This window comes from Thermophilibacter sp. ET337 (genome assembly GCF_024733715.1).
Lineage (GTDB): Bacteria > Actinomycetota > Coriobacteriia > Coriobacteriales > Atopobiaceae > Thermophilibacter.
The window spans coordinates 56,208-110,514 of the sequence record NZ_JANRHO010000001.1; the positions used below are offsets into that span (position 1 = coordinate 56,208).

At 68.8% G+C, this 54,307-nt stretch carries 58 protein-coding genes (2 of these 58 only partly in view); 38 read left to right on the forward strand and 20 right to left on the reverse strand.

Annotated elements, in window-relative coordinates; all coding sequences use genetic code 11:
• Together NW198_RS00270 and NW198_RS00275 are read left to right on the forward strand one after the other, a co-directional pair.
• Nucleotides 1–590, forward strand: partial view of a hypothetical protein gene (locus tag NW198_RS00270; RefSeq protein WP_087315422.1) — the final stretch only. The gene continues 721 nt to the left of window position 1, outside the view; the window shows 590 of its 1,311 coding nt (coding positions 722–1,311); the start codon falls outside the window, past its left edge; it ends in the stop codon at nt 588–590.
• 124 nt (nt 591–714) lie between these two features.
• Entirely contained in the window at nt 715–1,512 is a 798-nt protein-coding gene (locus NW198_RS00275) for a CHAD domain-containing protein (RefSeq protein WP_258339536.1), read from the forward strand.
• 100 nt (nt 1,513–1,612) lie between these two features.
• Here NW198_RS00275 and NW198_RS00280 read toward each other — a convergent pair whose 3' ends face one another.
• The 3 genes from NW198_RS00280 to NW198_RS00290 all read right to left on the reverse strand — a co-directional run bounded on the left by NW198_RS00280 (nt 1,613) and on the right by NW198_RS00290 (nt 5,044).
• Nucleotides 1,613–2,674, reverse strand: a complete 1,062-nt coding sequence (locus tag NW198_RS00280; protein WP_258339537.1) for an ABC transporter ATP-binding protein — start codon at nt 2,672–2,674, stop codon at nt 1,613–1,615.
• A 152-nt stretch (nt 2,675–2,826) separates the two neighbouring features.
• Nucleotides 2,827–3,864, reverse strand: a complete 1,038-nt coding sequence (locus NW198_RS00285) for an iron ABC transporter permease (protein ID WP_204204661.1) — start codon at nt 3,862–3,864, stop codon at nt 2,827–2,829.
• A 19-nt stretch (nt 3,865–3,883) separates the two neighbouring features.
• Nucleotides 3,884–5,044 (reverse strand): ABC transporter substrate-binding protein, encoded by a 1,161-nt coding sequence (locus NW198_RS00290; protein WP_258339538.1) that lies wholly within the window; start codon nt 5,042–5,044, stop codon nt 3,884–3,886.
• A gap of 104 nt (nt 5,045–5,148) precedes the next feature.
• On the opposite strand from NW198_RS00290, the gene NW198_RS00295 reads away from it, so the two are divergent.
• The 4 genes from NW198_RS00295 to NW198_RS00310 all read left to right on the forward strand — a co-directional run bounded on the left by NW198_RS00295 (nt 5,149) and on the right by NW198_RS00310 (nt 8,726).
• Nucleotides 5,149–6,150: a DUF389 domain-containing protein gene (locus tag NW198_RS00295; RefSeq protein ID WP_258339539.1), complete on the forward strand. Its 1,002-nt coding sequence runs from the start codon at nt 5,149–5,151 to the stop codon at nt 6,148–6,150.
• Nucleotides 6,151–6,276: 126 nt separating this feature from the next.
• On the forward strand, nt 6,277–6,672 hold the full coding sequence (locus NW198_RS00300) for a hypothetical protein (RefSeq protein WP_258339540.1): 396 nt from the start codon (nt 6,277–6,279) through the stop codon (nt 6,670–6,672).
• The gene (locus tag NW198_RS00305; RefSeq protein WP_258339541.1) at nt 6,653–7,510 is read left to right on the forward strand and encodes an alpha/beta hydrolase; all 858 of its coding nucleotides are present in this window, start codon (nt 6,653–6,655) and stop codon (nt 7,508–7,510) included. The genes NW198_RS00300 and NW198_RS00305 overlap by 20 nt, the downstream gene beginning before the upstream one ends.
• A 334-nt stretch (nt 7,511–7,844) precedes the next feature.
• On the forward strand, nt 7,845–8,726 hold the full coding sequence (locus tag NW198_RS00310; RefSeq protein WP_258339542.1) for a DMT family transporter: 882 nt from the start codon (nt 7,845–7,847) through the stop codon (nt 8,724–8,726).
• Nucleotides 8,727–8,854: 128 nt separating this feature from the next.
• Here the strand turns inward: NW198_RS00310 and NW198_RS00315 are convergent, their stop codons facing one another.
• Nucleotides 8,855–10,297 carry a radical SAM protein gene (locus NW198_RS00315; protein WP_258339543.1) on the reverse strand — a complete coding sequence of 481 codons (1,443 nt, stop codon included), beginning with the start codon at nt 10,295–10,297 and terminating at the stop codon, nt 8,855–8,857.
• 305 nt (nt 10,298–10,602) lie between these two features.
• Here NW198_RS00315 and NW198_RS00320 point away from each other — a divergent pair, with 305 nt between their 5' ends.
• Both NW198_RS00320 and NW198_RS00325 read left to right on the forward strand, forming a co-directional pair.
• The gene (locus tag NW198_RS00320) at nt 10,603–10,755 is read left to right on the forward strand and encodes a hypothetical protein (protein ID WP_258339544.1); all 153 of its coding nucleotides are present in this window, start codon (nt 10,603–10,605) and stop codon (nt 10,753–10,755) included.
• Nucleotides 10,756–10,869: 114 nt separating this feature from the next.
• Nucleotides 10,870–11,475: a TetR/AcrR family transcriptional regulator gene (locus NW198_RS00325; RefSeq protein WP_258339545.1), complete on the forward strand. Its 606-nt coding sequence runs from the start codon at nt 10,870–10,872 to the stop codon at nt 11,473–11,475.
• A gap of 80 nt (nt 11,476–11,555) precedes the next feature.
• Here NW198_RS00325 and NW198_RS00330 read toward each other — a convergent pair whose 3' ends face one another.
• Complete coding sequence (locus tag NW198_RS00330; RefSeq protein WP_087315401.1) at nt 11,556–12,032, reverse strand: universal stress protein; 477 nt, start codon at nt 12,030–12,032, stop codon at nt 11,556–11,558.
• 125 nt (nt 12,033–12,157) lie between these two features.
• On the opposite strand from NW198_RS00330, the gene NW198_RS00335 reads away from it, so the two are divergent.
• Together NW198_RS00335 and NW198_RS00340 are read left to right on the forward strand one after the other, a co-directional pair.
• Entirely contained in the window at nt 12,158–13,021 is an 864-nt protein-coding gene (locus NW198_RS00335) for an MBL fold metallo-hydrolase (protein WP_258339546.1), read from the forward strand.
• Nucleotides 13,022–13,081: 60 nt separating this feature from the next.
• Complete coding sequence (locus tag NW198_RS00340) at nt 13,082–13,288, forward strand: hypothetical protein (RefSeq protein ID WP_087315396.1); 207 nt, start codon at nt 13,082–13,084, stop codon at nt 13,286–13,288.
• 102 nt (nt 13,289–13,390) lie between these two features.
• Here NW198_RS00340 and NW198_RS00345 read toward each other — a convergent pair whose 3' ends face one another.
• The 4 genes from NW198_RS00345 to NW198_RS00360 all read right to left on the reverse strand — a co-directional run bounded on the left by NW198_RS00345 (nt 13,391) and on the right by NW198_RS00360 (nt 15,590).
• Nucleotides 13,391–13,789: a pyridoxamine 5'-phosphate oxidase family protein gene (locus tag NW198_RS00345; RefSeq protein ID WP_258339547.1), complete on the reverse strand. Its 399-nt coding sequence runs from the start codon at nt 13,787–13,789 to the stop codon at nt 13,391–13,393.
• 41 nt (nt 13,790–13,830) lie between these two features.
• Nucleotides 13,831–14,325, reverse strand: a complete 495-nt coding sequence (locus NW198_RS00350) for a hypothetical protein (RefSeq protein WP_258339548.1) — start codon at nt 14,323–14,325, stop codon at nt 13,831–13,833.
• A 5-nt stretch (nt 14,326–14,330) separates the two neighbouring features.
• Entirely contained in the window at nt 14,331–14,540 is a 210-nt protein-coding gene (locus NW198_RS00355; RefSeq protein ID WP_087315390.1) for a helix-turn-helix transcriptional regulator, read from the reverse strand.
• A gap of 408 nt (nt 14,541–14,948) precedes the next feature.
• Nucleotides 14,949–15,590 carry a TetR family transcriptional regulator gene (locus NW198_RS00360; protein WP_258339549.1) on the reverse strand — a complete coding sequence of 214 codons (642 nt, stop codon included), beginning with the start codon at nt 15,588–15,590 and terminating at the stop codon, nt 14,949–14,951.
• A gap of 166 nt (nt 15,591–15,756) precedes the next feature.
• Between NW198_RS00360 and NW198_RS00365 the strand changes: the two genes are divergently transcribed.
• Genes NW198_RS00365 through NW198_RS00375 form a run of 3 tightly spaced genes read left to right on the forward strand, consistent with a single transcriptional unit; the run spans nt 15,757 to nt 17,225 of the window.
• Nucleotides 15,757–16,380, forward strand: a complete 624-nt coding sequence (locus NW198_RS00365; RefSeq protein ID WP_258339550.1) for a flavodoxin — start codon at nt 15,757–15,759, stop codon at nt 16,378–16,380.
• Nucleotides 16,381–16,393: 13 nt separating this feature from the next.
• Nucleotides 16,394–16,930: a flavodoxin family protein gene (locus tag NW198_RS00370; RefSeq protein WP_258339551.1), complete on the forward strand. Its 537-nt coding sequence runs from the start codon at nt 16,394–16,396 to the stop codon at nt 16,928–16,930.
• Nucleotides 16,931–16,988: 58 nt separating this feature from the next.
• Nucleotides 16,989–17,225, forward strand: coding sequence for a hypothetical protein (locus NW198_RS00375; protein ID WP_258339552.1), 237 nt, complete (start codon nt 16,989–16,991; stop codon nt 17,223–17,225).
• Between the two features lie 38 nt (nt 17,226–17,263).
• Here the strand turns inward: NW198_RS00375 and NW198_RS00380 are convergent, their stop codons facing one another.
• The 3 genes from NW198_RS00380 to NW198_RS00390 form a co-directional block, all read right to left on the reverse strand.
• The gene (locus tag NW198_RS00380; RefSeq protein ID WP_258339553.1) at nt 17,264–17,812 is read right to left on the reverse strand and encodes a flavodoxin domain-containing protein; all 549 of its coding nucleotides are present in this window, start codon (nt 17,810–17,812) and stop codon (nt 17,264–17,266) included.
• Between the two features lie 129 nt (nt 17,813–17,941).
• Nucleotides 17,942–18,577, reverse strand: a complete 636-nt coding sequence (locus NW198_RS00385) for a flavodoxin family protein (RefSeq protein WP_258339554.1) — start codon at nt 18,575–18,577, stop codon at nt 17,942–17,944.
• A 61-nt stretch (nt 18,578–18,638) separates the two neighbouring features.
• On the reverse strand, nt 18,639–19,529 hold the full coding sequence (locus NW198_RS00390; RefSeq protein WP_258339555.1) for a LysR family transcriptional regulator: 891 nt from the start codon (nt 19,527–19,529) through the stop codon (nt 18,639–18,641).
• Between the two features lie 116 nt (nt 19,530–19,645).
• Here NW198_RS00390 and NW198_RS00395 point away from each other — a divergent pair, with 116 nt between their 5' ends.
• From NW198_RS00395 to NW198_RS00410, 4 genes are all read left to right on the forward strand, one after another.
• Nucleotides 19,646–20,011 carry a cyclophilin-like fold protein gene (locus NW198_RS00395; RefSeq protein WP_258339556.1) on the forward strand — a complete coding sequence of 122 codons (366 nt, stop codon included), beginning with the start codon at nt 19,646–19,648 and terminating at the stop codon, nt 20,009–20,011.
• Nucleotides 20,012–20,013: 2 nt separating this feature from the next.
• The gene (locus NW198_RS00400) at nt 20,014–20,763 is read left to right on the forward strand and encodes a carboxymuconolactone decarboxylase family protein (protein ID WP_258339557.1); all 750 of its coding nucleotides are present in this window, start codon (nt 20,014–20,016) and stop codon (nt 20,761–20,763) included.
• A gap of 106 nt (nt 20,764–20,869) precedes the next feature.
• Nucleotides 20,870–21,895, forward strand: coding sequence for an aldo/keto reductase (locus tag NW198_RS00405; RefSeq protein ID WP_258339558.1), 1,026 nt, complete (start codon nt 20,870–20,872; stop codon nt 21,893–21,895).
• Between the two features lie 146 nt (nt 21,896–22,041).
• A complete protein-coding gene (locus NW198_RS00410; RefSeq protein WP_258339559.1) occupies nt 22,042–22,857 on the forward strand; it encodes an MBL fold metallo-hydrolase in 816 nt (271 codons plus the stop codon).
• A gap of 247 nt (nt 22,858–23,104) precedes the next feature.
• On the opposite strand, the gene NW198_RS00415 is transcribed toward NW198_RS00410, so the two are convergent.
• Nucleotides 23,105–23,377 carry a GNAT family N-acetyltransferase gene (locus tag NW198_RS00415; protein WP_258339560.1) on the reverse strand — a complete coding sequence of 91 codons (273 nt, stop codon included), beginning with the start codon at nt 23,375–23,377 and terminating at the stop codon, nt 23,105–23,107.
• A gap of 99 nt (nt 23,378–23,476) precedes the next feature.
• Here NW198_RS00415 and NW198_RS00420 point away from each other — a divergent pair, with 99 nt between their 5' ends.
• From NW198_RS00420 to NW198_RS00435, 4 genes are all read left to right on the forward strand, one after another.
• On the forward strand, nt 23,477–24,406 hold the full coding sequence (locus tag NW198_RS00420) for a CorA family divalent cation transporter (RefSeq protein ID WP_258339561.1): 930 nt from the start codon (nt 23,477–23,479) through the stop codon (nt 24,404–24,406).
• Nucleotides 24,407–24,463: 57 nt separating this feature from the next.
• Complete coding sequence (locus NW198_RS00425) at nt 24,464–25,153, forward strand: SdpI family protein (RefSeq protein WP_258339562.1); 690 nt, start codon at nt 24,464–24,466, stop codon at nt 25,151–25,153.
• A gap of 162 nt (nt 25,154–25,315) precedes the next feature.
• Nucleotides 25,316–25,990, forward strand: coding sequence for a response regulator transcription factor (locus tag NW198_RS00430; RefSeq protein WP_258339563.1), 675 nt, complete (start codon nt 25,316–25,318; stop codon nt 25,988–25,990).
• A complete protein-coding gene (locus NW198_RS00435) occupies nt 25,978–26,964 on the forward strand; it encodes a histidine kinase dimerization/phospho-acceptor domain-containing protein (RefSeq protein WP_258339564.1) in 987 nt (328 codons plus the stop codon). Before NW198_RS00430 ends, NW198_RS00435 begins: the two co-directional genes overlap by 13 nt.
• 27 nt (nt 26,965–26,991) lie before the next feature.
• Here the strand turns inward: NW198_RS00435 and NW198_RS00440 are convergent, their stop codons facing one another.
• Nucleotides 26,992–28,488 (reverse strand): ATP-binding cassette domain-containing protein, encoded by a 1,497-nt coding sequence (locus NW198_RS00440; RefSeq protein ID WP_258339565.1) that lies wholly within the window; start codon nt 28,486–28,488, stop codon nt 26,992–26,994.
• Between the two features lie 232 nt (nt 28,489–28,720).
• Here NW198_RS00440 and NW198_RS00445 point away from each other — a divergent pair, with 232 nt between their 5' ends.
• Nucleotides 28,721–30,724, forward strand: a complete 2,004-nt coding sequence (locus NW198_RS00445) for a translation factor GTPase family protein (RefSeq protein WP_258339566.1) — start codon at nt 28,721–28,723, stop codon at nt 30,722–30,724.
• Nucleotides 30,725–30,957: 233 nt separating this feature from the next.
• Here NW198_RS00445 and NW198_RS00450 read toward each other — a convergent pair whose 3' ends face one another.
• A complete protein-coding gene (locus NW198_RS00450; RefSeq protein ID WP_258339567.1) occupies nt 30,958–31,953 on the reverse strand; it encodes a VanZ family protein in 996 nt (331 codons plus the stop codon).
• 331 nt (nt 31,954–32,284) lie between these two features.
• Here NW198_RS00450 and NW198_RS00455 point away from each other — a divergent pair, with 331 nt between their 5' ends.
• Nucleotides 32,285–33,496, forward strand: coding sequence for a sugar MFS transporter (locus tag NW198_RS00455; RefSeq protein WP_258339568.1), 1,212 nt, complete (start codon nt 32,285–32,287; stop codon nt 33,494–33,496).
• Nucleotides 33,497–33,577: 81 nt separating this feature from the next.
• On the forward strand, nt 33,578–34,051 hold the full coding sequence (locus NW198_RS00460) for a hypothetical protein (RefSeq protein WP_258339569.1): 474 nt from the start codon (nt 33,578–33,580) through the stop codon (nt 34,049–34,051).
• Nucleotides 34,052–34,155: 104 nt separating this feature from the next.
• On the opposite strand, the gene NW198_RS00465 is transcribed toward NW198_RS00460, so the two are convergent.
• Complete coding sequence (locus NW198_RS00465; protein WP_258339570.1) at nt 34,156–34,995, reverse strand: bifunctional 2-polyprenyl-6-hydroxyphenol methylase/3-demethylubiquinol 3-O-methyltransferase UbiG; 840 nt, start codon at nt 34,993–34,995, stop codon at nt 34,156–34,158.
• A gap of 75 nt (nt 34,996–35,070) precedes the next feature.
• Between NW198_RS00465 and NW198_RS00470 the strand changes: the two genes are divergently transcribed.
• Nucleotides 35,071–35,985 carry a ketopantoate reductase family protein gene (locus NW198_RS00470; protein WP_258339571.1) on the forward strand — a complete coding sequence of 305 codons (915 nt, stop codon included), beginning with the start codon at nt 35,071–35,073 and terminating at the stop codon, nt 35,983–35,985.
• A 7-nt stretch (nt 35,986–35,992) separates the two neighbouring features.
• Here the strand turns inward: NW198_RS00470 and NW198_RS00475 are convergent, their stop codons facing one another.
• Complete coding sequence (locus tag NW198_RS00475) at nt 35,993–36,955, reverse strand: calcium/sodium antiporter (protein ID WP_258339572.1); 963 nt, start codon at nt 36,953–36,955, stop codon at nt 35,993–35,995.
• Nucleotides 36,956–37,140: 185 nt separating this feature from the next.
• Entirely contained in the window at nt 37,141–40,248 is a 3,108-nt protein-coding gene (locus NW198_RS00480; protein WP_258339573.1) for a hypothetical protein, read from the reverse strand.
• A 228-nt stretch (nt 40,249–40,476) separates the two neighbouring features.
• Between NW198_RS00480 and NW198_RS00485 the strand changes: the two genes are divergently transcribed.
• The 4 genes from NW198_RS00485 (at nt 40,477) to NW198_RS00500 (ending at nt 44,126) form a co-directional block, all read left to right on the forward strand.
• Nucleotides 40,477–41,178 carry a GDSL-type esterase/lipase family protein gene (locus tag NW198_RS00485; RefSeq protein ID WP_258339574.1) on the forward strand — a complete coding sequence of 234 codons (702 nt, stop codon included), beginning with the start codon at nt 40,477–40,479 and terminating at the stop codon, nt 41,176–41,178.
• A 158-nt stretch (nt 41,179–41,336) separates the two neighbouring features.
• Nucleotides 41,337–41,819 (forward strand): DUF4430 domain-containing protein, encoded by a 483-nt coding sequence (locus tag NW198_RS00490; protein WP_258339575.1) that lies wholly within the window; start codon nt 41,337–41,339, stop codon nt 41,817–41,819.
• Between the two features lie 23 nt (nt 41,820–41,842).
• Nucleotides 41,843–42,742, forward strand: a complete 900-nt coding sequence (locus NW198_RS00495) for an energy-coupling factor transporter transmembrane protein EcfT (protein ID WP_258339576.1) — start codon at nt 41,843–41,845, stop codon at nt 42,740–42,742.
• A complete protein-coding gene (locus tag NW198_RS00500) occupies nt 42,729–44,126 on the forward strand; it encodes an ABC transporter ATP-binding protein (RefSeq protein WP_258339577.1) in 1,398 nt (465 codons plus the stop codon). The genes NW198_RS00495 and NW198_RS00500 overlap by 14 nt, the downstream gene beginning before the upstream one ends.
• Nucleotides 44,127–44,130: 4 nt before the next feature.
• Here the strand turns inward: NW198_RS00500 and NW198_RS00505 are convergent, their stop codons facing one another.
• Complete coding sequence (locus tag NW198_RS00505) at nt 44,131–44,559, reverse strand: hypothetical protein (protein ID WP_258339578.1); 429 nt, start codon at nt 44,557–44,559, stop codon at nt 44,131–44,133.
• A gap of 56 nt (nt 44,560–44,615) precedes the next feature.
• On the opposite strand from NW198_RS00505, the gene NW198_RS00510 reads away from it, so the two are divergent.
• Together NW198_RS00510 and NW198_RS00515 are read left to right on the forward strand one after the other, a co-directional pair.
• A complete protein-coding gene (locus NW198_RS00510) occupies nt 44,616–45,326 on the forward strand; it encodes an ECF transporter S component (protein WP_258339579.1) in 711 nt (236 codons plus the stop codon).
• A gap of 440 nt (nt 45,327–45,766) precedes the next feature.
• A complete protein-coding gene (locus NW198_RS00515) occupies nt 45,767–46,564 on the forward strand; it encodes a YebC/PmpR family DNA-binding transcriptional regulator (protein WP_258339580.1) in 798 nt (265 codons plus the stop codon).
• Nucleotides 46,565–46,726: 162 nt separating this feature from the next.
• Here NW198_RS00515 and NW198_RS00520 read toward each other — a convergent pair whose 3' ends face one another.
• Entirely contained in the window at nt 46,727–46,993 is a 267-nt protein-coding gene (locus NW198_RS00520) for a hypothetical protein (protein ID WP_258339581.1), read from the reverse strand.
• A gap of 118 nt (nt 46,994–47,111) precedes the next feature.
• Here NW198_RS00520 and NW198_RS00525 point away from each other — a divergent pair, with 118 nt between their 5' ends.
• From NW198_RS00525 to NW198_RS00555, 7 genes are all read left to right on the forward strand, one after another.
• Entirely contained in the window at nt 47,112–48,401 is a 1,290-nt protein-coding gene (locus NW198_RS00525; RefSeq protein WP_087315325.1) for an aminotransferase class I/II-fold pyridoxal phosphate-dependent enzyme, read from the forward strand.
• 192 nt (nt 48,402–48,593) lie between these two features.
• Nucleotides 48,594–49,397 (forward strand): tetratricopeptide repeat protein, encoded by an 804-nt coding sequence (locus NW198_RS00530; RefSeq protein ID WP_258339582.1) that lies wholly within the window; start codon nt 48,594–48,596, stop codon nt 49,395–49,397.
• 22 nt (nt 49,398–49,419) lie between these two features.
• Nucleotides 49,420–49,743, forward strand: coding sequence for an STAS domain-containing protein (locus NW198_RS00535; protein ID WP_087315321.1), 324 nt, complete (start codon nt 49,420–49,422; stop codon nt 49,741–49,743).
• Between the two features lie 19 nt (nt 49,744–49,762).
• Entirely contained in the window at nt 49,763–50,485 is a 723-nt protein-coding gene (locus NW198_RS09640) for a twin-arginine translocase TatA/TatE family subunit (RefSeq protein ID WP_309147692.1), read from the forward strand.
• Between the two features lie 3 nt (nt 50,486–50,488).
• The gene (gene tatC, locus NW198_RS00545) at nt 50,489–51,277 is read left to right on the forward strand and encodes a twin-arginine translocase subunit TatC (protein WP_258339583.1); all 789 of its coding nucleotides are present in this window, start codon (nt 50,489–50,491) and stop codon (nt 51,275–51,277) included.
• A gap of 12 nt (nt 51,278–51,289) precedes the next feature.
• Nucleotides 51,290–53,806 carry a DNA topoisomerase I gene (locus tag NW198_RS00550; RefSeq protein WP_258339584.1) on the forward strand — a complete coding sequence of 839 codons (2,517 nt, stop codon included), beginning with the start codon at nt 51,290–51,292 and terminating at the stop codon, nt 53,804–53,806.
• 204 nt (nt 53,807–54,010) lie between these two features.
• On the forward strand, nt 54,011–54,307 hold the 5' portion of the coding sequence (locus NW198_RS00555; protein ID WP_258339585.1) for a glycoside hydrolase family 2 protein. It continues 1,548 nt past the right edge of the window; the window shows 297 of its 1,845 coding nt (coding positions 1–297); its start codon is at nt 54,011–54,013; its stop codon lies beyond the right edge, outside the window.

The following is a 54,307-nucleotide window of genomic DNA, read 5'->3' on the forward strand; positions in this document are numbered from 1 at the left end:
TCACGCGCGAGGCGGGCGACGGCGGCACCGACGACGTGGCGCTGCTCTTCTGTGGCCACTCGCGCGGCGCGGCGACGGCCAACCTCGCGGCCTCCTACGCCGACGACATGACGCTGGGCCTGCGCGTGCTGGCGCCGCTGGAGAGCATCTACTGCTACACCTTTGCCACTCCCGAGCTCACCACCGTGGAGAACACGGGCGATGCGCTCTACGACAACATCTTCAACATCCTGAACCCGAGCGACATGGTGCCGCGCCTGCCGCTTGCCTCGTGGGGCTACACGCGCTACGGGCACGACCTGTGGCTGCCCGGCTACGGTGACGAGGGATTTGACGAGAAGTACGAGGCGATGTGCGAGGTCTTCGAGGCCAACACGGGCGTGGAGTGCCCCTACGTGCCCGAGGACCGCGAGCACGTGGACAAGCTCGTCGAGGATCTGGGGCGCGAGATTCCCACGGCAGAGGACCTGGCGAGCGCGGGCGGCGTGGTGTCGCTCGTGCACGACCTTCTCGCCGACGTGAACCCGATGCAGGTGCTCTACGGCCACTACCCGAGCGTCTACATCGCCTGGATGCAGTCGCTGGCTTGACGGTTGACCGTCAGGTTACAGGTTGACGATCACGCCGGGTTGACAATCACGTCAGGTTATATTGTCAAGCGAGGTGCTTGACAATATAACCTGACGTGATTGTCAACCCGATCCGGAGGTTGCGATGGGGGACGTTCGTAAGGAGCTTGCCCGCGTGCTGCGCGAGTGGGACGACACCGTGGAGCGGCGCCTCAAGGCGTTTCTCGCCGACCCCGACGACGCCGAGACCATCCACCGTTTCCGCATCTCCATCCGCACGCTGCGGAGCCTGCTCGTCTTTGTCTCGCCGTTTCTCAAGCGCCGGCGCCACCGCCTGCTTCAGGACGAGCTGCGCTCCGTGGTGGTGGAGACCTCCCGCCTGCGCGAGTACGACGTGCTGCTGCGCCAGGTCCGCGCGCTCGACGTGCCCTGCGGCGAGCTGGCCGATAAGATCTCCGAGCTGCGCGAGCTCGAGCGCAACCACGTGATCGACGTCATGCGCGGGAGGCACACGCGCCAGGCGCTGCGCCGCGTGCGCAAGGGCCTGGGCAAGCTGCCGTGGAAGGACCGCGTGCGCGAGGACGGCGTGACGCTCGACGACGTGCGGGCGAGCTTCGACGAGCTCGTGCGCGTGGTGGACGAGGGGTACGCGACCGTCGACCGCGCGGACGCCGACGCGGTGCACACTCTGCGCAAGCGCGCCAAGCGCGTCCGCTATGTGGGCGAGAGCTTCGCGGACCTGCTGGGCCCGGGCGCCGCTGCCGAGGGCGCACGCATGAAGGACGTCCAGGACGAGCTCGGCGACATCTGCGACGCCCGCGTCAACGTCACGATGGCGGGCGAGTTCCCGACCGCGGGGCTGTCTTCCGAGGCGCGTCGGGCGCTCGAGGTTCTTCTCTCCCAGAACCAGGCGCTCGTCGACGAGTTCTGCCGCGTCTGCTAATTGGGGACAGTCACGTCGGGTTGACAATAACGTCAGGTTATATTGTCAAGCGCCTCGCTTGACAATATAACCTGACGTTATTGTCAACCCGACGTGACTGTCAGCCAGACAGAAGGCCGGCGGCGCGGGCGGCGTCGAGGAGCTCGGCGTTGCGCGCGTTCATCGTGCCGAAGCCGCCCACGCAGCAGATGACCCGCCTGCAGCCAAGAAGGACCTCGCGCGCCTGCGCCACGGCGCGCTCGCTCACGGGCTCGAAGTCGCGCTCGTAGATGGCGCGTACGGCCAGGCTGCGCGCGAGCAGCCCGTCGGCGTCGTGCTCGTGCAGCACCCCCGTCGCAAACGGCACGCCGTCGCGCGCGAGCTGCCGGAAGCACGCTGCGCCCGTCCCGCCGCCGGCGATCACGAAGACCTCCGGATCGCCCTCCGGCCGCGCCAGTTCGACGCTGCCGAAGGCGGGGTCGTACGCTCCGGGCCCAAGGTCGTAGAGCTCGGCGACGCGCTCGGCCGTGAGGACCTCGTCGGGTGCCCCCTGGCACATCACACGCCCGTCGCGGATGCAGATCACGTGGTCGGCCGCCTTCTGCGCGAGATCGATCTCGTGCAGCGACGCCACGACGGCCATGCTGCGCTCGCGGGCCTCGCGCCGCAGGAGCTGCAGCATCTCGAGCTGCGAGCGAACGTCCAAGTACGACGTGGGCTCGTCGAGCAGCAGCACGCGCGGCTCCTGGCAGAGCGCCCGGGCGAGAAGGACGCGCTGCCGCTGGCCGTCGCTGATGTGGGCAAAGTCGCGCTCGGTGAGCTCTGCCGTGCCCGTGGCCTCCAGCGCGGCGCGCACGGCCTCGTGGTCCTTCTCGCCCAGCACGCCGAGCCTGCCGGTGAAGGGGTAGCGGCCCGCCTCCACGACGTCGCGGCAGGTGAGCAGCTCCGTGCTCGGCCTGCCGGTGAGCATGACCGCCATCTCCTGCGCACGCTCGGTCGCCGGCACCTCGTCGAGCACTCGGCCGAAGAGCTCCACGACGCCGCCGAGCGCGCGCAGCTGGCCCGCCACGGTGCGCAGAATCGTGGTCTTGCCGGAGCCGTTGGGGCCGATGAGCGCCACGACCCGCCCCGGCCGCACGGCCAGGCAGACGTCGCGCACGAGCGCCCGCTGCCCGTGCCCCACCGCCAGATCCCGCAGCTCCAGCGCGTTCTGCTCATTGGGGACGTGTTTTTTCGTGCAGACAGAACGGGACAGGTTTTGGCCCCTTCCGCCGTCGCCCGGCGGCAAACCTGTCCCGTTCTGTCTGCACGAAAAAACACGTCCCCAATGAGCAGTCATCGGGACCTCCTGCGGAGCATGAGGGCGATCACGACCGGCGCGCCAAAGACGGCGGTCACGGCGCTCACGGAGAGCTCGACCGGCGAGAAGAGCGTGCGCGCGATGAGGTCGCACCCGCAGCAGAAGGCCGCGCCGGTGAGAAAGCATGCCGGCGTCACGTAGAGCGGGCGCGACGACCCCACCCCGCGGCGCGCCAGGTGCGGCGCGGCGATGCCCACGAACGAGACCGGGCCTGAGAAGGCGGCGACGCAGGCCGAGAGCAGGCTCGACACTGCGACGATGAGCATGCGCAGCCCCCGGACGTCGACGCCAACGCTCTGCGCGTAGGCCTCGCCGAGCTGGTAGGCGCCGAGCGGCTTGGAGAGCGCAAAGACGGCGGCGCCCATGGCGAGAACCGCCACGGCGACGATGGCCACGTCAGGCCAGGTGGCTCCCGAGAAGCTGCCGCGCGACCAGTTGTCCAGGTTCACGATGGACTGGTCGTCGGCAAAGGCCACGAGGAAGTTGGTCGCGGCGGAGCAGATGTAGCCCACCATCACGCCCGCGACGATGAGCATGCTCTGCGTGCGCACGCGTCGCGAGATGAGCAGCACAAAGCCCATGGTGAGAAGCGACCCCGCAAACGCCGCGACGACGGAGGCGCCCGGGCTCATGACCTGCCCGGCCCCCAGCACCACGATCATGACCACGGCCACCACGAGCTTGGCGCCCGAGGAGACGCCCAGCACGAAGGGGTCGGCGATGGGGTTGGCAAAGAAGGTCTGCAGCAGGAAGCCCGAGAGCGAGAGCGCACCGCCCAGAAGCACCGCCTCGACGGCGCGCGGCAGGCGAATCTGCCAGATGACCTGCGCCGCGGTGGAGCCGTCGCCGGGGCCCGCCGCGAGGATGCGCAGCACGTCTGCGGGCGTGGTGCCAACGCTTCCCAGGCAGAGGCTCGCGACGAAGAGCGCCGCCAGGCCGAGAAGAACGACGAGGTCGAAGGCGAGCGCCCGCGACGCTCCGCCCTTCTCGCCTCCGCGCCCCCTCTCGAGCACTGTCGCGCCGCAGCCCACGTCAGGCCAGCTTCCAGACGTAGCTCGTCGGCTCCCCGGAGCCGGAGATGGCGGCGCGCAGGTCGAAGATGATCTCCGCCATGCTGGTGATCTGCTGGTAGAGATTGGAGTCGCAGGTCCAGACGCTTCCCTCGCGCACGGCGCGGAAGTCGGCGAGCAGCGCGTTTCTCCTGACCAGCTCGGCGAGGCTGGTGACCCCGTCGTCGATGGTCCCGTTGTAGATGATGACGTCCGCGTCGTGTGCGGCCTCGTAGAAGCGCTCCATCTCGACGGTGATGGTGGTGGGGGAGGAGTCCGCGGCGCCCGTGGCGTCAAAGCTCACGTAGGCGCCGCCCGCGGCCTCGATCATCTGGCAGAAGTAGTCGCCCGCGCGGCGCGTCACCGCGGCGCCGTCCTCGTTGATGTAGAAGAAGGCGACGGTTCGGCCCGTGGAGCCGCCCTGCGAGGCCGCCTCCACGCCGGCTGCGATCTCGTCGAAGACCGCGGTCGCCTCGTCCTCGCGGCCAAAGAGCGTGCCCATGAGGCGGATCCACTCCAGTCGTCCCAGCATGCCCTCCTCGCGGCTGGACTGCTCCATGAGCACGGTCACGCCGAGCTCCTCGAGCTTGGCGCGGACCTCGGGCACGTGGTCGATGTTGGTGTTCTCGATCGCGAGCGGGCAGCCCGCGGAGGCGATGAGCTCGTAGTCCGGGGCGCGGTAGATGCCGCCATAGGCAATGGTGCCGTCCTTCAGGCGCGCGGCGAAGCCCTCGACGGGGGAGTCCTCGGCGCGCACGGACGAGACGCCCACGGCGTCGAGCGCCCCGATGGCGTCGACGAGGCAGATCATGGCGGTGGAGACCAGGTAGACGCTCTCGAGCGGGCGGCGTATCACGGCGACGTCGTCGGGCAGGTCCTCCGGCGCGTCGGCGCCTTCGGGCACGACGAGGAAGCGCTCCCCGCTGGCGAGGCTCGCGAGCCGGAATCCGCCCTCGTAGGCGTCCAGCGAGAACTGCGTGGCATGCGCGAGCGGCACGGGCGTCGCCTCGCCGAGCGCGGAGAGGCCCTGCGAACCGGCGTCCTTCTCGCCCGTCGCCGCGTCCCGGCCGGAGCAGCCGGCCAGGGTCAGGGGCGCGAGAAGGCCGAGCCCGACGGCGGACCGGCGAGAGACAGACGTGCTCACGGGGACTCCAATTCAACGAGATGCTGCTCCCATGATACGCCCGCCGGCCGTCACGTCGCGAGGCCGTATCATTGGCGGCGTTGACTTCCGTTGAAAGGGGCGCGATGAACGCCATCTCAAAGCTGCTGCTGGGCGGAGAGCTCGACCGCAAGGTCCTTCTCGGCGCCGAGCGCTCGACGCTCATGCTCGTGGACGACCCGCTGCGCCAGTACTCGAGCTTCTTCATGCGGCTGCTCGCGGCCACGGTCGTGGCGACCGCCGGCATCGCCAGTGACTCCGCTACGACGATCATCGGCGCCATGCTCATCGCGCCGCTGATGTCGCCCATGCTGGGGACGGCGCTCGCCACCGCCATGGGTCGGCCGCGTCAGGCCCTGCGCACGCTCGCGCTCGTGGTCTTTGGCATGGCGCTCGTGGTCGTGGCGTCCGCCTGCGTGACCGCGCTCATCCCCGTGGCCGCGGACATGGAGACCAACTCGCAGGTGCTCTGCCGCGTCTCGCCGCGTCTGGTCGACCTGATCATCGCGCTGGCCGCGGGCTTCATGGCGGCGCTCGCCTCGATGCGCGCCGACATCCCCGACGCGGTGCCCGGCGTGGCGATCTCGGCCTCGATCGTGCCGCCGCTGTGCGTGGTGGGCGCGGGCATCTACGAGGGCGTGCCGAGTGCGGCGGTGGGCGCCTTCACGCTCTTCTTCACCAACTTCCTGGCCATCCAGGTCATGGGCGGCCTCGTCTACCTGCTCATGGGCCTCGGGGCGCGACGCCTCTCCGAGGTGGGCGCCCAGGCGCGCCAGATCTGGTACGCGCTGGTGGCGCTGGCGATGGCCGTGGTGGTGGGCCTGCTCTTCTCCACGAGCATGGACGTGCTCAGCGTGACGCAGCGCGAGCGGCAGGTCCAGGACGTCACGGCGGCGTGGCTTGACGGCTCCGACTACCGCGTGGAGGGGCTCGAGGTCGACGGCGAGGACGTCTACGTGCGGATCGTCGGCCATGGCGACGTTCCCGACGCGCGTGGCCTCAGCGACACGCTGGACGAGAAGGACGTGGGCGTGCAGAGCGTCTCGGTCTCTGTCCTGGAGGAGCAGCGCGTCGTCACCGGCTCGTAGCGGGCGGCGGTCACGGACGGCACGCCGTTCTTGTCCCCTAGGGAGGACAAGAACCTCGGTGGTCACGGACGGCCCGCCGCGCGCCGCTCGGTACAATGGGGGGCAAAGCATCCGAGAGGGGGCCTTGTGGACGACGGTCCGTTCATCCAGAGGTCGGACGGCGGCGAGCCCGTCTCGCCGGATCGTGGCGGATCGGACGGCGGCAGGACGGACCTTCGCTGCGTCGCGCGCTACCTGGGCATAGCCGCGGCAGTCTGCCTGCTGCTGGGCCTACTCGCCGTATGGGGAGCTCGTACGAGTTTTGTCGGATACCTCGACACGGTGGACACTGCCGCGGGCGGAGGCTGGCTGCTGCTGTTTCTCCCGGCGACAGTGGCCTTTTCGGGCTCGCTGGCAATGGTCGCCCTGGCGCTGGCGGCGGGAGGCGTCGTTCTTCTCGTCATCGCGGGCGTCGTGCTCGTGGTTGACCTGGCCAGGAAGAGGGGCTCCAAGGGAGGGCAAGATGCGCGTCCAGAAGATTGAGCTACCGAGCGCGGGCTATGGGCCCAGGGGTGCCACGCTCACGGCATACGTGCAGGACAATGTCGAGGCGCAGGTCTCGCGTCGGCGCCCCGGGGTGCTGATCTGCCCCGGCGGCGGGTACGCCTTCTGCTCGGATCTGGAGGCCGAGCCCATCGCGCTCGCGCTCGTCGCCCGCGGGCTCCAGGCCTTCGTGCTCGACTACACCGTGCTCGACGACGCGGAGACCGGGCCGCTGCTTCCCGCCCCGCAGCTCGACCTGGCGCGGGCGCTCGCCCTGGTGCGGTCCCGTGCGGACGAGTGGCTCGTGGACGAGAAGGACCTCGGCGTGCTCGGCTGCTCCGCGGGGGCGCACCTCTGCGCATCCTATGCGGGCGTCATGCGCGACGAGGCGTTTCTCGCCCGGGCGGGGGTCTCTCCCAGCGTCGCGCGGCCGGATTGGCAGGTGCTCTGCTATCCCGTCGTTGACCTTGGCGCCGGCTGGCCGCCCGATTCCGCCTACGCCGCGTGCGTCTGCGACGTCGGCTCGCCGCTGCGCCGCGCCCAGGACCTGGTGGGGCCCGACACGCCGCGGACCTTCCTCTGGCATACCGCTACGGACGAGACGGTCCCCGTCCGCAACGCCTACCTCTACGCCGAGGCGCTTGCCTCACACGGCGTCGACCACGAGTGCCATGTGTTTCACGCGGGCCGCCACGGGCTCTCGCTTGCGACCGAGCAGTCCGCGCGCTGGTGCGACTGTGTGAATCCGCACGTCGCGCACTGGTTCGACCTCGTGATCGAGTGGATCGGACGAGGCGACGCGCACTCCCATCTCGATGACGCGCCTTTGGAAGGCTAGTCTCCGCTTGCGCCGTCTGCAAAAACTGCCTTCAGTCCATATTACCCGGTGGCTGGAATCAAAACTCGCCTCCGATCCATGCGAAATGAGCTGTCGCGGCCTTACTTTTCTCTGATAGATTCATCCAAGGTTGTATTAATTAAAGTTTTCTTAGTCATGGGCGCGTCGCGGGCTGAAAAATGCATGGATCGAAGGCGGGTTTTGTTCCGGGAGGCCGGGGAAAATGGACTGAAAGCCGATTTTGCAGGTGAACTCGTGCCGAAGGCCTGGCGTAGGCCCGGTCGAAGACTTGTGTATCCTTGCAGGCACGGCGGACGTGCGGGAGGGGAGGCTCATGGCGCGGAAATCAGCCGGACGCTTCGTGGCGGCCGCCTTTCTGGCAGCGTGCCTCTACGCGCTCTCAACGCCGTGTTCCAAGGTGCTTCTGGGAAACGTCGCGCCCAACATGATGGCTGCCCTGCTCTACTTGGGCGCGGGCGCTGGGATGGCGGTGCTGACGGGGGCGCGGGCAGTTGCGCGGCGCGCGACGTCCGAGGAGATTCCGCTCGAGCGCGCGGATGCTCCCTACGTCGTGGCCATGGTTCTGCTCGACGTTGCGGCGCCCATTCTGCTCATGGCGGGCCTCGCGCACGCCGCCCCCGAGAACGTGGCCCTGCTCAACAACTTCGAGATCGTGGCGACGGCGGTCATCGCCTTCGCGGCCTTCCGTGAGCGCGTGGCGCCCCGCACCTGGGCGGGCATCGCCGTGATCACGGCGTCGTGCGCGCTGCTCAGCCTCGAGGGCGCCGGCGCGCTGAGCTTCTCCTCGGGCTCGCTTTTGGTGCTCGGCGCGTGCCTGTGCTGGGGAGTCGAAAACAACTGCACGAGTCGGCTCTCCGAGAAGGACCCCGCCCAGGTGGTCGTCGTAAAGGGGTTTGGCTCCGGCGCGGGCGCGCTTGCGGTGGCCCTTCTCGCCGGCGACGCGCTCCCGGCGCTTCCGGACGCGGCCGCCGCCCTGCTGCTGGGCTTCGTCGCCTATGGGCTCTCGATCTTCTTCTACGTCTACGCCCAGCGAGGCCTGGGTGCGGCCCGGACGAGCGCCTACTACGCCGTGAACCCGTTCATCGGGGCGGCGCTTTCGCTGGCGCTGTTTCAGACGGTGCCGGGGCCGATGTTCCTGACCGCGCTGGCGCTCATGGCACTGGGCGCGTGGCTGGTGACGCCGCGGGCGGAATAGGTGCGGCAACAGGACGTTTTGGCGGCCCGGGTCGTCCATCCGCCGCACCTTGACAGAAGAGGTGCGGCGGATGGACGTTTTCGAGTCGCGGACCGTCCATCCGCCGCGCCCCAGCAGCCGAGAAGAACCTACAGCTGCGGCTCCGGCTGCGTCCTGAGGTCGCGGCCTACGCGAGCCAGGCGCGTGACGTCGGTCTCGGCCTGCCCTTCGTTCCAGCGCTGGCGCGTCTCGTGCAGCGGATCGCCGGGTTCCGCCCACAGCCGCTCGGCCACCGGGGCCCATGCTGCCGCCGCGGGCGCGGTCTTCTCACGCAGCTGCTCGGGCGTCTCCTGCTCCACGAGGTCCGTTGAGCGGGCGCCCGTCTCGGAGACCATGCGCGGCAGGTCGTCCGGGTTCTCCAGCATCGGGCAGGGTCGTAGGTGGTTGGTGTTGAACGGCTGGCTCTGGTAGTACTTCATGAAGAGCGGCGACCGCAGCGCGTCGAGCAGGCTCACGTCATGGATGTTGGCGTTGGCGAAGTGGATGAACACGCACGGCTCTACGTCTCCCGCGGCATTGATGTGCAGGTAGCGACGTCCTCCGGCGATGCAGCCGCCCACGAACTCGCCGTCGTTCTGGAAGTCCAGCGTGAAGAGCGGCTTAACGCCGCGCATCTCGCGCACGAAGCGATACATCCGCTCGCGCTGCTCGGGCGTGGGCATGAGGTCGGCGGATGCCGCGCGGCCTACCGGCATGAAGTGGAAGTACCAGCAGAACAGCGCGCCCTTCTCGATCATCCAGTCCATGTTCTGCTCGGTGGCGACGGCGTCCGCGTTGGCGCGCGTCCAGCAGCAGGAGATGCCAAAGGGCAGGTCGTGCGCGCGCAGCAGGTCCATCGCCCGTTCGATCTTGGCGTAGGTCCCGTCGCCGCGACGCTCGTCGGTGGTGTGCTCGTTGCCCTCGGCCGAGATGGCGGGCACGAAGTTGGCCACGCGGATCATGTCCTGACAGAAGGCCTCGTCGATGAGGGTGGCGTTGGTGAAGCAGAGGAAGGCGCAGTCGGGGTACTTCTCGCAGATGCGGATGAGGTCGTCCTTGCGCACGAGCGGCTCGCCGCCGGTGTAGATGTAGACGTGGCAGCCCAGCTCGCGGCCCTGGTCGATGATCGAGCAGATGTCCTCGTAGGAGAGGTTGAGCGCGTGCCCGTACTCGGCCGCCCAGCAGCCGGTGCAGCGCAGGTTGCAGGCGCTCGTGGGGTCAAGCAGGATGGCCCAGGGGATGTTGCACGCGTACTTGTCGCGCGCCTTCTCCTGCACGGGCCAGGCGAGGATGTTGGCGTCCACGATGAAGGTCTTGAGCAGGCGCCGGCGCACCTCCGGATTGAGGTGGAAGGCCTTGAGGATGAGCTGGTACCAGTTGCTGCGGTCGTCGATGGCGCTGCGGAACGCCGCTCGCTGGGTGGGAAAGACGCTCGCCGGGGTGTACTTGTCGATCGTATCCATGATCTTGGGGATGCGGGCCTCGGGATCCTCGTCCACGTAGTCGATGAGCTTGTAGAGTGCGGCGCGTTCGGCCGACTGGGTCAGTGCCATGCTGGGTCCTTTCGCGAGCTCGATGGGACGCTCTGTTTATACCCAGTTAGGTGAAAACCCACATCTGTGGAGTAGTTAAGGTGTCTCTTCCGTGAAGGGGGAGGGCATGGCGCCTATTCCACAGATGGCGGTGCAGTGTGGACTGCAATTTACACAAAGATGAACTAAATGTGGAAATACGGTGAATCTAATGAACATGTGATAAATCGCTGGAACGGCCCAATTGTTTCGAGTAGATTTCATAATCGGACAGCACAGGAACCCCGGCCGGCGGCGGCCGGGAAACGACCATTCAGGAGGTCACCATGGGCCGCAAGCTCGGCAACCTGCTCGCAAGCATCTTCTCCGGAGACCGTTCCCTCGAGGCCTCCCGCAAGCTCGAGGCCAGCAAGAGCTCCGCGCCCGCATTCGCCGAGCTGGATGCGCGCCTCGGCGCCGGCAGGTTCCCGATCGCGTAGCTTGCGGCGGCCGCCCGGCCTCGCTCGACCCACGATCCCCCACAGCTGTGGAACAATAGGCGCGTCTCGTCCGTCCGGGCGGGGCGCGTCTTGCTGTCGGCCGAGGGGACACTCATGATGCTGGGCGAGAAGAACGACGAGCACGTGGACCGACGCGTGCGGCGCAGCCGTCGCGCCATCGTCGCGGCGTTTGACCGTCTGATCACGGAGGTTCCGCTCGAACAGATCACCGTGAGCGCGATCGCGCGCGAGGCGGACGTGGATCGCAAGACCTTCTACCAGCACTTTGGGTCGGTGGACGGGCTGCTTGACGCCATCGCCGACGATGTGGTCACAGGGCTGCTCGACGAGGTCGAGCTGGCCACGCGGGCGCGCGTCGAGGCCGCCGCGGACGTGACGCCGCTGCGCGCCTTCTTCGCCGCGCTCGCCGAGTACCTGAGCCAAAACGAGACGCTCGGGCGCGGCTACTGCGAGCACGTGCCCTCCGAGCTGCTCTTCGAGCACCTCTCGCGCCCGCTGGCGCGACAGAGCGTCGAGCGCGGCTTCGTTCGCGGGGACGTGCCGGACGAGGAGCTGGAGATGCTGCTCGCGTTTGGGCTCGGCGGGCTCTTCTCGCTGTATCGCTGGTGGCTGCTCTCGGACCGCGCCGTGCCGCTCACCGAGGTGACGCGCTACGCGAGCCAGCTGCTCGAGGGCGGGACGGCGGCGCTGATGCACTAGGGGCGGGGCCTTCGCGCGCCCTGCCCGAACCTCGGACGAGGCGCATATTCTAAGCAACCCGGAAAGCCGTGCTGCGCCCGCTACTTCACCGTGAGCACCGGGACGTCGACGGAGCGCAGCACGCCAAAGCTCACGCTGCCGAGCATGCCGCGCAGCGCGCCCAGGCCCCGGCGCCCCATGACCACGAGGTCGATGTCACGGCTCGTGACGTAGTCGACGATCCCCTCGAGCGCGGAATCGGAGATGACGGCGTCGGCCACGATCTTGCACTTCGCGTCGTCGCGGGACTCGTCCACCACGTTCTGGATGTCTGCGACCGTGCTCTGCACCACCGACTCGAGGATGCGCTCGTAGGTCGAGGGGTCGCCGACCGCATAGGGTGTGTCGAGGCCAATGTCTCCGAGCAGCGTGGGATTGGGCAGGGTCGAGGAGGGGATGACGGTCACCACGTGCACCTTCGCGGTCTCGTAGGGGCCGGCCAGACCAAGCGCTATGTGCAGGGCGCTCTTTGCGTGGTCGGACTCGTCGTAGGGAACCAGGATGTTTTTAAAGTACATGGTTACCTCCTCGTGCCGGGTTTGGCGCTTATCGGCGTTTATACCCGTCGGTGGGCCGAGCTTTCGACGCTTCGGCAAGCGCGGCCGACTTGTCCGCGGGCGTATGATATGAGGGGAGCGTCTCAGTGCAGCGGTTAGGGGGCGAGAAGAACGTGCGTGTCACGGTGCTGATGGAGAACTGCACGCCGTCGAGCCGCCTGGCGGCCCGGCATGGCCTCTCGCTTTGGCTCGAACTTGCCGACGGACGGCGCGTCCTGTTTGACATGGGTCCGGACGACGCCTTTCTCGCCAATGCTCGCGCGCTCGGCGTGGACGTCACCATGGCCGACCTTGCGGTGCTCTCCCACGGGCACTACGACCACGGCGGCGGCCTGCGCGCCTTTCTGGACGCGTGCGGGAAGGCGGGACGCGACGTTCCCGTCCACGTGCGCGAGCATGCCTTCGAGGAGCACGTCTCCGGTACGCCGGAGCGCCATCACGCGATCGGGCTGGACCCGGCGCTCGCGACGGACCCGCATGTGGTCATGGTGGGCGAGAGGTGCGAGGTGGGCGACGGGCTCACGCTCTTCTCGACCGCACGGCGCGACCATCCGGCGGCGCGTTCCAACCGGCGCCTGATGGAGCGGCGTGACGGTGCGCTTGCGCCGGACCGCTTCCTGCACGAGCAGAGCCTGCTGATCGTCGAGAGCGACCGTCGCTACTTGGTCTCCGGCTGCTCGCACGGCGGCATCCTCAACATCATGGACGCCGCGGAGGAGCTGGCGAGCGGTCCGCTCGACGCGGTCGTGGCGGGCTTTCACCTGATGGACCCGAGCGGCGGCACCGTGGAGGACCCGGAGCTCACGCGTGCGCTCGCGGCCGAGCTTGCCGCGCGGCCCACGCGCTACCTCACGTTCCACTGTACCGGGACCGACGCGTTTGCCCTGCTGCGCGACACGCTGCGCGAGCGCGTGGGCTACCTGCACGTGGGGAGCCGCGTGAAGCTGTAGGCGAGTCGCGTGGCGCGGACGGGTATACTGCGCCTAGGAAACTCGTGATCGGAGGCTCGCATGTCCGGGCTCATTGGCCTGATTCTCACGCTGCTCGTCGTGGCGTTTGTCGTGTCGCTTGTGGTGTCGTTCCTGGTGAACATCGTCGCTGGGGCGCTCTCGCTGCTGCCGGCGATCTTTGTCATCGTGGTCATCTGGTTCTTCGTGCGCGGCGGGAAGATTCACATCGAGTTCCCCGGGCGCGACGACCGCGACCGTCTCGACTAGGGGCGCGAGGGGTTGCAAAGGACGAGGCGCGCACCGGGGCGCGCCTCGGCGGGCGCCAGAGCTGAGGCCCCTGGGGGCGGCTCCGGCGCCCTTTCTGAGCTTCTACCAGCGGATCGTATACGGCTCCGCCGTGAACGAGCAGAACGTGGCGGTGACGTTTTCCAGCGCAAAGACCTCGCAGTTGCCGTCATCGGCGGCGTACATGGGCTGGAGCTCGGGATACTCCGCGAGCACTGCCTCGCGCGCCTCGAGCCGGTCGTCGAGCAAGGCGTCGGCCGTGACGCGCAGCCACGTGCCGTCGGCGCCGGTCGCGCAGATGGCCACGCGCGGGTGGGCGAGCATCTGCTCGGAGACGGGCTTCACGCGCCCGGTCTGGATGTAGAGCTTGCCCTCGAACTTGGCGATGGTCCCAAAGGGGCGAACCTGCGGGTTGCCCGCCTCGTCGACGGTTGCCAGGAAGTAGGTGGGGTTGGCCTTGAGATATGCGAGGACCTCGTCCATGGGAGCTCCTTTCGCGTGCGAAAACGGTCGTCGTCGCCACTTTACTCCGCTTCGGGGGTCGCGAGGGCGCGCTTGTAGTAGATCTTCACGGCGAGCAGGACGAGCGCGAGAAAAACCAGCGTGGCCGCCACGGAGACCATGGACTCAAAGCTCACGAGCGCCCCCACGAGGACGGCCACCACGGCGAGCGCGGGTAGCAGCTGCACGTAGGCGCGCGCGACCTCTCGCTCGAGGTGGGCTTGGAGCTCATCGTTCTCGCGGGCAAGGAAGCGGCGCAGCTCAGCCTCGTCGCGAAGGGCGCGGCGCAGGCTGAGGACCTGTCGTGCGGTGATGCCAGCGGCGACGGTGAACATGCCCATCATGAACCCCGAGAGGAAGCCCGAGATGCGTGCGTCTCCGTGCAGGGCGGGGAGCGTGTCGGTCGTGATGAGCGCGACCAGGGACGCCCATGCGGCGAACATAACGGCAAGCAGGATTCTCTCGCGGCGTAGGCGGCGGCGGATGGTGGTGCGCAGCGCTTCGGCGGTGTTCTTCATGGCGATCACAGCTCCTCATCAATGTCGGAAAAGTCAAAGACGTCCTCGATCGTGAGGCCAAAGTACCGAGCGATCCTGTAGGCGAGCGGCAGGGAGGCGGTGTATTTTCCCACCTCGATGGACGTGATTGTCTGCCGCGTGGTGCCCACGGCGTCGGCGAGCTCGGCCTGGCTCATCTTGCGCGCTCGGCGCAGCTCCTTGATGCGCGTTCGCATGGGCCTCCTCTCGTGCCGGAGATATGCAAAGCCTGCTTTGCAAGATAAGCATAGTACGCTTTGCAAAAAAAGACAAGCAGACTTTGCAATTCTCTTTTTGCAAGGGAATCGTCGAAAGCGCACTCGGAGTGAGGTGAGGTTTGCTCTGCAAAATGAGGCTTCAATCCATTTTTCTCGTTCGCCGGATACAAAACCGGCCTTCGATCCATGGAAAAGCAGGCGATTGGACGTGGCGGGCATCTGCTGATTAAACTCTAAGACGTATTAAGCAAAGTAAAGAAAAGGGACCCATCGCCAGACCGCCATTTTTCCATGGATTAAAGACTGGTTTTGTATCCGGCAGGCCGGCAATATGGACTGAAGGCCAAAAAAGCATGCCCTCGCGCGCTGCGTGGGCAATCGAGGCAGCTATCGCGCGTAGTGACCGAGGCACATCCCGATGAAGTCGCGCATCTCGGCGCGGAAGTCCGTCTCGGGTCGCTCAATCCGGAGCCGCTCGAGCGCCTCCGCGATGAGCGGGTTGCTCCAGCAGCCGCTGACCAGGCCAGTCGCATGGTAGTAGATGGCCACGAGCAGGGGCTCCACGCGCTCGGGCTCGATGTCGAGGATGAGAGGCAGGTGCTCGCGCATCCGGGCGACGTGGTCGTAGTAGGCGCGCTTGAAGACCATGAGGCGCTCGACGGTGACGTTGGTCTCCACGATCGTGGTGAGCAGGTCGCCTAGGCGGAAGTACTCCTGGTGTGCGTTGGCGATGCCCGCCCAGACCTCGGCCACGGTGTCCGGGGCAAGCCCGCAGCCCTCGGGCAGGGCGGTGAGCAGGGCGTTGAAGTACGAATCCATCTCGTCCGCGGTCAGGAGCAGGAAGATTTCCTCCTTGGTGCTGACGTACTTGTACAGGTTGGCGCGCGACCAACCGAGCTCGTCGGCGATCGTCGTGAGCGTGATCTCGTGGTAGGGGCGCGCGGCAAATTGTCTGCGGACGGCCCCCTTGATCTCTTCGAGGCGCTGCCCCTTCTGCTCGGCGCTGCGCGCTCGGATGAACTCTGCCATGACTCCTCCAAACCGTGTACGAGGAAAGTATACCGCAGCTTATCGAGAAAATAAGAAAAACAACGTCACCTAACCTTTGACAAGATACGCAACGCAACGTAACTTAAGACCTGTTAATTGGGGACAGTCCCCAATTAGCGCAAAGGTTTGATGTAAGGAGAAGAGCATGCTGACGAGAAGGAACTTCCTGGCAGTTACCGCTGCGGGTACGGCCGCGCTCCTGGTCGGTTGCTCCGGCGAGAAGAGCGAGGGGCCTGCGGCGACTCCGGCAACGAAGCCGGTCGAGGACGCTCCCGCGGCGGACGCCGCGCCCGCTGGCGCGACCCTTGTCGCGTACTTCTCGGCCACGGGCAACACGGAGGGCGTGGCTGCCGCGATCGCCGAGCGCCTGGGGGCGGACGTCTTCGCCATCGAGGCGGCGCAGCCCTACACGGAGGCGGATCTCAACTACAACGACGATGCCTCCCGTGTGAGCGTCGAGCACGCGGACGGAGCCAGCCCCGAGCTCGCGCAGGTCACGCCCGACGGCTGGACCGACTACGACACGGTCCTTCTCGGCTATCCGATCTGGTGGGGTGAGGCGGCCTGGCCGTTGCGCACGTTCGTGGCGGGCAACGACTTTGGCGAGAAGACCGTGATGCCGTTCTGCACCTCTGGTTCCTCGGGCATCGGGGGCAGCGCCGAGCGCCTTGCGGAGCTCGCCGGCACCGGCAACTGGCTCGAGGGCGAGCGCTTCTCTGCCGGTGCCGGCGATGATGCGGCGGCCTGGGTCGCCGGCCTGGGGCTGTAGGAGGGGGAAGATCATGAACGTCGTCATCTTGCAGGGGAGCCCCAACCGCGACGGCTCCACCGCCATCCTCTGCGAGGAGTTCGCGCGCGGCGCGCGCCAGGCGGGACACGAGGTCGAGCGCATTGACGTGGCGCAGGCGGACGTGAGGACCTGCACGGGCTGCGTGGCCTGCGGCTACGGCGCGCGCCCGTGCGTCCAGCGCGACGGCATGGTCTCGATCCTCGAGAAGATCCTCGCCGCCGACGTCCTGGCCCTGGCCACACCGCTCTACTACTACGCTATGACGGCCCAGCTCAAGGCCGTGATCGACCGGTTCTGCTCAGAGAACTCCGCCATCACCGCGCGGCGCCTGCGCTCCGTCCTCCTCGCCGTGGCGTGGAACGCGGACAGCTGGACCTTCGACGCGCTTGAGGCTCACTACGACACGCTGGTCCGCTATCTCGACCTGAGAGACTGCGGCCGCGTGCTCGGCTACGGCTGCGGCACGCCGTCCATGACGCGCGCCACGGATGCCCCGCAGCATGCCTTCGAGCTGGGGCGCTCGCTGTAAAGGGACGCGGCAGCCCCCGCGCTCCGTCATGCCATGTGCTACAACAGTGGGGGGATCGATGGGGGCATGCGGCATGTGGCTGCTGGCGGCGGTTGGCTCGGCGCTCTTTGCGGGCGTGACGGCGGTTCTCGCCAAGCTCGGCGTGCGCGAGACGGACTCCGGCCTGGTGACGGCGCTGCGCACGGGCGTGGTGCTGGCCTTCTCCGCGCTGGTGCTGCGCGAGCGGCTGGGGCGTCGCGAGCTGGGCGGTCTCGTGCTTCTGGTGGCGGGCACGCTTGCGATCGCCGCGGCGTGAGCGCGAGGGGAGGGCGAGAAGAACCTCGTGGGTTGTCCCTACGCCCAACCGCGTGCTCGGAGTTCGGTGACCAGCGGATCGAGGTAGCTGCGCTCGCAGCCGTCGTAGCCCTCGCGCATCTGGGCGAGGGCCGTGCCCGAGCGCTGGTCGCCCTTGCGCGCCTCGCCTTCGAGCATCTTGAAGTAGATGCGCATCATGGCCTTGTCAACCGCGCCGAGCCGCTCGAAGTGAAAGCCGCCCTGGCAGTAGCACCATGGCATGTCGGGGTAGGCGCCTGCGGGGAAGGAGCGTCGGAACGCCTCCTCGTGCTCGCTTGCGGGCCAGAGCTCGCTGGGCATGGGCGTAGCGCCCACGGCAACCACGGCATAGCGCTTCTCGCCATGCGCCGCCATATAGGCCCGGAACCGTTTTGCCCCCTTGAGCGATGCCGCGTGGAACCAGCTGCAGAGGACCACGAGGTCCGCGTCCGCGGCGACGACCTCGATTTGTTCGAGCGGGACCATCCGGCATCCGAGCTCCTCCGCGAGCCAGTCGGCGTATCTCTTGGCAGAGCCCGTCTGCGAGCAGAATGCGACGACCGCGCCCATGGCGACCCCTTTCGACGGAGGGTGGATTGTCCACGTTCTTCTCGCCAGTGTACGGGGTCGACGTCAGCTCCAGGTAAGCCGCCTGCGAGATGCAGGCGTGAAGGGCTCTGGCCGTCGTCGCGGCGGTCACTACCGGATGAAGTTCGTCTGCTGGCCAGCCTCCTGAGAGGGCAGCGGAACACCCGCCGCGCGGCCCGCATCGAGGCACTTGAGCATCCACGCCATGTTGCGCCCGAGCTGGCGCATGGTCCAGAGGCCCTCGGCGTCCTGCTCGGTCTCTGCCGCCACGTTGCCGTGCACGTTGTTCCAGTAGCGCGAGCTCACGACCGGCATCTGCGCGATGGTGAAGAACTTGTTGATGTCGTCGAAGGCAGAGGTGGTGCCGCCGCGTCGGGCGCTCGCCACGGCCGCCGCCGGCTTGTACGCGAGCACGTTCTTCTCGCCCGCACGGCCGTTGCTGTAGAAGAGGCGGTCCATGAAGCCCAACAGCGACGCTGCGGCGTGGGCGTAGTGCACCGGCGCGCCAAAGACAAAGCCGTCGGCCTCGGCTGCTTTGGGACGGAACTCGTTCACCACGTCGTCGAACGCGCAGCGGCCGAGCTTGGCGCAGCCGCCGCAGGCCACGCAGCCGCCCACGGGCCGCGCGCCGATCCAGAAGATCTCCGCCTCCACGCCCTCGGCCTCCAGCGTGCGCGCCACCTCCTCGAGCGCGCGGTTGGTGCTCCCCGCCTTGTGCGGGCTTCCGTTCACGAGTATGACCTTCATGGGATTCTCCTATCTGGTACGAAGGGACGCTTCCGTCTGTAAATTGGGGACAGTCCCCAATTTACAGATTCCCCGCTCGGACGAGCTCCAGGAACCGTCGTGCTGCGTCGCCGAGGGGGACGTCGCGCTTCCAGGCGAGGTCGATGACCGAGACGAGCGGCGGGAAGAGCAGGCGAAACTCCAGCCCCGTGCCCGGCCCCACCGTCGTGAGCCCGTCGAAGGAGAGCATGCGGCCCACGCCCTCGCGCGCGAGCAGGGCTCCGTTGTAGGCGAGGTTGTACGTCGTCGCGATGGTGGCCTCGCCCGCGCGGTCGCCAAACCACGTGGCGAGAAGCCCGGTGAGCCCGCCGCCCTTGGCATGGCGCTCCGGTACGATGAGCGGCGCGTCGAGAAGGTCGGCGGGGCTTGCCGTGTCGCGGGCGACCAGCGGGTCGTCGTCGCGCATGAGGACGCCCCAGGCGTCGGTGGGGGAGAGGCGCAGGTGGGCGTAGCGGTCAACGTCGGGGTAGCTCATGAGCACGGAGAAGTCGTCGACGCCATGCTCCAGGCGCTCGATGAGGTCGGGAGCGTTGCCGCTGTGCAGGTGAAAGCGCACGCCGGGGTACTTCTCGCGAAAGGCGCGCACGTGGCGGGCGATCACGCGCATGCCCTCGGACTCGCCGGCGCCGATGAAGACGTCGCCCTCCACGATGTTCTCGCCGTGCGTGAGGTCCGCTGCGGTCTGCTCCGCGAGACCGACGATCTCCTGGGCGCGTCGCCGCAGGTAGAGGCCCTTCTCGGTGGGCGTGACGCTGCGGCTGCGGCGCTCGAGGAGCGGGGTGCCGAGCTCACGCTCGAGGGCGGCGATCTGCCGGGAGAGCGCCGGCTGCGTCACGTGCAGCGCCTCGGCCGCGCGCGACATCGTCCCGTGCTCGCATACGGCGAGGAAGTAGCGAAGGGTTCGGAGTTCCATGGCTGCTCCATTACATCAATGCATATCACGATATGCGATATAAGCAATTGTAGCTCTGAGCACTGCGAAGCAAAATGATGAAAAGGGACTGTCCCTTTGTCTCATGGGAGGCAGACGTGAGGGTTGAGCTGCGGATTGGTGAGGTTGCGGTGCCCGTGGAGCTGAACGGCTCCGCTGCCGCACGCGCGCTTGCGGCGCAGCTCCCGCAGGCGCTTTCCATGAGCGCCTCGAGCGTGGGATGCTGCGGGCAGCTGCCCTTCTCGCTGCCGCACGACGCCGCCGACGTTCACCCCGGCTGGTCCGACGGCGACCTCAACTACAAGCCCGAGGGTGACTGGCTTGCGCTCTTCTTCGACGACGAGCGCAACTCCGCGCGTTATGGCGGCCAGGTCACGCTGGGGCATGCGGCGGGCCCGCTCGAGGCGCTGCGCGGCCTTACCGGCACAGTTGACGTGCGCATCGAGCGCACAGAGAGGAGATAGACATGGCAGTTAAGCAGACGGCGGGGCGCGACCAGCTGGGCAAGCTCGCCCCCAAGTTCGCGCAACTCAACGATGACGTGCTCTTTGGCGAGGTGTGGAGCCGCGAGGGGCAGCTCAGCCTCAAGATGCGCTCGATCGTGACCGTGGTGACGCTCGTGGCCAAGGGCATGGTGGACAGCTCGTTTGAGTATCACATGGCCACGGCGCGCAAGAACGGCGTCACGCGCGAGGAGATGGCGGAGATTCTCACCCATGAGGCGTTCTATGCCGGCTGGCCCAACGCGTGGGCGGCGTTCCGCGTGGCGCTCAAGGTCTACGGGGACGAGGCGGACGCCGGCGAGGGCACGTCCTTCTCGCCCATGTTCGGTCTGGGCAGTCCCAACGACGCCTACGCGCAGTACTTCATCGGCAACTCGTACCTGAATCCGCTGACCAGCGCCGCCGAGTGCGGCGTCGGCCTTGCCAACGTCACCTTCGAGCCGGGCTGCCGCAACAACTGGCACGTGCACAATGCCGAGAAGGGCGGCGGGCAGATTCTCGTCTGCACAGACGGTCGCGGCTGGTACCAGGAGTGGGGCAAGGAACCGCAGGAGCTCACACCGGGCACCGTCGTGGCGATCCCGGCGGGCGTCAAGCACTGGCATGGCGCCGCGCGCGACAGCTGGTTCAGCCACATCGCCTTCGAGGCGCCGGGCGAGAACTGCTCCAACGAGTGGCTTGAGCCCGTCACCGATGAGCAGTACCCCGCGTAACTGTACGTTGGAACTGCACGTTGGGGACGTGTTATTTCGTGCAGACAGTTTGGGACAGGTTATGTGCACGAAAAAACACGTCCCCAATTGACAGAAAGGTTGCATCATGGCAGAGATGACCTACACGACGCTCGGGCACTCCGGCATCAAGATCTCGCGCCTCTGCCTCGGCGGCATGAGCTTCGGCGCGCCCTCGGCGGACTTCCACCAGTGGACCATCGGCCCGGAGGAGACGCGCGCGGTGATCGCGCGTGCGCTCGAGCTGGGCGTGAACTTCATCGACACGGCCAACTGCTACGCGCACGGCACGAGCGAGGAGTACATCGGCGCCGCCCTGCGCGAGCTGGGCATCCCGCGCGACCAGGTGGTCCTGGCCAGCAAGGTCTTCTTCAATGAGGGCGGGCTCTCGCGCGAGGCGATCAACCGTGAGATCGACGGCACGCTCCAGCGCTTGGGCACGGACTACCTGGACCTCTACATCATCCACCGCTTTGACTACGAGACGCCGATGGAGGAGACCATGGAGGCACTCGACGGCCTCGTGCGCGCGGGCAAGGTGCGCGCCCTCGGCGCGAGCGCGATGTACGCCTACCAGCTCCACAACATGCAGGTCGTGGCCGAGAAGAACGGCTGGACCCCGTTCACGAGCATGCAGTGCCACTACAACCTGCTCTACCGCGAGGATGAGCGCGAGATGATTCCCGTGTGCCGCCAGTATGACATGGCGCTCACGCCCTACAGCCCGCTGGCGTCCGGGCATCTGTGCCGCCCCACCTGGGAGAGCGATTCGGCGCGCAGCCGCACCGACGTCGTGGTGCGCAACAAGTACGACGCCGACCGCGAGCGCGACATGCCCATCGTCGCGCGCGTTGCCAAGCTGGCAGAGCGCCACGACGTCCCCATGTCGCGCATCGCGCTCGCCTGGCACTGGGCGCGCGGCGTGGAGGCCCCGATCGTGGGCTGCTCGTCGCCGGCGCGCGTTGACGACGCGGTGGCGGCGCTCGACGTGGTGCTCACGGCCGAGGAGGTCGCCTACCTCGAGGAGCCCTATGTGGCGCACGAGCTCGTGGGCCCGGCTGCCCGCCCCGGCGAGAAGCCCCTCGCAGGCACGACCAACCCCAACGCAAAGTAAGCCTGTCGGGTGTGTCAATTGGGGACGGGTTATTTCGTGCAGACGGTTTGGGACAGGTTTGGCATCCCGGCCTCTCTGCGGTCAGAAACCTGTCCCAAAGCGTCTGCACGAAATAACCCGTCCCCAATTGACAGAATGGAGGCGCTATGGAGTTGAAGGGTGTCACCACCAACGAGAAGAACCAGGCGGTGCCGGCCGGGGCCGCGCCCGTGGGCCCGGAGGCGTTCGCGGCCCGCGCGGACACGACGGTGACGTGGCTCGGTGGCGCGGGCATCCTGCTCAACGCCCGCGGCACGCGCGTCATGGTCGACCCCGTGCTCGAGGGCTTTGACATGCCCGTGCTCTTTGACGCGCCGGTGGCGCCCGCGGACGTGCCCGCGCTCGACGCCGTCCTGATCACGCACATCGACAAAGACCACTTCAGCCGCCCCACCTGCCACGACCTCGCCGACGTGTACCCCGCCTACCACGCCCCGCGCTACGTGGCGCAGGTCGCGCGCGAGGAGGGCCTGCCCGGCGTCGGCCACGACATCGGAGAGTCCTTCTCGGTGGGCTCGGTGACGGCGCGCCTCACGCCCGCGTGGCACACCTGGCAAAACGATTCCGCCAAGTGGTCCTGGCGTACGTGGGCGCGCGAGGACTACTGCGGCTACTGGCTCGACACGCCGGACGGATCGATCTGGCTGCCGGGCGACTCCCGGCTGCTGCCGGAGCACCTGGAGATGCCCGAGCCCGAGCTCATCCTCCTGGACTTCTCTGACAACGAGTGGCACATCACCTTCGACGGGGCGGTGCGCCTCGCCAACGTCTACCCGGGCGCGCGGCTGCTGTGCATCCACTGGGGCACGGTCGACGCCCCGGACTGGTCGACCTTCAACGGCGACCCGCGCGCGCTCGCCGACCATGTGACCAACCCCGAGCGCGTGCTCGCCCCGCTGCCCGGCGAGCCGGTCGTCCTGTAGCGAGGGGCCGGGAGCTGCGCGCACTTCTCGGCATTGTTCAAGACGGCGCCCGCACTCATGAGTGCGGGCATCGAGTGCGGGCTGTTTGGGAGCTTTTGATGAACAGGTGCGGGCGTGCTCTAGGCGTCTCTTCTCAAGTGCGCGCATCGAGTGCGCTCCGGCCCGCACTTCTTGCACGGGGCGAGAAGTGCGGGCACGTCCACGGGTGATGCCGAGAAGTGCACGCCACCGGACCCCCTCGCGCCCACTACGCCAGCAGCGCGGCGTGCTCCGGGTGCTTCTCGAACCAGCTGACGGCGTACGAGCACGTGGGACGCGCGTAGTAGCCGCTCGCGGCGATGCTCGCGACGGCGCGGCCCAAAAGCTCGCCCGCGACGCCCCGGCCGCGCAGGCTCTCGTCCACAAAGGTGTGGTTGATCTCCACGATGCCCGGCACCACCTGCGGGAAGGTCACCTCGGCCAGCACGTTCCAGGCCTCGTCCAGCACCTGCACGCGGTCGCGCTCCATGATCCAGTCCATGACGTCTCCTTCGATTGCGGTCTGCGGGGCTATTGTCTCACACGGCAACGGGTAGAACCTCCAACGAGGACGGTTGGCGGCAGCGGGCGGGGGCGCACTATGGCACGGGCTTGGCACATCGCAAACGGGCATCTTGCGACGGGCGAGAAGGACGGTGCGCGCGTCGCCGCTCTCCTGCGCCTGGACGAGGCGCGGTCACGCCCGCTCTCCCACACGCAGCGCGAGGTCCTCGACCAGCTCGAGCATGCCGCGATGCCCTTTCTGGAGCGCACGTCCACCGGGGCGGCGGGGCTTGTGGTCACGCCGAGCGGGCGGCGTCGCTTTGGCTTCATCCTTACCACCAATGAGCTGCTGCTCATTGATGACGGGGACATCTGCGCCACGGTGCTCGGCCGGGCCGTGGAGGACCGAGCGCGCGTCGAGGGGCCGGCAGGCGCTCTCTGCGCGCTGCTCCGCGAGCTTCTGCGCGACCATCCGGCGCGCCTCTCTCGCATGCGCGAGGACTTCGAGCTGATGGAGCAGCAGGTCCTCGAGGGCCGTGAGCGCCCGGACCGGCGCAAGATGATGGCGGACTCGCGCCGCATGCTCGGGCTCGACACGTTCTATCAGGGCATGTCGGACCTTGCTGCCGAGCTCGCCGAGGACGACTCCGGCCTCGTGGCGCCTGCGGACCGCACTCGGCTCCGCTCGCTCGCGCGCCTGCTGGGACGGCTCGCCATGCGCCTGGAGTCGCTGCAGGACTACAGCCTGCAGGTGCACAGCCTCTACCAGGAGTCCATCGACGTGCGGCAGAACAACGTCATGCAGTGGCTCACGGTCGTGACCACGATCGTGATGCCGCTCACCCTCGTCACCGGGTGGTACGGCATGAACTTCCCGCACATGGCACTCTTCGACGTGCCGTGGGGCTACGCCGCGGTGATCGTGGCGTGCGTGGTGATCGTGGCCGTTGAGGTGGCGTTCTTCTGGCACCACGGCTGGCTGAGCTTTGGCGAGCGGCGCCGCGGGGGCGGTGAGCGGCGAGGTTGATAGGCGCCCGCAGGAGGGGTATAACATCGCGCATCATGTTCGTCTGAGGAGGCTGGCATGGCTGGATTGGACCTTGAGGCGCGCGACAAGGCGCTGTGGGCGGCCCTTCTCGTCCTGGTTTTGGCGAGCTCGGCGGCCTACCTGTTCTGGGCGCTGCCCGCGATGCCGGAGACCGTGCCCACGCACTGGGGCGCGGACGGCTCCGTCGACGGCTGGAGCGACAAGGGCTCCACGGTCTTCATGGGCGTCATCATGCCGCTGCTCATGCTGGCCCTGCTCTTCGCGGTGCCGTACTTTGACCCGCGCGGGGCCAGCTTCAACCGCTTCAAGGGCATCTATCAGGGCTTCTCTGCGGCCTTCACCGTGTTCATGGTCGCCGTGGGCTGGCTCACGCCGGCCACGGCGCTCGGGCTCGTCCCGGAGAGCGGTTCGGCCGTGAGCGCGCTCGTCTTTGGCTTCATGGGCCTGCTCCTCGTGGGCCTCGGCGTCGCGATGCCGCGCATCGAGCCCAACTACACCTTTGGCGTGCGCGTCCCGTGGGCGCTCGACGACCCGGACAACTGGCGGCGCACGCACCGCTTTGCCGGCCCGGTCTTTGTGGTCATGGGCGTGGTGACGTGCGCGATGGCGCTTCTTGGGTCCGCGCTGCCGGAGGCGGCGCTGGTGGCGACGCTGCTCGTGACGCTTTTCGGCGGCGTGGCGCTCATCACGCTCTACAGCTTCCTGATCTGGAAGCGCGTTCTGTAAATTGGGGACGTGTTATTTCGCGCAGACGGTTTGGGACAGGTTATTCAAACAAACCTGTCCCAAACCGTCTGCGCGAAATAACACGTCCCCAATTTACAGAACCCGTTAGGGAACCGTTAGACGGGCCTGATACGCTGTCCCCAGACGAGAGAGGGGACGGCGATGGCGCGGATTCTGGTGGTGGACGACGAGCGGGCGATCACGGAGACGCTCGAGCGGGTGCTTGCGCTCGACGGGCACGTGGTGACGTCCGTATGCGACCCTGCGCGCGTGCCGGGCATGAACCTCGACCGCTACGACCTGCTGATCCTTGACGTCATGATGCCGGGGCTCGATGGCTTTGAGCTGCTGCGGGCCATCCGCTCGCGCGTGGACGCGCCGGTGCTGTTCCTCACGGCGCGCATTGCCGAGAAGGACGCGGTGCTGGGGCTCGGCCTCGGCGCGGACGACTACCTCCGCAAGCCCTTCGGGGTCGATGAGCTGCGCGCCAAGGTGACCGCGCACCTGCGCCGGGAGCGCAGGGCCCACGTGAGCGCGCTCGCCTTTGACGCGGACGGCACGGAGCTGCGCGTCCTTCTCGCTTCCAAGCAGATCGAGGCGGGCGGGCAGGTCGTGCCGCTCACCGCCACCGAGTACGAGATCTGCGAGTTTCTCGCCCGACGCCCTGGGCAGGTGTTCTCGCGCTCCCAGCTGCGCGAGCACGTGCTCGGCTGGGAGAGCGCCGCGGGCGACGACGCCATCTCGATGCACGTGAGCCGCGCGCGCAGAAAGCTCGCGGCCGCCGGGGTGGACCCGATCGAAACCGTCTGGAAGGTGGGATACAAATGGCAGCTGTGAGCAAGGGTTCGGCCAGCGCCGCCACGGGGCGGCGCGCCTGGCGCGGCCTGCCGATGGGCATTGTGGTCGGCCGCTACTTCGTGTACGTGATCGTGGGGCTTCTGGCGATTGTGCTCTGGGCGCAGCTTACGCTCAAGGGGATGCTGCGGTCGGGCGAGGTCTATGCGGCGGACTACGGCTCCGAGCACGTCGAGGAGGTGTTGCAGAAGCTTGCCGCGCAGGATGCGTTTGACCCGAGCGTCATCCCGTCCGCCTACTGGTACCTGCTGGTGGACGAGAAGGGCAACGAACTTGCGAGCGACCTGGGCGACGAGTACTCGATTCTTCGCTCCGTGGCGGAGAGTCTCAAGGGCTCCCATGCCCCCGGCTGGCATGTCGAGGAGCTGCCGCGCTACTACGACATCTGGGGCAGCGCCGTGCACCACTACCGGTACGCCCGGCTCGACAACGGCACCATCGTCCTTCTCGCGTACCAGAACCTGCCGCAGTACGCTACGCGCGAGCTGCGCGACAGCCGGCCGAACGTCCTGGTGCAGCTGGGGTGGACCTGCGTGGGAGCGGGCGCGACGCTGATCGTGGGCGTGGGCGCCTGGGCCGCGCACGTGATCTCGCGCAAGCTCCGGCCGGCGGCGGAGGCGGCGGCGCGCATCGAGGCCTCCGACCTGGACTCCCCGGTGGGCCGCTCCAACGTGCGCCAGGTGAACGACCTGCTCGCGGCGATGGAGCGCATGCGGGCGGCGCTGCGCGAGACGCTCGACGCGCGCTGGCGGGCCGAGGAGGAGCGCCGCGAGACCGTGACGCAGCTCGCGCATGAGCTCAAGACGCCGCTCACGGTGGTGAGCGCCAACGCGGAGCTGCTCGCGCGGGGCGAGGCCACGGGCCCGGACGCCGAGGCCGCGGCCGCCGCGGTGGCCGACGCGGCACGGCAGCTCGACGAGTGTGCCTCGCGCATCATGTCCGCCGCGTTTAAGTAGGTCAAAAGGGGACAGACCCCTTTTGACTCATTTCTCGCGCACGCGGCCGTCGCGGACCTCCCAGGTGCGGCTGGTGCAGGCGTCGAGGAACCGCCGGTCGTGGCTCACCAGCAGAAGCGCCCCGGGATACGCCGCGAGCGCGCGCTCGAGCGCCTCGGTGGAGTGCAGGTCCAGGTGGTTGGTCGGCTCGTCCATGACGATGAGCGCGGGGTGGCGCAGGATGCCTTCGGCGAGCATGAGCTTGCGCAGCTCGCCGGGGCTTGTGCGCCCGCCCTCGAGGATGCGGTCCGGGTCCGAGTTGAGCTGCGCCACGCTGGAGAGCACGCGCCCGCGCTCGGCCGACGCCAGGACCGACACGCGCGAGATCACGGCGTCGCGGGCGTCTGCCGGGAGCTCCTGCGGGATGTCCAGCACCTCCAGGGCGAGTCCCGCCTCCGCTGCCCGGGCGAGAAGGACCCGCAGGTGCGCGAGGAGCGTGGACTTGCCGGCTCCGTTGGGACCGACGATGCCCACGTGGTCGGTGTTCCCCACCCAGAGCTCGGGTATCTCGAGCGTGCCCTCCGGGCCGCAGGGGATGGTCATGGCGGGCACGTGCAGCACCGTGCGCCGCCGCGCGGGCTCGGCGTCCATCCAGAGGTCGCCGTCGTAGCGCTTCTGCACGCGCGCGGCGGCGAGGCGCTTCTGCGTGGCGGCCAGGCGCGCGTCCATCTGGGAGGAGAGGCGACCTGCCTGACCGTCCTTGCCGGTGAAGACCGCGAGGTCGATCTTTCCCTTGGCGTCGCGGTCGCGCGGGTCCAGGCCGCGCTTGCTACGCCGCGCGTCGGCCCGCGCGGCCTCGTGCGAGCGCGCGTCCTTCTCGACTGCGAGGCGTGCGAGCTCGCGCTTGGCGCTCTGCCGTTCGGCTGCCGCGGAGCTGCGCTCGAGCTCCGCCTGCGCGTGCGCGGCGCTGTAGCCGCCCGGGCGCACGACGACGCCTGCCGGCTCGAAGGACGCGCAGCGCGCGGCGAGCGCGTCCACGAGGTCGCGGTCGTGGCTCACGAGGATGCCGATGCCGCGGAAGCCCGCAAGCGCCGCCCCCAGCTCCGCGCGGGCGCCCTCGTCGAGATGGTTGGTGGGCTCGTCCGCCACGAGCACGTCCGGCCGGCTCCAGAGCGCGACCGCCACCTGCAGCTTCTTGCGCTCGCCAAAGGAGAGCTCGTCAAAGCGCCAGGGCATGTCGTCCTCGATGCGGAAGGCCTTGCGCAGCTCGCGGGCCTCGCGCCCGTAGTCCAGGGCAAAGTCGGCGAGGGCTGCGGGCGGCTCGTCGGCGTCCTGTGCGACGTAGGCGCAGACGAGGTCGCGCGTGAGCGACCCCGCGTCCGGCTCGATGAGGCCGCACGCGATCTTGGCCAGCGTGGTCTTGCCGCAGCCGTTGTCCCCCAGAAGGGCGGTCCAGCCCTCGGGGAAGGTTATGGTGAGGTTGTCGATGACGGGCTCGAGCGCGGCGGGATAGGCGTACGTGACGCCGGAAAGCATCAGTTGCATAGACATCTCCTCTGACGAAAAGTGACAGTCCCTTTTCGTCACCTCGGGTTTTCTGGCGAAAGATGTCTAGCGAATGCCCACGCTTCCCGTGCCTCTCCTCGGTCCGATGGCGGCGCCACCCGCGCTGCGAGGCCCATTCCCCGCTCGGCCGTTGGCGCCAGTATGCTCGCGAGGCGCGCGCCCGTCAAGCTATGATGAGAAAAACGGCATGGCAGAAAAGGGGAGGCATCGCGTGAGGCAGGCGGTCGTGGGGTTGTTGGCGCACGTGGACGCGGGCAAGACCACGCTCGCGGAGGCCATGCTCGCCGAGGCTGGCGCCATCCGCTCGGCCGGCAGCGTGGACGCCGGCAGCACCCACCTCGACACGGACGCGATGGAGCGCGAGCGCGGCATCACGATCTTCTCTGCCACCGCGGCGCTCGACTGGGCCGGCGCGCGCCTCACGCTCGTGGACGCGCCCGGTCACGTGGACTTCTCCGCCGAGGCGGAGCGGACCCTCGCGGCGCTCGACGCGGCGATCCTGGTGGTGGGCGCGGGTGACGGCGTCCAGGGCCACACCGAGACCCTCTGGGACCTGCTCGAGCGCCACGCGATTCCCACCTTCGTCTTTGTGAGCAAGTGCGACCTGGAGAACCCGGGGCGAGAAGAGCTTCTGGCCGAGCTCTCCGCGCGGCTGTCTCCGGGCTGCCTCGACGCCGCCGCGCTGCTTTCCGGCGACGCTGCGGCCACGGAGGAGGCGGCGGCAAGCGACGAGGCCGCGCTCGAGGAGTATCTGGGAAGCGGTGCGCTCGCCCCTGGGACGCTCGCGCGCCTGGTGGGCGCCCGCGCTCTCTTCCCGGTCTTCTTTGGCGCGCCGCCGCGCGGCGAGGGCGTGCGCGAGCTTCTCGATGGACTCGCCGCCCTGATTCCCGCGCGCACCTGGCCGGACGAGTTCGCCGCCCGCGTGTACCGCGTCTCGCGCGGCGCGCGCGGCGAGCGGCTCGCGTGGGTGAAGGTGACGGGCGGCTGCCTGCGCGCCAAGATGCAGCTCGCGGGCAGTGACCGCGGCCGGGCATGGGACGAGAAGGTCAACGAGGTGCGCCTCTACCAGGGCGCGAGCTTCTCGACCGTGGCCGAGGTGCCTGCCGGCCAGGTCTGCGCCGTCACCGGGCTCACGCACGTCGTCCCTGGGAGCGCCCTCGGAGCCGAGCCCGCCGGCGAGCGTCCGGTGCTCGCGCCCGTCCTCTCCTACCAGGTGATTCCCGAGCCCGGGGCGGACGTGACCGCCCTCGTGCGGGCCCTGCGCGAGCTCGCGGACGAGGACCCGATGCTCGGCGTGGCCTGGGAGGAGCGGCTCCAGGAGATCCACGTGCAGCTCATGGGGGAGGTCCAGCAGGACGTGGTCGCCGCGCTCCTGCGCGAGCGCCACGGGTTTGCCGTGACCTTCGGACCCGGCGGCATCCTCTACAAGGAGACCCTGTCCGCGCCCGCGGAGGGTGTGGGCCACTTCGAGCCGCTGCGCCACTACGCCGAGGTGCGCCTGCTCGTGGAGCCGCTGCCGCGCGGCTCGGGCGTCGAGTTTGGCACGCGCTGCTCCACGGACGACCTGGACCTCAACTGGCAGCGCCTCATCCTCACCAACGCGCAAGAGCGCGACCACCTGGGGCCGCTCACGGGCGCACCGCTCACCGACGTGCGCATCACGCTGCTCGCCGGTCGCGCCCACCCCAAGCACACCGAGGGCGGGGACTTTCGCCAGGCCACCTACCGCGCCGTCCGCCAGGCGCTCATGGGCGCGCGCGAGCGCGGGGAGTGTCTGCTTCTGGAGCCGTGGTACCGCTTTCGCCTCGCGGTGCCGGCCGAGCGTGTGGGCCGCGCGCTCACTGACCTCACGCGCATGGCCGCCGTCTTCGATCCGCCGGTCGCGACGGGCGACGTGGTGCGCGTCGTGGGCGAGGTGCCGGCCTCCGAGGTGGGGGAGTACGCGCTCGAGGTCGCGCGCTACACGGGCGGGCGCGGGCGCCTGGCGCTCGAGCTCGCGGGATACCGCCCCTGCCACAACGCGGACGAGGTCATCGCCGCCGCGGCCTACGACCCCGAGGCCGACCTCCCCAACACGCCGGACTCCGTCTTCTGCAGCCACGGTGCCGGTCACACGGTCAAGTGGTACGACGTGTCCGCGCACGCGCATACCGAGGTCGACCCCGCGCGCCTGCGCCCGTACCGCCCCGCCGATGCCGCGTTCTTCTCGAAATGAGTCAAAAGGGGACTGTCCCCTTTTGAATCACGTTCCGTGTCCGCGCACCGATTTAGGCTATGTACACTGCGCATATCGGGTGTGCACATTCCGCCCCGAAGTCCTTCTCGCATAGCCGCAGGTCAAGGGCATAGGCGAGAAGAACGCGCGGGTCGAGGACCGTACATACCAGGCATGCGCAGTGTACATAGCCTCAAAGGGGATATGAGGAGCAGGGTAGTTGCTCGTCCGCCTCACACAAGGTCGTAGGGCATCGCTCGAACCACGAGGTAGAAGAGCGCAAGGATCGGCCACGCCAGCGGGAAGAAGAAGTACGCCCCGCCCAGCACCACGACGCGCAGCACGTAGAAGGCCGCTCTGCGCCCGCCCGTGCGCTCTTGGGTCTCGCACGACATGCGTACGAAGGCGCCGCCCGGCGTCGACCCGCCGTGGCGCCAGGGAGCCACGAGCTCCACCCACACGAACGCCGCGTAGAGCACGGCGTCCATGACGTGCGCGCGTACGCCCTCGGAGACGCCGAGCATCGCCAGCGCCAGGGCGATGGCGCCGCCCACCACGAGCGAAAGAAGCGTCACGAGCAGGGTGTCCAGCCAAAACGCAACGCAGCGGCGCACGAAGCCGGGCGCGTGCGTGACCTCGCCCTCCTCGGCGAGCGCCCCGGGCGGCAGCGCCCGCGCCAGCGCCGCCGCGCACAGCCATCCCACCGCCGCACCGGTCGTGTTGTAGATGAGGTCGTCGACGTCGGCCGTGCGGTAGGCATACGGGTAGATGCCAAAGAGCCCCGTGCCCTGCGCCGCCTCGATGCAAAGAGACGCCAGCAGGCCCACGATTACGGAGCGCCAGAAGCCCCAGCGCAGCAGGCGCCCCGCGATGAAGCCGAGCGGCATGAACAGCACCACGTTGAACGCGATCTGCGGCAGCGTGCTCACGCCCTCGCGCCGGAAGTCTCCCACGAAGGCGAGCGGGTCCAGCTGCCAGGGCACCCCGTAGGTGATGCCAAGCCCGGACGTGCCGCTGGGCAGCGGGTAGAGCGTGAAGCACCCCAGGCCCAGCACGTAGAGCATGGCGAGGTAGGTGGAGACCACCGTGCCAAACCGCAGTCGGCCGTCGCGGTGGTAGACCCACGCCAGGATCGGCAGCGTGAGCGCCACCGAGGCCAGCGGCCAGAGCATCAGCGCCATGAGGAAGTTGTCCGTGTACCCGGAGAGGAAGCGCCTGATGAGGTTCATGTCGTCCGTTCTTCTCGTCTCTTCGTGCGGCCCCATTGTCCCCCAGAGGCGTGCCCGCCGCCATCGAAGTCCCTTACGGTTTCGCAAGAGTCGGCCTCGTCTTGAGGGTATGTACACTTCCCAACCCGCCTGTTCTTCTCGGCCGTGGCGCTGACCTGCGGATTTGCGAGAAGAACCTTGGAGCTGGGTGTGCATACCCTCAAGCGGCGGCGTACATACCCTCAAGCGCGGCGGAAATGTGGGGTGACATCCCCAAAGAGCGGCGCTATCATGTGGTGGAAACGTTTCCACACCAGCAGTGAGCGCCGGTAGCCGGAAGGGGAGCTCCCGCATGACCGTCGTTCTTCTCGTCGTGATCTACGTGGCCTTCGTGGGCCTGGGCATCCCGGACTCGCTCCTCGGCGCGGCGTGGCCCGCCATGCACGCCGACCTCGGATTGCCGGTCTCGATGGGCAGCGTCATCACGATGATCGTCAGCTGCGGGACCATCGTCTCGAGCCTTGCCTCGGCCGCCGTGATCAACCGCTTTGGGACCGGGCGCGTGACGGCGTTCTCCACCACGCTCACGGCGCTCGCCCTCCTGGGCTTTGCGCTCGCGCCCAACATCGCGTGGCTCTGCGCGCTCGCCATACCGCTCGGCCTGGGCGCCGGCTCCATCGACACGGCGCTCAACAACTACGTGGCGCTGCACTACAAGGCCACGCACATGAACTTCCTGCACTGCGCGTACGGCGTGGGCGTGACCATCAGCCCCTTCATCATGTCCGTGGCGCTTTCCGCGGGGACGTGGCGCGAGGGCTATCTCGGCGCGACGGCCTGCCAGGCGGCGATCGCGCTGCTCACCATCGCGATCCTGCCGCTCTGGGACAAGGTCGCCCGGGTCCACGAGCGCCAGGGGGACGAGCAGGACGTGGAGCCCCGCACGGAGAGCCCCCTCAGGCTGGTCCGCCGGCGCGACGTGCGCCTGGCCTGCCTCGTGTTTCTTGCCTCCGTCGCGATAGAGGGCATCTGCAACACCTGGTGCACGAGCTACCTCGTCGGGGCGCGCGGCATGGGCGCCGGAGAGGCCGCGGGCATGGTGACCGTCTACTACGTGGGCGTGACGGCCGGCCGCTTCCTGTCCGGCGTCCTCGCCAACCGGCTCTCGAGCAAGCAGCTCGTGGGGCTGGGGCAGGCGATCACTCTGGCGGCGGTGCTCGTCCTTCTTGCCCCGCTGCCGACGTCCGCCGCGCCCGTGGGCCTCTTCCTGGTGGGCTTTGGCAACAGCCCGCTCTATCCCAACATGCTGCACCTGACGCCGCGCCTCTTTGGCCGCGAGCTCTCCCAGTCGGTCATCGGCGTGCAGATGGCCGCGTCCTACGTGGGCTCGCTCGCGATAGCGCCGCTCTTTGGCGTGGTGGGGCAGGCCTTTGGCTTCTGGCTCTTCCCAGTGGCGCTGCTCGTGCTGGGCCTCGTGGTTACGGGAGCCTTTCTCGTTCTCATGGCCCTCAAGGGGTGGCGGCCGCGCGAGTACGCGCGCCGCACCCTCGGTTCGCGACGCTAGCGGGACAGATACCTCCGGGGTGTCTGTCACGCGCGTAGAATGGCCGTATCGATCAAACGACGGCGGGGAGGGCGGTGGCACATGCGCATCTACAAGGGCAACCCCGAGCTTGTCTTTCGCGGGAAGGTCGCGCCGTGGTACGGGGCTCTCTCGGGCATCGTCTGCGCGGCGGCCGCCGTGTTGGCGCTGCAGCCGGGGATGCCCGCGCTGGTTCCGGCGGCCGTGCTCGTCGTTGCGGCGGTCGCGCTCTGGCCCGTGGTGGTGCGAAACCGCGTCGAGCTCTACGGTGACCGCCTGGAGATCGTCTTTGGGTGGGGCCGTACGATCATCCCGTACGACCATGTGCGCGACGTGCGCCGTTCCGCCGGCGCGGTCGCACCGGACGAGTTCACCGGTCACGTGGCGGCAGCCTCGACGGACGCCGTCTACATCGACGCGCCGGTTGACGGCGACGCTGTGGTCTCCGTGCTCGGCAACGACCACCTGGTGACGGAGCTCCGCCGCCGCGCGGGGCTCGACGCGCCGAGTGCGCCCGGGCAAGACGGCGTCGAGTAAGAGCAATCTGCCAAAAGTGCCCTCCCGAGGGGCCTGTTTTGGCAGAAAGCTCTTACTCGGCGGGATGTGCCGAGAAGAACGCGCAGCCGAGAAGCACGTACGGCCTACGCCGGGCGCCGCGCCACCACGGCAAACGTGAGCGGGATGCGCGGCGCGCCTGCGGGCATGGTCCAGCCGTCGGCCGTCTCGACGAGGCAGGGGAGCGACCGCCACTCGGCAAACGGGCTCTCGCGGAAGTCCTCGATCGCAAGGCCGGCATCCAGCAGGACGCCTAGGATCTCCTGGAAGTCGTGGCTCCAGTTGTGCGCGCTCGTGTGCGCGATGGCGCCGGCCGATCCGGGCACGTAGCTGCCGTCGTCCTCGTAGTCGTCGCAGAAGCCGGAGAGGTAGTCGGCGTGCACCTCGAGCGACTCGTAGAGCAAGGCACCCAGCATCGGGTGGTCGTCGCGGACCACGAGAAGGCCGCCGGGCGCAAGCAGCCGCGCGATAGACCGCGCCCAGCTCGCGAGTTCGGGCAGCCACTGGAGCGCGCCCGTGCCGGTGACCACGACGTCGAACTGCCGGTCGATGGCGTCGGCGGCGCGCCGCGCGTCGCCCTCGACAAAGGTGACGCGTGCGCCTGCCCGCGCCGTGATTTCGCGCGCCCGCTCGAGCGAGGCGGGGGAGAAGTCCAGGCCCCAGACCTCGGCGGCCCCGAGGCGCTCCCAGCAGAGCGTGTCCGTCCCGATGTGGCACTGCAGGTGCAGCACGGAGCGGCCCCCGAGCCCGTCCGGCCCCAGGTGCGGGCGCAGGACCTCGAAGTCGCGCCGCGCCACGGGCGAGACGTACGACCGGTCCGCAACCAGCCGCTCCACCTCGTAAAACGGCGAGGCCACGTGCACCGCCGCCCGGTCGTCCCAGTTGGCGCGGTTCTCGGCCACCCTACGTTCGGTCTCTGCGTCCACGTTCTTCCCCCTCGCGCTTGATCCCACCCTGCTCTCTGCGCCTACAATATAGGAAGGCGGCGATGAGGGGGACACATGGCGATCGAGCGCGTGGCGATTCTCGGCAGGGGAGCGGTGGGCCTGCTCTACGGCAGCCTCATCGAGAAGAACCTCGGGCCACAGGCCGTCGAGTACGTGATGGACGACGCCCGCTTTGCGCGCCATGCCGGCGAGCTGCCCACCGTGAACGGCGAGCCGTGCCGTGTGCGCACCGTCCCCGCGAGCGAGGCCACACCCGTCGACCTGGTGATTCTTGCGATCAAGGCGCCGGGCATGCCCGAGGCGCTGGACACGATGGAGCGTCTTGTGGGGCCGCGCACGGCCATCGCGTCGCTGGTCAACGGCGTCACGAGCGAGGAGCGCATCGCCGAGCGCTTTGGCTGGGAGCGCACCGTGCTCTCCGTCGCGCAGGGCATGGACGCCGTCTTCATCGGGTCGGACATGACCTACAGCCATCCCGGCGAGATTCGCTTTGGCGCTGCGCCGGGGACGGCCGCGGGCGTGGTCGCCGACGTCGCCGACCTCTATGCCCGCGCGGGCATCCCGTACGTGGTGGAGACGGACATCCGCCATCGCATGTGGACGAAGCTCATGCTCAACGTCGGGATCAACCAGGTCTGCATGGTCTACGGCGGCACCTACGGGTCCGCGAGCGAGCCCGGCAGCGAGCAGAACCGCTGCTTCGTGGCCGCCATGCGCGAGGCTCTCGCGGTGGCCCGCGCCGAGGGCGTGGACGTCACGGAGGCTGACCTCTCTCAGATGGCCGCGCTCATCGCGTCGCTCGACCCGGAGGGCATGCCGTCGATGGCGCAGGACCGCATCAACGGAAAGCCCACCGAGGTCGAGGAGTTCTCCGGCACCGTCATCCGGCTGGCTGAGAGGCACGGCCTGCTCGTGCCTACCAACCGCTGGCTCTACGAGCGCATCCGCGAGCTCGAGGCCGGGTTCTAGCCGCCCGCTACCGCAGCACCGACGTGGCGATGTAGGCGGCGTAGAGCACCACGAAGGCGACGCCGTTGGCACGGCTCATCTCGTGACGGCGCCCGATGAAGGCAAACCCCACCAGCACGAGCGAGAAGGCCGCGAGCAGGGCGAGGTCCAGGTTGTACGCGGCGTCGTAGGGGATGTTGGCGACGAGCGCCGGCCCGCCCATGACGAGCAGCAGGTTGGAGATGTTGGAGCCCACCACGTTGCCGACCGCGATGTCGGAGTTGCCGCGGAAGGCGGCGACCACGCTCGTCACGAGCTCGGGCAGACAGGTGCCCAGCGCCACCACGGTGATGCCGATGATGCGCTCGGAGATGCCCAGGGCACTTGCGGTCCCGACGGAGTTGTCGACGACGAAGTCCGCGCCAAACTTGAGCATCGCGATGCCGAGCACGACCATGATCGCGCTGCGAAAGACGAGGGGCTCGGCCACGGGGTCCGCGTCGGCGTCGGTGGCCTCCGCGTCCGGCTCACCCGCACCCTCGGCAAGGCCCACGACGGCGGTGCGCACGACGAAGGCGGCAAACGCCACGAGCAAGATGATGCCCTCCACGAGCGTGACCTGCCCGTCGGTGTTGGCGAAGAGGGCGAGCAGCGCGGTTGCCGCGACGCTCACCGGAATCTCGAAGCGCTGCGTGCTGCGCGAGAGCCTCACCGGCGCGATCACGGCGGAGAGGCCGAGGATGAGCAGCAGGTTGGCGAGGCAGCTGCCCACCACGTTGCCGAAGGCCATGTCGGCGTGGCCGCCGGCGGCCGAGGTGATGCTCACGACGAGCTCGGGCAGGGAGGTGCCGATGGCCACGATAGTGAGGCCAGCCACGCGGTCGGGCATGCCGAGGCGGCGCGCGATGTTGCAGGCGCCGTCTACGAGGAAGTTGGCGCCAAAAACGAGAAGGGCGAATCCGATTGCAATGATGATGAGGCTGAGGAGCACGTCGGTCCTTTCGGGATCGGGGCTGATACCACATCCAGTATTCCATGGGCCGATATCGTCCCAATCCGGGTCGCGGACCGACTCCCAAGCGAATCCATAGATGGGCCACCATGCACACCCGTCATTGTTAACGTTGCCATCGGCTCAAAACGACGGGTGTGCATGGTCGGCCAAAGTACACGGGCCTAGGCGCGCCGGCGGATGGCCAGGGCAACGGTTGTGATGGCCGCGCCGGTCAAGACCGTGCCGAGAAGAACGACGGGGCCGGTCGAGGCGTCACCGGCGGAGGGGAGCTCGTCGGACGCGTGGTCGGAGTCCTGCTGGCTGTTGGACGGCCGCTCCTCGGGGGCCTGGTCGGGGGTGACGTCCGGTTTGGGGTCCGGTGTGGGCTCGGGATCGGGCGTGGGGTTTGGCATCGGGCCCGGGTCTGGTGTGGGATCGGGCTCGGGATCCGGCGCAGGCTCGGGAGTCGGGTCGGGCTCGGGATCAGGATCTGGATTCGGAGTCGGCTCGGGATCGGGCTCGGGCTCGGGCTCCGGGTCCGGTGTAGGCCCCGGCTCCGGCTCGGGCTCGGGCTCCGGATCCGGGTCGACCACCGGCGGCTCCTCGGTCCCCGACGGCAGCACGAGCGAGCCGTTGTTGCCCAGGCGCGACGCCAGGCGCACGCCGCCGCCCTCGACGTCGGTCACGCCGAGACGCTCCGCGTAGGGCGCGCTGCCCGTGGCGTTGGGATCCTTCTCGAGCGTGCCCAGCTCGACGGGCCGCACGTAGCGCGGGGTCCCCGCGAGCGCCACGCACTGGCCGTCGCGCACCACAAAGCGGGCGTCGATCTGGCTCGCGTCGAGCGCCACGACGTAGGGCACCCACTGCTGCTCGGACGTCGCGGCAGCCACGGCGTCTGCCGAGGGCAGCTCCGCCGTGTAGGCGGTCCGCTGGAAGTAGTAGGTCACGCCGGCCTCGGGCAGCTCCGTCAGGGGCTCGTATCCGCTCGCCCCGCGCACGTAGAGGGGCGTGTCGCGCGAGAATGCGTAGTAGGAGTTGGTCTGCGCCGTCCACGCGCTCGCCACGGTCCCGGCCTGCGCGTCCGCTCCCGTCCCGGAAAACGCGCTCGCGAAGAGCAGTCGCCGCCCGTCCGTCCCGCCGACGACCGGCTCGCCCGTCGCCGCCGCGAGCTCCTCGTCGCTCACGAGCTCGCCCGCGTCCATGCGCTCGAGCAGCGCCTCCACGTCCGGAGTCGGCGCGACCTCGTAGGCAAACCGCAGCGGGGACACGTCCTGCCCGCCGTCGAGCGCCATCGTCGCCGAGCCGTCGGCAGCCACACTCACGTCGACGCGGCGCGCGGGAACCGCCTCCACGGGCACGGAGAGCAGAAGCGTCTGACGTCCGGAGGAGAGGTCCGTCTCGACCATCACCACAAAGTCGTACAGGGTGACGTCGCCGCCGGTGTACTGGTTGGGCAGGTTGCCGATGTAGAAGTACGTCTCGCACACGGCCGTCGCGCCGGCCGCCTGCGCGGCCTCGATCTTGGCCCGCACGTCCTCCGGTGCGCGCTCCTGCCAGCGGCCGTCCGCCACGGCGTCGACCTCGGCCTGCGTCGCAAAGGCAAACGGCTGGCCGTCGAGCGGCACCATCTCGTGCTCGGTGTTGACGTACCAGCTCGCGTGGTTGGAGAACGTCGCGTCGTCGGTGTAGGAGAACTGGCCGTCCTGCAGAGCGTCATAGAAGAGGTCGTAGACGGCATAGCCCAGGTCGTAGCGCGCGTTCATGGCCTCCACGAGGTAGCCGAACTCGTGCGTGGCCTCGATGTGGCCCGGGTCATCCAGGCTGATCTTCACCGCCTGTGCGGCGAGCGCGCCGTCGAGCAGCCGGTCGCCGTACACGATGCCGCCCACGCGCGTGACCTCCATGCCGGCGCCCACCGCGTCGGAGACGGTGACGCGGCTGCCGCCCGGGCGCTCGTCGCCGGGCCCGCCGGAGGCCGGCGCGGTGTAGACGATGCCCAGGCACCGGTCGACCACGGTCCCAAAGGCCCACGAGAGCGCGGCGGCGCTGTGCGCGGAGAGGTAGTCGTCGACGACGCTCAGCTGCGCGGGGTCGTCGGCGTCGAGCAGGCCCGGCGAGGTCGCCAGCGTCACGTCCTCCGGCACGATGCCGTAGCTCCCGGAGCCGTAGAGCGAGAGCGTCACGTCCTTCTCGCCCGCCGCCGAGGCGGCCTCGAAGGCCCGAGCGGCCGCGGCGAGGTTGTCGTTCAGGTTGAATCCCGAGGTCACGAGCGAGTGATGCGCCTGCTCGTGGGCGGTCTCCAGCAGGTAGGCCGCCGCGTCACTCGTGTCCAGCCCGGTGGAGAAGAACGTGAGCTCTCGGCCCGCTCCCCAGGCGGCGTTCACGCGCGACACGGCCTCGCGCATGGTGAGCATCGTGGCGAGAAGGGCGTCCGTGCCGTAGCCGTTCTCGCGGCTGCCGGGCAGCGAGCCCAGAAATCCGTCCGGGCTGCCGTCATAGGCGGGCGGGTTCGCGTAGTCGACGCTTGCCATGGGCGGGGTCGAGCGCCCCATCACGCAGAGCGCGGGCAGGCGCGCCTCCGAGCCCGGGTCGTCGGCGGCGTCCGCCAGCTCCAAGCCCGCTTCGCTCACGGCCCGCTGCAGGTAGGAGCCGTTGCCGAGCGGCGCGGACGCCGTCTGGGCGCCGCTTGCCGCGCTGGCCGTGACCGCGAGCGCGCCGTTTTCATACGCGAGGTAGCGGCCCTCGGCGTCCGGCTCGTAGGTATCGAGCGGCATGAGGGTCACGACCTGGGAGTCATAGCCAATGACGCCCACGCGCGTGGGCACGGCGGCGTCGTCGTTTTCGGCCATGAGGTGCGCGATCGCCGCGTTGAGCGCGTCGACGAGGTAGTTTGCCTGAGGCCGTCCCCCGTAGGTCATGTCCTCGAGAAGCCGGTTGGTGCTCACCACAAAGACCACGTCGTGGGCGGGCCCGCCCTCCTGCCGCACCGACGCGGCGGACGAGAGCGTCGAGAGTCCCACGACAAAGCCGTGGTCGGAGACGTCGATCTTCACGGGCAGGCTGGCGGCGCGCGCCTCGTCGGCGCTGCCATAGACAGACTTGTCGGCCCAGATGCGACCCGCCTGCTCGGTGGAGTAGGTGCCGGCGCCTGACCCGAAGACCTCCTCCCAGCGCGCGGAGGTGTCGGGGTCCGTGAGCTTCGCTATGGCGCCGGCACGGGCCGTGAGCGGAGCAAATGCGAGGACGAAGGCGAGAAGGACGGCGAGAAGCGCGCGGGGACGGCGGTGCATGAGGCCTCGATTCGACGGCGCCCGGCGGGGCGGAGGGCAAATGGTAGCCGTATACCCGCATATCGGGCCCACGGGCGGGCGTCACGACATCCCCGCATTGCTGGCGGCAGCCTGAACGCGCGCGTCCTTCTCGCCCGACGGCGTATGGTTGACAGCGCCCTCGGTTGGCCTGTTAATTGGGGACAGTCCCCAATTAACAGACGGTTCTAAGCGGGAACGGAGAAAAGCGTGCGCGAGAATATGGCCTACAATCCGCACTTCTTCCAGCTGCGCCGCCCGCAGTTGGAGCGTATGCTCGAGATCGTGCGCGGCACAGAGTCCGCGGAGCCGGGCGGCGTCGTCTTCTACGGCGACTCGCTGACGCAGCTCTTTCCCGTGGAGCGGCTCTTTCCGGAGCTGCGGGGCGTCCAGAACTGCGGCGTGGCGGGCGCGGTCTCCGAGGAGCTGCTGTGGCTCGCCGACGAGGCGGCCATCAAGCGCCGTCCGCGCCTGGTCGTGCTGATGGCGGGCACCAACGACCTGGGCAACACCGTCATGGCGAGCCCGCGCGACGTGGCCCGCAACGTGCGCGACCTCGTCGACCTCGTGCTCGGCAACCTGCCGGAGGCTTGCGTGCTGCTGTGGAGCCCGCTGCCGTGCGTTGAGGAGGTCGACGGCTACCGTGCCAAGCCGTGCGCGCGCAGCAACGACCTCCTGCGCATGATCTTGGGCCAGGAGCGCGAGCTCATCCGCGACGCCCGCGTGCGCTTCCTCGACGTCTTCGATGCGTTTCTCGACGAGCGTGGCCGCACGCGCGCCGAGCTCTACGCCGACGGCCTGCACCTGAACGAGGAGGGCTTCCGCCGGCTGGCCGACCTCATGCGCCCCGAGCTTCTGCGAATTGGGGACAGTCCCCAACTAACAGACTGCTACACTGGGGGTTCCATTTGAATAGAGGGCACGGCTCGAGCAGCTGCCACGTCATGTTGAAAACGGCTCCGGTTTGACTCCGGATCAGCACACGGCTGTGTCTTGAGGCGGCGGCCGCCCGGCCGCCCGTCCCGCCTTGCCCTCCCGTCGCCCTGGACCCAGGGAGAGAGCGAGGCACCATGTCCCAGCACAACCTTGCCAAGAAGAACCGCACCGAGAAGAGCCTGCTCACGAGGCTCGTCGCGGGTGCCGCGACCTTCGCGCTCGCGCTGGCCGTCGCCGCCTGCGGCGGCACTCCGGCTGCGACCGGCGATGACGCGACCGCAGACGTCGGCCAGGAGCAGCAGGCCACGGTCGCCGTGAGCGTGACCATCGACGCGACGGCCGGCGAGGGCGAGTCCACCACCGTCGACGTCGACGTCCCGGAGGGCTCCACGGTCTACGACGCGCTGGTCGCGACCGGCGCGGACGTCAACGCGTCCGACTCGGACTACGGCATGTACGTGGCTGGCATCAACGGCCTTGCCGGCGGGGACTTCGGCGACATGAGCGGCTGGATGTTCGAGGTCAACGGCGAGATGGCCGAGGTCGGCTGCTCCCAGCTCGAGGTCGCGGACGGTGACGCCATCACCTGGACCTACGTGACCGAGTTCACCGAGTAGCCCTGCGGGAAGGCGAGAAGAACGTGGCGCCCGAGCGTCCCACACCCTTCGACTCCTGGCACGCGGCCGTCCCCGCGGCCCTCTTCGCGGGGACGGCCCTGCTCACGATGCTGGCGGTCCAGCCTGTGCTCGTGGCGCTGTCGCTCGCCGGCGCGGTCGCGTTCTCGCTGCTCGCGCGCGGCGTGCGCGCGACGGTGCGGGGGCTTGCCTGGCAGCTGCCGCTGCTCGCGCTCGTGTGCGTGCTCAACCCGTTCTTCTCGGCGTCGGGGTCCACGCTGCTTCTCAAGGTGGGCCCGCGCAGCGTCTACGCGGAGAGCCTCGTCTACGGCGCGACGATGGGGGCCCTGCTCGTGGCGACGGTGCTGTGGTTTCAGGGCGCCGCGACGGCGCTGACCCAGGACCGGCTGCTCTCGCTCTCGGGGCGCAGGGCGCGGACGCTTCCGCTCGTGGTCTCGATGGCCTCCCAACTCGTGCCGCAGATGCTGGGCCGCGCGCGGACGGTGCGCGCGACCGTCGCCGCCTGCACGGCCGCCGGCTCGCGCCCGGGCCTGCGCGAGGAGCTCACGCGCACCTCGACGATGCTGCTCGCCTGGTCGCTCGAGGACTCGGTCGAGCGCGCGGACGCCATGCGGGCCCGCGGCTGGGAGTCGGGACGCCCGCGGACGAGCTATCGCCCGGAGCGTCTGCGCGGGCGCGACGCGGCGGCGCTCGCGGCAACCGCGGGGCTGCTCGTCGCCTGCGCGGCATGCGCGTGGCGGCTGTGCGCGAGCTGGCGCTTCTATCCCACGCTGGGCGAGCTCGGCCCCTGGTGGGCGTATGCGCCGTGGCTCGCGCTCGTCTTGCTGCCGAGCCTGGAGCGGGTGTCCCCCTTTGGGACACCCGCTCCACCGAGACCAAAGGAGACGCCCGATGAGCGCGCTTGAGTTCGACCGCGTGTTCTTCTCGTATGCGGGCGCGGCGTCGCCCGTCCTTCTCGACACCTCGCTCGAGGTGCCCGAGGGAGCGTTTGCCCTGCTCGTGGGCGCCACGGGATCGGGAAAGTCGACGCTTTTGCGCCTCGCCAAGCCAGAGATCGCGCCGGCGGGCGAGCTCGGCGGCTCCGTGCGCGTCTTCCGCACGGACGCGCGCGAGCTCGGTCCGCAGGCCTCTGCGCGCGCCGTGGGCTTCGTCTTCCAGAGCCCGGATGCCCAGATCGTCTGCGACACCGTGTGGCACGAGCTCGCGTTTGGTCTGGAGAACCTGGGCGTCCCGGAGGCGGAGATGCGCCGCCGCGTGGCGGAGACCTGCAACTTCCTAGGCATCGAGCCGTGGTTTCACGCGCGCACCGCGGAGCTCTCGGGTGGTCAGCGACAGGTGCTCGCCCTGGCCTCGGCGCTCGCGATGCGCCCGCGGCTGCTGCTGCTCGACGAGCCCACGAGCATGCTCGACCCCCTTGCCGAGAAGAGCTTCCTCTCGCTGCTCTTCCGGGCAAACCGCGAGCTCGGCGTCACCGTGGTGGTTGCCACGCATGCGCCCGCGGCGATGGCCGACTATGCCACGTGCGCGTTTGAGCTGGTGGAGGGTTCCGTGCGCCCGGCGTCGCTCGCCGATCTGGCGAAGGGGGCTCCCCTGGACGCGGGGGCTCGCGCGGCCTTTTGGCGCGCCGCGGAGAAGGACGTGCTGCTCGCGGAAGACGTCTGGTACCGCTATGGCCGCGACGCCCGCTGGGTCCTGCGCGAGCTCGACCTCGCGGTGGGGGAGGGCGAGGTCCGCGCCGTCGTGGGGTCAAACGGCTGCGGGAAGTCGACGCTGCTCACGCTGCTCGCCGGCGTGACGAGGCCCGCTCGCGGCCACGCGCGCAACGAGCTCGCCGCCTCCCAGGCCCTCCTGCCGCAGTCGCCCAAGGCGCTGCTCTCAGGCGAGACCGTGGAGGGCGAGCTCATGGCGTGGTCGCGAGCCGGGGGCTACGGGCGGGCGGAGGTCGGCGCCGCCCTGGAGCGCCTTGGCCTCGCGGGCGCCGCCGAGCGGCACCCCTACGACCTCTCCGGAGGCCAGCAGCAGCTGCTCGCGCTCGAGAAGCTGCTGCTCGTGCGCCCACGCCTGCTGCTTCTGGACGAGCCGACCAAGGGGCTCGACCGCGCCGAGCGCGAACGGGTCGCGCGACGTCTGGCCGAGGCGCGAGACGACGGCGCGACGGTCCTGCTTGCCACGCATGACATGGGCTTCGTCCGTGCCGTGGCCGACCGTGTCTCGTTCATGTTTGACGGCGGCATCGCCGTGACCGAGCCCACCGACGAGTACTTCGCCAACTCGTGGGTCTTCCGCTGATTGGCTAGAACAGGAGGAACGGCTCGCTTTCGGCCATGGCGTCCTCGTCGATGTCGTCCAGGTCGTCGTAGTGGCCGTGCTCGTCCTCGTCGTCCTCCTCGCCCCAGCCGTAGGCGTTGGCGAAGTCGTTGTCCTCGTCGACCACGGGCAGGGCGCTCGTGATGCTGCACAGGCCGTCCAGGGCGGGGACGATCTTCTGCCACTGGCAGATCACCGGCTCCGACGGAGTGCCCTCGAGCTCGCAGAGGGAGTCGAGGAAGATCTCGTGCGCGCCGTCGAGCAGGTCGGAGTTCTTGCGGATGGCCTGGAAGTGGTCGGCGAACTTCTCCATGGCCTCGTCGGCGTTCTCGGCCTCCACGACGCAGGGCATGAGGCAGTAGTTGTCCTTGCTGTCGGAGTCGTCGTTGTAGCTGAAGTTTCCGATGTACAGCATGGTGTCCTCCTCAAACGTCGTCGGCCCGGCGGAGCCCCTATGGCAAACTGGTACCCATGAACGCCCAGAAGCAAACGCGCCGGCCGCTCGCCGGCCTCATCCGCGCCGCCGAGGTGCCCGCGCTCGTGGCGGTGCCGGCGGCGATGGCCGCCCTCGCCGCGGCGGGGGTTTCGGCCTCGGCGGGCATCACGCTCGTGATGGTCGCGCTCGCCCTGGCCCTCATGCTTGCCGGCTACGAGGCCTCCCGCCCGGCGCTTCGCCAGCTCATGCCCACCGCCGTGCTCGCCGCGCTCGCCGCCGCGGGCCGCGTGCTCTTCGCGCCGCTTCCCGACGTCAAGCCGGTCTCCGCCATCGCGATCGTTGCGGGGGCCGCCCTCGGGCGGCGCAGCGGCTTTGTGGTGGGCGCGCTCGCCGCGCTGCTCTCCAACTTCTTCTTCGGGCAGGGGCCGTGGACGCCCTGGCAGATGTATGCCTGGGGCCTCGTGGGATACGTCGGAGGCGTTCTGGGCGAGCGAGGCCTGCTCTCACGCTCGCCGGCGCTCTACGGCTGGGGCCTTCTCTCCGGCCTGGTCTATGGCCTCATCCTGAACGGCTATCACGTGCTCGGCTACGTCCAGCCCCTCACCTGGCCCGCGGTGCTCGCCGCCTGCGCGGCAAGCCTTCCGCTCGACGTCACGCACGGCGTGGCCACGGCTGCCTTCCTCGCCGCGATCTGGCTGCCCTGGGGCCGCGCGATCAGGCGTGTGGTGGCCAAGTACGACCTCTGAGGCATCCCGCAGCCCGGCCCCTGCAAAATCAGTCTCCGATCCATATTTCGCGGGCGCAAAAAACAAAACCGCCCTACGATCCATGGATTATTGAGCCGATTGGCGAGTTTGACAAACGTCACTTTTTCGCCAACTGGGAAAACGCTTCGCGACGCGCGCCGCCGCGTCGCGAATCGCCCCAAATGCCATGGATCGAAGGCGACTTTTGTTCGCGGCGCCCGAGGAAAATGGATCGAAGCCTGGTTTTGCAGGGACGCGTGCCGAAGGGCGCCCGTTGCGCCAAGCCTTGCGGCCTGAGGCGTGGACGCTGCGCGGACTCGTCCAAGCCACCCTTTACAACCTAACGTCACTTGGCTATCGTAGGCATGTTTCATGCCACGAATCATCGTCGAGGGCCTCGCCGACGGGGGCAGCCGCCGCGGGGCAAGAAGGAGATGTACATGTCCGGACACTCTAAGTGGGCAACCACCAAGCACAAGAAGGCCGCCATCGACGCCAAGCGCTCGTCGCTCTTCTCCAAGCTCTCCCGCAACATCACCGTTGCGGCCAAGCTCGGCGGCGACCCCAACCCGGACAACAACGCCACCCTCGCGGCCGCCGTTGCCCGCGCCCGCATGGTCTCCATGCCCAACGCCAAGATTAAGGCCGCCATCGACAAGGCCTTTGGCTCCGGCTCTGACGCCGCCAACTACGCCGAGATCACCTACGAGGGCTACGGCCCCGCCGGCGTGGCCGTCTACGTCGACTGCCTGACCGACAACAAGAACCGCACCGCGGCCGACGTCCGCTCCGCCTTCTCCCACTCCGGCGGCTCGCTCGGCACCTCCGGCTCCGTCGCGTTCCAGTTCGAGCGCAAGGGCTCCATCGCCGTCGAGAAGGTCATCAAGTCCGAGGACAAGAAGGTCGCCGACAAGGAGAACGCCGTCGACGAGGACGAGTTCATGATGGCCGTTGCCGAGGCCGGCGGCGAGGACTACGAGGACGCCGGCGAGGAGTGGATCGTCTGGACCGCCTACGACAAGATGCAGGACGTCCAGAAGTCCCTCGAGGAGCAGGGTATCGAGGTCAAGGGCTCCGAGCTCACCATGGTCCCCACGACCCCGACCCAGGTCTCCGTGGCCGACGCCAAGAAGGTCCAGCGTCTCGTCGACCGTCTCGACGAGCTGGAGGACGTCCAGAACGTCTACCACACCATGGACATGACCGACGAGATCGTGGCTGCCCTCGACGAGGAGTAAGTCGCGCTCGTCTGACGCACCTGTAGGCGCCCCGGGTCTTCTCCCCAGCTCATTGCGCTGTGCGCAAAAATCGCTGGGCGAGAAGACCCGGGGCGCAGTCGTGTCTGCCGAAAGTCGCCGACAGCCATGGGAAGAGTCGCTGGCGGGCCGGCGGTCTTGGGGCTACTCCACCGTGCCGTATGCGCTCGCCCAGCCATGACCCACGAGTATCGAGTTGATCTGATCGCAGAGGCGCTGGCGGGTGTAGGTGCGCGAGGGAAGGGCCTCGACGACCTCGCGGAGGTCCTCGCACAGGTCAAAGATCTCCGCGCGTGCCACGACGTCGAGCTTTGTCGCGGTGGCCCGTGAGGAGACGCCCGGTGCAAAGACGGCGTTGACCACGCGCTGCAGCTCGCCGTAGTCCTCCGAGCGGAAGTCCGTGTTGAACATGCGCGCCTCCCCGTCCTTCTCCCGCGTCTCCTGTAAGCGTTCGTTTTCGTCTGGAACATGGTAGCAGCCTCGGCGGGCCTTGCATCTATACTATGCGAGACCAACGAAGGAGGACATCATGCCCAACGCGTTCCAGAAGATGACCGACGCCGAGCTCGACGCCGCCCTCGCCGACCTCGAGCGCCAGGCCGACGACCTGCGCGCCCTCGACCTCAAGCTCGATATGGCCCGCGGCAAGCCGAGCCCCGAGCAGACGGCGCTCTCCAAGCCCATGCTCGACCTCGTGACCAGCGAGACCGACCTCCACGACGGCGGCTCCTCGGTCGACAACTACGGCGACCCCGACGGCCTGCCCTCTGCGCGCGCCCTCGCCGCGGAGCTGCTCGGCGTCGACCCCGCCAACGTGAGCGTCATTGGCTCCTCGAGCCTCAACCTCATGTACGACTGCGTGCTCAACGGCTACGTCCACGGCATCGCCGGCTGCGAGCCGTGGTGCCGCCAGGGCACGGTCAAGTTCCTCTGCCCCGCCCCCGGCTACGACCGCCACTTCACCGTGACGGAGAGCTTTGGCATCGAGAACGTGCCGGTGCCCATGCGCGAGGACGGCCCGGACATGGACGTCGTCCGCGAGCTGGTCGAGGGCGACCCGCAGGTCAAGGGCATCTGGTGCGTGCCCAAGTACGCCAACCCCACCGGCGTGACCTACTCCGACGAGGTCGTGCGCACCTTCGCCGCGCTGCGCCCCGCCGCGCCGGACTTCCGCATCTTCTGGGACAACGCCTACGCCGTCCACACCTTTGCCGGCGAGGGCGACTCCCTGCTCAACATCTTCGACGCCCTCGCCGAGCAGGGTGGCGAGAAGAACCTCGTCTACGAGTTCGCCTCCACGGCCAAGGTCACCTTCCCCAGCTCCGGCATGGCGTGGGTCACCGCGAGCCCGGCGGACATGGCTGAGCTGCGCCGCGCGTTCTCGGCCATGCGCGTCTCCCCGGAGAAGGTCTCCCAGCTCGCGCACGTCAAGTTCCTGAAGGACGCCGCGGGCGTGGCGGAGCACATGAACAAGCACGCGGCCGTGGTGGCTCCGCGCTTCGCCCTGGTGGAGGAGAAGCTCGAGGCCGGTCTCGGCGACCTGGGCGTGGCCAGCTGGACCCACCCCAAGGGCGGCTATTTCGTGAGCTTCGAGGGCCCGGACGGCTCGGCCAAGGCGATCGTGGCGCTGGCCAAGGAGCTCGGCGTCACGCTGACCGGCGCCGGCGCGCCCTGGCCCTACGGCCGCGACCCGCGCGACACCAACATCCGCATCGCCCCGACCTACCCCTCGCTCGAGGAGCTTGGCCAGGCGCTCGACGTCTTCGTCGTGGCGGTCAAGCTCGTGGCGGCGCGTCTCGCCAAGGCCGCGCGCGCCTAGGGCCGGCAGGCGCATCCCCTCGCCGCCGCGGCGCTGGGGACGGGCACTCGTCAGATGTGACACGACGGCGCCACGGAGTTCTGGTATTGTCGTCGCTCATGGGCTTCTCCCTTCGCGAGGGGGAGCCAATGACGTATGCTTAAAACTTACGGGCGTCTGCCCGAGGAAACGAGACGTGAGGAGATCGACGAGATGGCGGGTTCCAACAAGGGCGGGGCCAAGCAGAAGAAGGCTGCCGAGAAGGGCAAGGGCGCGTCCAAGCCCCAGCGCAAGGCCGGCGAGCTCACCCGCTTCCAGAAGATCGTCATCATCATCTTCATCGTGATCTTCGCCGGCTCGACGCTGGCAGGCGCGCTCGCCTCGGTCGTCCAGAGCCAGCAGTACGAGGAGCAGAACCAGGAGCTCACCGCCGAGACGATGGACCAGACCTATCAGGACGTCGTCGCCGACCTCGAGGCCAAGCTCGAGGAGAGCCCCGACGACCTCGACACGCTCGTCTCGCTGGGGCAGTACTGCTACTCGTGGGGCTCCGGTGTGCTCATGCTGGCGACCGACGACGCCGACACCACGCATGGCGTCGAGCTGCTCGAGAAGGCCATCGGCTACTACGACCGCGCCCTCGAGATCGAGGACGCGCCCGAGGTTCGCGTGAACCGTGCGCTCTGCCTGTTCTACGAGGGCAGGACCGACGACGCCGCAACGGCGCTGCAGGAGACCACGACCACGTTCCCCGACTACGCGGCCGGCTGGCAGGGCCTCGGCGCCGTCTACGAGAGCCAGGGCAAGACCGAGGACGCCATCGCCGCCTACGAGAAGGCGATCGAGCTCGACCCGGACGACGAGGCGGGCGTGAAGAGCGTCTCCGAGGGGCGCCTCGAGCAGCTCCAGGGCACCGACGACGCCGGTGCCGACGAAGACGCCGCTACTGACGACGACGCCAGTGCCGACGCCACCACCACCGACGACGAAGCCGCGGGCGACGCAAGCAACGACTAGCCCGCGTCCCAGAGGAGGACACATGAGCCTTACGGTAGACACCACCATCGACGGCGCGCGCCGCACCGTCCGCGTCGCGGGCGAGGTCGACGTCTCCAACGCCGACCAGCTGCGCTCGACGCTCGACGAGGGCCTTTCCGCGGGCGAGACCGACCTCGTGGTCGACCTCGCCGAGGTCCCCTACATCGACTCGACCGGCATCGGCGTGCTGGTGGGCGCAGCCCATCGCGCCGCCGAGAAGGGCGTGCGTCTTGAGGTCGCGCGCCCGCAGAGAAACGTCGCTCGCGTGTTTGGCATGCTTGGGGTCACCTCCGAGCTCAACATCGGCGAGGAAGACGCCCGCTAGGGCAGGGGAGGAGAAGAACTTGTTTGGCATCGGAGGAACAGAGCTCTTCCTCATCCTGCTGTTCGCGTTCCTGATCTTTGGGCCGGACAAGCTCCCGGGCATGGGCCGGACCATCGGCCGCGCCCTGCGCCAGTTCAAGCACGCGCAGGAGGGCTTCACGCAGGTCGTCCAGAGTGAGGTGCTCGACCCGGCCGCCGAGGCGATGAACGCCAGCGCCGGCAAGCCCAACCGCAACCGCGCCGCCGAGCTCGACGAGGACGCCGACCTCGAGCTCGCCGAGGGCGAGGACGCCCCCAGGCCGCGCCGCACGGAGACCTTCGCCGAGCGCAAGAAGCGCCTCGCCGCCGAGAAGGCCGCCCGCGACGCCGAGGCCGCCGCAGCCGCCGCCGAGGCCGCGGCCGCTGAGGCCGAGAAGACCGCCGCGACCGCCGATGCCGTCACCGCCACCCTCGACCCCGACCCCGACGACGACGTCACGGACGCCGCCGGGAGCGCCCCGACCACCAACGCCGTCCCCGCCGCAGGCGCAGACGATTCTCAGTCCAAACCCGTCGCCAGCAAGCCGAGCGCGGCCGACCTCTACTCGATGAAGCGCCCCTCACGCTCGGAGAGCGCCGTCTCCGGCGAGGACAGCCCCGCCGCGACTCGCGAAGCGAGCAAGGCGCAAAGCGCCGAGCGTGGAGCGGGCGGGGCTGTCCCCGCCGGCGACGGCGCCACCCCCGACGACGAGAAGGAGGCCTAAGCGATGCCGATCGGACCCGCACGCATGCCCATCATGGATCACCTGGGCGAGCTCAGGCGTCGCATCACGATCATCGTGGTCGCCGTCATCGTGGGCGCGCTGGTCGTCTACATGGCCACGCCGACGCTCATCGAGATGATGATTGACCAGATCCGCTCCGCCATGCGCGGCGGCGACCTCTACGTCTTCTCCGCGCTCGGCGGCTTCACCATCCGCTTCAAGGTGTCGCTGTTCTTCTCGGTGATCGTGTGCTCGCCGATCATCATCTGGCAGATCATGGCGTTTTTCCTGCCGGCCCTCAAGCCCAACGAGCGCAAGTGGGTCGTGCCCACGGTGGGCGCGATGGTCGCCCTGTTCTTCCTGGGCATGATCTTCTGCTACTTCATCATCCAGCCGGCGGCCTTTGGGTGGCTCCTCGACCAGACCTTCGAGTTCGCGCAGTCCATGGCCGACGCCGAGGACTACCTCAACATCTACATGCTGCTCGAGATTGGCTTTGGCCTGGCCTTCCAGCTGCCGCTCGTGATCTTCTACCTGTCGATCTTCCACCTGGTGCCGTACCGCACCTTCCGCTCGCAGTGGAGGACCGTCTACGTGGCCCTGATGGCGCTCTCGGCCGTCGTGACGCCCGACGCCTCGCCGATCACGATGGTTCTGATGTTCGCGGTTCTTATCGCCCTATACGAGGCCGCGCTGGCCGTCGCCCGCTACATCATCATCGCGCGCGACGGCAAGGCCGCCCTCAAGTGGGGCCGCGAGGACTACGAGCAGCGTGACCTCGACCGTCTCTAGGCAGGTGATGTCGTGAGGCTGATCGTCACCGAGAAAAACGACGCGGCGCAGCAGATCGCGCGCCTGCTCTCCGAGTCCGGCAAGCCGACGGCCGACAAGGTCTACAACACGCCGGTCTACCGCTTCCGCGTGGGCGGGGAGGAAAACGTCACGATCGGCCTGCGCGGCCACATCCTCAAGGTGGACTTCCCGGTCCAGCTGACCTTTGACGACGCAAACGGCTGGCAGGGCCTCACCGCCGACGGCGAGCTGCTGCCCGCCGACGTGCCCGACGGGCTCGCCCGACCTCCCTACAAGTCCAAGCGCAAGCCCTATCTCTCCAACGGCATCGACCTCAAGGGCTGGAAGATCGCGAGCCTCCCGTACCTGGTGTGGGCGCCCATCGAGAAGCTCCCCGCAGAGAAGGAGATCATCCGCGCCCTCAAGAACCTCGCCAAGAAGGCCGACAGCGTGGTCATCGGCACCGACTTCGACCGCGAGGGCGAGCTCATCGGCTCGGACGCCCTGCGCCAGATCCGCGAGGTCGCGCCCGGGGTCCCCGTCTCGCGCGCCCGCTACTCCGCCTTCACCAAGGCCGAGATCGACCACGCCTTTGCCAACCTCGTCGAGCTTGACCAGGACCTCGCCGACGCCGGCGAGTCGCGCCAGTACATCGATTTGATCTGGGGCGCCGTCCTCACGCGCTACCTCACGGCGGCGCGCTGGAGCGGCCTTGGCAACGTGCGCTCCGCCGGCCGCGTGCAGACCCCCACGCTCGCCCTGGTGGTCGAGCGCGAGCGCGAGCGGCTCGCCTTCAAGCCCGAGGACTACTGGGTCATCCAGGGCCAGGGCGAGAAGGACGGCGACGCCGCGGGCCCCTTCCGCATCGCCCACGCGACCGGCCGCTTCTGGGAGAAGGCCGCCGCCGACGCGGCCTTCGCGCACGTCGCCGACGCCACCGAGGGCCGCGTCACGGCCGTCGAGCGCAAGAGCCGCACCCAGCGCCCGCCCGCGCCGTTCAACACCACGAGCCTGCAGGCCGCGGCCGCCGCGGAGGGCATCTCCCCGGCGCGCACGATGCGCCTCGCCGAGAGCCTCTACATGGACGGCCTCATCTCGTACCCGCGCGTGGACAACACCGTCTACCCGAGCTCGCTCGACCTGCGCGACTGCGTGCGCACGCTCTCCAAGGTCCCGCAGTACGCTGGCACCTGCCAGGCGCTTCTCGCCCAGCCCAAGCTCACGGCCACGCGCGGCAAGGAGGAGTCGACCGACCACCCGCCGATCTATCCCACAGCGGCCGCCGACCCCGAGCGCCTGCAGCCCGCGGCGTGGAAACTCTACAACCTCATCGCGCGGCGCTTCCTCGCCACGCTCATGGGCCCCGCCACGATCGAGGGGACCAAGGTCACCATCGACGTCTCCGGCGAGCCGTTCACGGTGAGCGGCAGCGTGCTCGTGACCCCGGGCTTCCGCGCGGTCTACCCCTACGGCCTCAAGAAGGACGACCAGCTCCCGGCGCTGGCCGAGGGCGACGTCGTGAGCGTCTCCGACATGGAGCTGCTCGCCAAGCAGACCGAGCCGCCCGCCCGCTACAGCCAGGGCAAGCTCATCCAGGAGATGGAGAAGCGCGGTCTTGGCACCAAGTCCACGCGCGCGAGCATCATCGACACGCTCTACGAGCGCAAGTACTTCAAGAACGACCCGGTCGAGCCCAGCCAGCTCGGCATGGCGATCATCGACGCGCTTCACACCTACGCGCCGCGCATCACCTCGGCCGACATGACCGCCGAGCTCGAGGACGACATGACGCAGGTCGCCGACGGCAAGAGCAGCCAGGAGCAGGTGGTCAACCACTCCCGCGCGCTGCTCGCCGACCTCATGGACGCGCTCGTGGAGCACGTCGACGACCTCTCCGACTCCATCGCCGACGCCGTCACGGCCGACGCCAAGATCGGCGTCTGCCCCAAGTGCGGTCGCGACCTCGTGGTCAAGACCTCTGCCAAGACGCGCGGCAGCTTCGCCGGCTGCATGGGCTGGCCGGAGTGCGACGTCACCTACCCGCTGCCCCAGGGCAAGATCTCCGCGCTCGAGGGCGAGGAGGCCGTGTGCCCGGAGTGTGGGGCGCCCCGCGTGAAGGTGCAGCCGTTCCGCAGCCGCGCGTACGAGACCTGCATCAACCCCGCCTGCCCCACCAACCGCGAGCCCGACGTGGACGTGGGCGCCTGCCCCGCGTGCGCACAGGACGGCCGCGAGGGGCGCCTGGTGGCCCACAAGTCCGAGAAGAGCGGCAAGCGCTTCATCCGCTGCACCAACTACGAGGAGTGCGGGACGAGCTACCCGCTGCCCGCCCGCGGTAAGCTCGAGGCCACCGGGGAGACCTGCCCGGACTGCGGTGCCCCGATGGTCGTGGTGACCACCGCCCGCGGCCCCTGGAAGCTCTGCCCCAACATGAGCTGCCCCGGCCGCGAGAAGAAGGAGGCCGCTCGGGGGGCGCGCGGCCGCGGTCGCGCCGGCGGCGCTCGACGCGGCACCAAGAAGAAGTCCTAGCGGGCGCGGGGTCGAGGCTCTTCTCGGCCCCGCGTCCTTCTCGGCCGGCGCATCCGGGGGTCGGCCGGGGCTCCCGGCGCGGTGTCCCCGTTTTACGTATCATTGACATTGTCGTCAGACGTCATTGTCAACCTTGACATTGTCGTCAGACGTCAGTGTCAACAGTGTCAACCTTGACGTCAGCGTCGTGCCGGGAGGTGAGCCATGCTGGACATCAAGCGCGTGCTCAAGAGCAAGCCCAGAAAGCCGGAGCACACCGCGCTGCGGACGATGCTCACCCCGTGGGGCGAGAAGATCGCGGCGGGCGAGAAGGACCTGCCGCCTGCCTCGCACCCGAGCCCCCAGCTGGCGCGCGACGCATGGACCTCGCTGAACGGCGCCTGGGAGTGCGCGTTCGTCTTTGCCCACGACGCTGCGACCGCATGGCGGCGCGCCACGCCGCCCTACGGCGGCTGGCAGCCCATCCGCGTGCCCTTCTCGCCCGAGGCGCCGCTCTCCGGC

What these genes read in the sequence shown, in the direction of transcription:
- NW198_RS00275 (WP_258339536.1), top strand. Translation starts at nt 715, where the DNA reads ATGGGGGACGTTCGTAAGGAGCTTGCCCGCGTGCTGCGCGAGTGGGAC.
- NW198_RS00295 (WP_258339539.1), top strand. Translation starts at nt 5,149, where the DNA reads ATGAACGCCATCTCAAAGCTGCTGCTGGGCGGAGAGCTCGACCGCAAG.
- NW198_RS00305 (WP_258339541.1), top strand. Translation starts at nt 6,653, where the DNA reads ATGCGCGTCCAGAAGATTGAGCTACCGAGCGCGGGCTATGGGCCCAGG.
- NW198_RS00310 (WP_258339542.1), top strand. Translation starts at nt 7,845, where the DNA reads ATGGCGCGGAAATCAGCCGGACGCTTCGTGGCGGCCGCCTTTCTGGCA.
- NW198_RS00315 (WP_258339543.1), bottom strand. Translation starts at nt 10,297, where the DNA reads ATGGCACTGACCCAGTCGGCCGAACGCGCCGCACTCTACAAGCTCATC.
- NW198_RS00320 (WP_258339544.1), top strand. Translation starts at nt 10,603, where the DNA reads ATGGGCCGCAAGCTCGGCAACCTGCTCGCAAGCATCTTCTCCGGAGAC.
- NW198_RS00325 (WP_258339545.1), top strand. Translation starts at nt 10,870, where the DNA reads ATGATGCTGGGCGAGAAGAACGACGAGCACGTGGACCGACGCGTGCGG.
- NW198_RS00330 (WP_087315401.1), bottom strand. Translation starts at nt 12,032, where the DNA reads ATGTACTTTAAAAACATCCTGGTTCCCTACGACGAGTCCGACCACGCA.
- NW198_RS00340 (WP_087315396.1), top strand. Translation starts at nt 13,082, where the DNA reads ATGTCCGGGCTCATTGGCCTGATTCTCACGCTGCTCGTCGTGGCGTTT.
- NW198_RS00345 (WP_258339547.1), bottom strand. Translation starts at nt 13,789, where the DNA reads ATGGACGAGGTCCTCGCATATCTCAAGGCCAACCCCACCTACTTCCTG.
- NW198_RS00350 (WP_258339548.1), bottom strand. Translation starts at nt 14,325, where the DNA reads ATGAAGAACACCGCCGAAGCGCTGCGCACCACCATCCGCCGCCGCCTA.
- NW198_RS00355 (WP_087315390.1), bottom strand. Translation starts at nt 14,540, where the DNA reads ATGCGAACGCGCATCAAGGAGCTGCGCCGAGCGCGCAAGATGAGCCAG.
- NW198_RS00360 (WP_258339549.1), bottom strand. Translation starts at nt 15,590, where the DNA reads ATGGCAGAGTTCATCCGAGCGCGCAGCGCCGAGCAGAAGGGGCAGCGC.
- NW198_RS00365 (WP_258339550.1), top strand. Translation starts at nt 15,757, where the DNA reads ATGCTGACGAGAAGGAACTTCCTGGCAGTTACCGCTGCGGGTACGGCC.
- NW198_RS00370 (WP_258339551.1), top strand. Translation starts at nt 16,394, where the DNA reads ATGAACGTCGTCATCTTGCAGGGGAGCCCCAACCGCGACGGCTCCACC.
- NW198_RS00375 (WP_258339552.1), top strand. Translation starts at nt 16,989, where the DNA reads ATGGGGGCATGCGGCATGTGGCTGCTGGCGGCGGTTGGCTCGGCGCTC.
- NW198_RS00380 (WP_258339553.1), bottom strand. Translation starts at nt 17,812, where the DNA reads ATGGGCGCGGTCGTCGCATTCTGCTCGCAGACGGGCTCTGCCAAGAGA.
- NW198_RS00385 (WP_258339554.1), bottom strand. Translation starts at nt 18,577, where the DNA reads ATGAAGGTCATACTCGTGAACGGAAGCCCGCACAAGGCGGGGAGCACC.
- NW198_RS00390 (WP_258339555.1), bottom strand. Translation starts at nt 19,529, where the DNA reads ATGGAACTCCGAACCCTTCGCTACTTCCTCGCCGTATGCGAGCACGGG.
- NW198_RS00400 (WP_258339557.1), top strand. Translation starts at nt 20,014, where the DNA reads ATGGCAGTTAAGCAGACGGCGGGGCGCGACCAGCTGGGCAAGCTCGCC.
- NW198_RS00405 (WP_258339558.1), top strand. Translation starts at nt 20,870, where the DNA reads ATGGCAGAGATGACCTACACGACGCTCGGGCACTCCGGCATCAAGATC.
- NW198_RS00410 (WP_258339559.1), top strand. Translation starts at nt 22,042, where the DNA reads ATGGAGTTGAAGGGTGTCACCACCAACGAGAAGAACCAGGCGGTGCCG.
- NW198_RS00415 (WP_258339560.1), bottom strand. Translation starts at nt 23,377, where the DNA reads ATGGACTGGATCATGGAGCGCGACCGCGTGCAGGTGCTGGACGAGGCC.
- NW198_RS00420 (WP_258339561.1), top strand. Translation starts at nt 23,477, where the DNA reads ATGGCACGGGCTTGGCACATCGCAAACGGGCATCTTGCGACGGGCGAG.
- NW198_RS00425 (WP_258339562.1), top strand. Translation starts at nt 24,464, where the DNA reads ATGGCTGGATTGGACCTTGAGGCGCGCGACAAGGCGCTGTGGGCGGCC.
- NW198_RS00430 (WP_258339563.1), top strand. Translation starts at nt 25,316, where the DNA reads ATGGCGCGGATTCTGGTGGTGGACGACGAGCGGGCGATCACGGAGACG.
- NW198_RS00435 (WP_258339564.1), top strand. Translation starts at nt 25,978, where the DNA reads ATGGCAGCTGTGAGCAAGGGTTCGGCCAGCGCCGCCACGGGGCGGCGC.
- NW198_RS00440 (WP_258339565.1), bottom strand. Translation starts at nt 28,488, where the DNA reads ATGCAACTGATGCTTTCCGGCGTCACGTACGCCTATCCCGCCGCGCTC.
- NW198_RS00450 (WP_258339567.1), bottom strand. Translation starts at nt 31,953, where the DNA reads ATGAACCTCATCAGGCGCTTCCTCTCCGGGTACACGGACAACTTCCTC.
- NW198_RS00455 (WP_258339568.1), top strand. Translation starts at nt 32,285, where the DNA reads ATGACCGTCGTTCTTCTCGTCGTGATCTACGTGGCCTTCGTGGGCCTG.
- NW198_RS00460 (WP_258339569.1), top strand. Translation starts at nt 33,578, where the DNA reads ATGCGCATCTACAAGGGCAACCCCGAGCTTGTCTTTCGCGGGAAGGTC.
- NW198_RS00470 (WP_258339571.1), top strand. Translation starts at nt 35,071, where the DNA reads ATGGCGATCGAGCGCGTGGCGATTCTCGGCAGGGGAGCGGTGGGCCTG.
- NW198_RS00480 (WP_258339573.1), bottom strand. Translation starts at nt 40,248, where the DNA reads ATGCACCGCCGTCCCCGCGCGCTTCTCGCCGTCCTTCTCGCCTTCGTC.
- NW198_RS00490 (WP_258339575.1), top strand. Translation starts at nt 41,337, where the DNA reads ATGTCCCAGCACAACCTTGCCAAGAAGAACCGCACCGAGAAGAGCCTG.
- NW198_RS00500 (WP_258339577.1), top strand. Translation starts at nt 42,729, where the DNA reads ATGAGCGCGCTTGAGTTCGACCGCGTGTTCTTCTCGTATGCGGGCGCG.
- NW198_RS00505 (WP_258339578.1), bottom strand. Translation starts at nt 44,559, where the DNA reads ATGCTGTACATCGGAAACTTCAGCTACAACGACGACTCCGACAGCAAG.
- NW198_RS00510 (WP_258339579.1), top strand. Translation starts at nt 44,616, where the DNA reads ATGAACGCCCAGAAGCAAACGCGCCGGCCGCTCGCCGGCCTCATCCGC.
- NW198_RS00515 (WP_258339580.1), top strand. Translation starts at nt 45,767, where the DNA reads ATGTCCGGACACTCTAAGTGGGCAACCACCAAGCACAAGAAGGCCGCC.
- NW198_RS00520 (WP_258339581.1), bottom strand. Translation starts at nt 46,993, where the DNA reads ATGTTCAACACGGACTTCCGCTCGGAGGACTACGGCGAGCTGCAGCGC.
- NW198_RS00525 (WP_087315325.1), top strand. Translation starts at nt 47,112, where the DNA reads ATGCCCAACGCGTTCCAGAAGATGACCGACGCCGAGCTCGACGCCGCC.
- NW198_RS00530 (WP_258339582.1), top strand. Translation starts at nt 48,594, where the DNA reads ATGGCGGGTTCCAACAAGGGCGGGGCCAAGCAGAAGAAGGCTGCCGAG.
- NW198_RS00535 (WP_087315321.1), top strand. Translation starts at nt 49,420, where the DNA reads ATGAGCCTTACGGTAGACACCACCATCGACGGCGCGCGCCGCACCGTC.
- tatC (WP_258339583.1), top strand. Translation starts at nt 50,489, where the DNA reads ATGCCGATCGGACCCGCACGCATGCCCATCATGGATCACCTGGGCGAG.